This is a genomic window from Mesomycoplasma neurolyticum (genome assembly GCF_900660485.1).
Lineage (GTDB): Bacteria > Bacillota_I > Bacilli_A > Mycoplasmatales > Metamycoplasmataceae > Mesomycoplasma_A > Mesomycoplasma_A neurolyticum.
In genome coordinates this window covers 922,745-979,558 of the sequence record NZ_LR214951.1, presented here as the reverse complement: position 1 = coordinate 979,558, position 56,814 = coordinate 922,745, and the positions used below count along the sequence as shown (strand labels likewise).

46 protein-coding genes (1 of these 46 running past the window's edge) are annotated in these 56,814 nt (G+C 23.9%); 12 read left to right on the top strand and 34 right to left on the bottom strand.

Translation table 4 applies throughout. The annotated features are described in order from the left end of the window. From EXC65_RS04065 to parE, 6 genes are all read right to left on the bottom strand, one after another. On the bottom strand, positions 1-1,036 hold a 1,036-nt coding region (locus EXC65_RS04065; protein WP_129720210.1), incomplete at its 3' end, for an ABC transporter ATP-binding protein. A gap of 1 nt (position 1,037) precedes the next feature. Further along, positions 1,038-2,192 (bottom strand): ABC transporter permease, encoded by a 1,155-nt coding sequence (locus EXC65_RS04060; protein ID WP_129720209.1) that lies wholly within the window; start codon positions 2,190-2,192, stop codon positions 1,038-1,040. Beyond that, complete coding sequence (locus tag EXC65_RS04055; protein WP_232018839.1) at positions 2,182-3,306, bottom strand: ABC transporter permease; 1,125 nt, start codon at positions 3,304-3,306, stop codon at positions 2,182-2,184. Before EXC65_RS04055 ends, EXC65_RS04060 begins: the two co-directional genes overlap by 11 nt. After that, a complete protein-coding gene (locus tag EXC65_RS04050) occupies positions 3,306-6,317 on the bottom strand; it encodes an OppA family ABC transporter substrate-binding lipoprotein (protein WP_129720207.1) in 3,012 nt (1,003 codons plus the stop codon). The genes EXC65_RS04055 and EXC65_RS04050 overlap by 1 nt, the downstream gene beginning before the upstream one ends. Positions 6,318-6,702: 385 nt before the next feature. Beyond that, on the bottom strand, positions 6,703-9,285 hold the full coding sequence (parC, locus tag EXC65_RS04045) for a DNA topoisomerase IV subunit A (RefSeq protein ID WP_197724536.1): 2,583 nt from the start codon (positions 9,283-9,285) through the stop codon (positions 6,703-6,705). Next, positions 9,269-11,227, bottom strand: a complete 1,959-nt coding sequence (gene parE, locus EXC65_RS04040; RefSeq protein WP_129720205.1) for a DNA topoisomerase IV subunit B — start codon at positions 11,225-11,227, stop codon at positions 9,269-9,271. The genes parC and parE overlap by 17 nt, the downstream gene beginning before the upstream one ends. A gap of 304 nt (positions 11,228-11,531) precedes the next feature. On the opposite strand from parE, the gene thyA reads away from it, so the two are divergent. The 5 genes from thyA (at position 11,532) to EXC65_RS04015 (ending at position 16,128) form a co-directional block, all read left to right on the top strand. Beyond that, the gene (gene thyA / locus EXC65_RS04035) at positions 11,532-12,395 is read left to right on the top strand and encodes a thymidylate synthase (protein WP_129720204.1); all 864 of its coding nucleotides are present in this window, start codon (positions 11,532-11,534) and stop codon (positions 12,393-12,395) included. 2 nt (positions 12,396-12,397) lie between these two features. Beyond that, positions 12,398-12,871, top strand: a complete 474-nt coding sequence (locus tag EXC65_RS04030; protein WP_129720203.1) for a dihydrofolate reductase — start codon at positions 12,398-12,400, stop codon at positions 12,869-12,871. 240 nt (positions 12,872-13,111) lie between these two features. Then, positions 13,112-13,516 (top strand): hypothetical protein, encoded by a 405-nt coding sequence (locus EXC65_RS04025; RefSeq protein WP_129720202.1) that lies wholly within the window; start codon positions 13,112-13,114, stop codon positions 13,514-13,516. Beyond that, complete coding sequence (locus tag EXC65_RS04020) at positions 13,516-15,246, top strand: PTS transporter subunit EIIC (RefSeq protein WP_129720201.1); 1,731 nt, start codon at positions 13,516-13,518, stop codon at positions 15,244-15,246. Before EXC65_RS04025 ends, EXC65_RS04020 begins: the two co-directional genes overlap by 1 nt. Before the next feature lie 9 nt (positions 15,247-15,255). Beyond that, positions 15,256-16,128, top strand: a complete 873-nt coding sequence (locus tag EXC65_RS04015; protein ID WP_129720200.1) for a MurR/RpiR family transcriptional regulator — start codon at positions 15,256-15,258, stop codon at positions 16,126-16,128. 91 nt (positions 16,129-16,219) lie between these two features. Here EXC65_RS04015 and EXC65_RS04010 read toward each other — a convergent pair whose 3' ends face one another. The 6 genes from EXC65_RS04010 to EXC65_RS03985 form a co-directional block, all read right to left on the bottom strand. Next, positions 16,220-17,467: an ABC transporter permease subunit gene (locus EXC65_RS04010; RefSeq protein WP_129720199.1), complete on the bottom strand. Its 1,248-nt coding sequence runs from the start codon at positions 17,465-17,467 to the stop codon at positions 16,220-16,222. Further along, on the bottom strand, positions 17,448-19,010 hold the full coding sequence (locus EXC65_RS04005; protein WP_318025968.1) for a sugar ABC transporter ATP-binding protein: 1,563 nt from the start codon (positions 19,008-19,010) through the stop codon (positions 17,448-17,450). The genes EXC65_RS04010 and EXC65_RS04005 overlap by 20 nt, the downstream gene beginning before the upstream one ends. A gap of 77 nt (positions 19,011-19,087) precedes the next feature. Then, on the bottom strand, positions 19,088-20,305 hold the full coding sequence (locus EXC65_RS04000) for a substrate-binding domain-containing protein (RefSeq protein ID WP_129720197.1): 1,218 nt from the start codon (positions 20,303-20,305) through the stop codon (positions 19,088-19,090). Between the two features lie 286 nt (positions 20,306-20,591). Further along, on the bottom strand, positions 20,592-21,428 hold the full coding sequence (locus EXC65_RS03995; protein WP_129720196.1) for a class II fructose-bisphosphate aldolase: 837 nt from the start codon (positions 21,426-21,428) through the stop codon (positions 20,592-20,594). Then, positions 21,418-23,097, bottom strand: a complete 1,680-nt coding sequence (locus tag EXC65_RS03990; RefSeq protein ID WP_129720195.1) for a PTS transporter subunit EIIC — start codon at positions 23,095-23,097, stop codon at positions 21,418-21,420. Before EXC65_RS03990 ends, EXC65_RS03995 begins: the two co-directional genes overlap by 11 nt. A 1-nt stretch (position 23,098) precedes the next feature. Further along, the gene (locus EXC65_RS03985) at positions 23,099-23,863 is read right to left on the bottom strand and encodes a glucosamine-6-phosphate deaminase (RefSeq protein WP_129720194.1); all 765 of its coding nucleotides are present in this window, start codon (positions 23,861-23,863) and stop codon (positions 23,099-23,101) included. A gap of 211 nt (positions 23,864-24,074) precedes the next feature. Here EXC65_RS03985 and EXC65_RS03980 point away from each other — a divergent pair, with 211 nt between their 5' ends. From EXC65_RS03980 to EXC65_RS03965, 4 genes are all read left to right on the top strand, one after another. After that, entirely contained in the window at positions 24,075-25,742 is a 1,668-nt protein-coding gene (locus EXC65_RS03980; RefSeq protein WP_129720193.1) for a hypothetical protein, read from the top strand. Then, positions 25,735-26,631: a hypothetical protein gene (locus EXC65_RS03975; RefSeq protein WP_129720192.1), complete on the top strand. Its 897-nt coding sequence runs from the start codon at positions 25,735-25,737 to the stop codon at positions 26,629-26,631. Before EXC65_RS03980 ends, EXC65_RS03975 begins: the two co-directional genes overlap by 8 nt. Before the next feature lie 83 nt (positions 26,632-26,714). Then, entirely contained in the window at positions 26,715-27,125 is a 411-nt protein-coding gene (locus EXC65_RS03970) for a hypothetical protein (protein ID WP_129720191.1), read from the top strand. After that, entirely contained in the window at positions 27,115-28,008 is an 894-nt protein-coding gene (locus EXC65_RS03965) for a hypothetical protein (RefSeq protein WP_165001352.1), read from the top strand. Before EXC65_RS03970 ends, EXC65_RS03965 begins: the two co-directional genes overlap by 11 nt. A 402-nt stretch (positions 28,009-28,410) precedes the next feature. On the opposite strand, the gene rbfA is transcribed toward EXC65_RS03965, so the two are convergent. The 11 genes from rbfA to pyrH all read right to left on the bottom strand — a co-directional run bounded on the left by rbfA (position 28,411) and on the right by pyrH (position 42,216). Continuing rightward, positions 28,411-28,755, bottom strand: coding sequence for a 30S ribosome-binding factor RbfA (rbfA, locus tag EXC65_RS03960; protein ID WP_129720189.1), 345 nt, complete (start codon positions 28,753-28,755; stop codon positions 28,411-28,413). Continuing rightward, positions 28,755-30,566, bottom strand: coding sequence for a translation initiation factor IF-2 (infB, locus tag EXC65_RS03955; protein ID WP_129720188.1), 1,812 nt, complete (start codon positions 30,564-30,566; stop codon positions 28,755-28,757). The genes rbfA and infB overlap by 1 nt, the downstream gene beginning before the upstream one ends. Continuing rightward, complete coding sequence (locus EXC65_RS03950) at positions 30,559-30,822, bottom strand: YlxR family protein (RefSeq protein ID WP_129720187.1); 264 nt, start codon at positions 30,820-30,822, stop codon at positions 30,559-30,561. The genes infB and EXC65_RS03950 overlap by 8 nt, the downstream gene beginning before the upstream one ends. 3 nt (positions 30,823-30,825) lie before the next feature. Further along, entirely contained in the window at positions 30,826-32,400 is a 1,575-nt protein-coding gene (locus EXC65_RS03945; protein WP_129720186.1) for a NusA N-terminal domain-containing protein, read from the bottom strand. Between the two features lie 115 nt (positions 32,401-32,515). Next, positions 32,516-36,826 carry a PolC-type DNA polymerase III gene (locus tag EXC65_RS03940; protein WP_129720185.1) on the bottom strand — a complete coding sequence of 1,437 codons (4,311 nt, stop codon included), beginning with the start codon at positions 36,824-36,826 and terminating at the stop codon, positions 32,516-32,518. 2 nt (positions 36,827-36,828) lie between these two features. Further along, on the bottom strand, positions 36,829-38,217 hold the full coding sequence (locus EXC65_RS03935; protein WP_129720184.1) for an APC family permease: 1,389 nt from the start codon (positions 38,215-38,217) through the stop codon (positions 36,829-36,831). A 150-nt stretch (positions 38,218-38,367) separates the two neighbouring features. Then, on the bottom strand, positions 38,368-39,066 hold the full coding sequence (locus EXC65_RS03930) for a ribonuclease HIII (protein ID WP_129720183.1): 699 nt from the start codon (positions 39,064-39,066) through the stop codon (positions 38,368-38,370). Positions 39,067-39,071: 5 nt separating this feature from the next. Beyond that, positions 39,072-39,989: a Cof-type HAD-IIB family hydrolase gene (locus tag EXC65_RS03925; protein WP_129720182.1), complete on the bottom strand. Its 918-nt coding sequence runs from the start codon at positions 39,987-39,989 to the stop codon at positions 39,072-39,074. Positions 39,990-40,010: 21 nt separating this feature from the next. Then, on the bottom strand, positions 40,011-40,949 hold the full coding sequence (locus EXC65_RS03920) for a phosphatidate cytidylyltransferase (RefSeq protein WP_129720181.1): 939 nt from the start codon (positions 40,947-40,949) through the stop codon (positions 40,011-40,013). Beyond that, complete coding sequence (gene frr, locus EXC65_RS03915; protein WP_129720180.1) at positions 40,949-41,500, bottom strand: ribosome recycling factor; 552 nt, start codon at positions 41,498-41,500, stop codon at positions 40,949-40,951. Before frr ends, EXC65_RS03920 begins: the two co-directional genes overlap by 1 nt. Then, positions 41,500-42,216 carry a UMP kinase gene (pyrH, locus tag EXC65_RS03910; protein ID WP_129720179.1) on the bottom strand — a complete coding sequence of 239 codons (717 nt, stop codon included), beginning with the start codon at positions 42,214-42,216 and terminating at the stop codon, positions 41,500-41,502. The genes frr and pyrH overlap by 1 nt, the downstream gene beginning before the upstream one ends. Positions 42,217-42,327: 111 nt before the next feature. Here pyrH and EXC65_RS03905 point away from each other — a divergent pair, with 111 nt between their 5' ends. Next, positions 42,328-42,972, top strand: a complete 645-nt coding sequence (locus EXC65_RS03905) for a PQ-loop domain-containing transporter (RefSeq protein WP_129720178.1) — start codon at positions 42,328-42,330, stop codon at positions 42,970-42,972. A gap of 97 nt (positions 42,973-43,069) precedes the next feature. On the opposite strand, the gene EXC65_RS03900 is transcribed toward EXC65_RS03905, so the two are convergent. The 11 genes from EXC65_RS03900 to EXC65_RS03850 form a co-directional block, all read right to left on the bottom strand. Beyond that, on the bottom strand, positions 43,070-44,254 hold the full coding sequence (locus tag EXC65_RS03900) for a Y-family DNA polymerase (protein ID WP_129720177.1): 1,185 nt from the start codon (positions 44,252-44,254) through the stop codon (positions 43,070-43,072). Next, on the bottom strand, positions 44,254-44,475 hold the full coding sequence (locus EXC65_RS03895; protein WP_129720176.1) for a phosphopantetheine-binding protein: 222 nt from the start codon (positions 44,473-44,475) through the stop codon (positions 44,254-44,256). The genes EXC65_RS03900 and EXC65_RS03895 overlap by 1 nt, the downstream gene beginning before the upstream one ends. Before the next feature lie 3 nt (positions 44,476-44,478). Continuing rightward, entirely contained in the window at positions 44,479-44,949 is a 471-nt protein-coding gene (locus EXC65_RS03890) for an MHO_1590 family protein (RefSeq protein ID WP_129720175.1), read from the bottom strand. Continuing rightward, positions 44,927-46,099, bottom strand: coding sequence for an MHO_1580 family protein (locus EXC65_RS03885; protein WP_129720174.1), 1,173 nt, complete (start codon positions 46,097-46,099; stop codon positions 44,927-44,929). The genes EXC65_RS03890 and EXC65_RS03885 overlap by 23 nt, the downstream gene beginning before the upstream one ends. Continuing rightward, on the bottom strand, positions 46,092-46,427 hold the full coding sequence (locus tag EXC65_RS03880) for an MG284/MPN403 family protein (RefSeq protein ID WP_129720173.1): 336 nt from the start codon (positions 46,425-46,427) through the stop codon (positions 46,092-46,094). The genes EXC65_RS03885 and EXC65_RS03880 overlap by 8 nt, the downstream gene beginning before the upstream one ends. A 107-nt stretch (positions 46,428-46,534) precedes the next feature. Beyond that, on the bottom strand, positions 46,535-48,250 hold the full coding sequence (gene aspS / locus EXC65_RS03875) for an aspartate--tRNA ligase (RefSeq protein WP_129720172.1): 1,716 nt from the start codon (positions 48,248-48,250) through the stop codon (positions 46,535-46,537). After that, complete coding sequence (gene hisS / locus EXC65_RS03870) at positions 48,237-49,493, bottom strand: histidine--tRNA ligase (RefSeq protein WP_129720171.1); 1,257 nt, start codon at positions 49,491-49,493, stop codon at positions 48,237-48,239. The genes aspS and hisS overlap by 14 nt, the downstream gene beginning before the upstream one ends. A gap of 23 nt (positions 49,494-49,516) precedes the next feature. Continuing rightward, positions 49,517-52,120 carry a protein translocase subunit SecDF gene (secDF, locus tag EXC65_RS03865; RefSeq protein ID WP_232018838.1) on the bottom strand — a complete coding sequence of 868 codons (2,604 nt, stop codon included), beginning with the start codon at positions 52,118-52,120 and terminating at the stop codon, positions 49,517-49,519. Positions 52,121-52,189: 69 nt separating this feature from the next. Next, positions 52,190-53,143, bottom strand: coding sequence for a Holliday junction branch migration DNA helicase RuvB (gene ruvB, locus EXC65_RS03860; RefSeq protein ID WP_129720170.1), 954 nt, complete (start codon positions 53,141-53,143; stop codon positions 52,190-52,192). After that, positions 53,121-53,753 (bottom strand): Holliday junction branch migration protein RuvA, encoded by a 633-nt coding sequence (gene ruvA, locus EXC65_RS03855; RefSeq protein WP_129720169.1) that lies wholly within the window; start codon positions 53,751-53,753, stop codon positions 53,121-53,123. The genes ruvB and ruvA overlap by 23 nt, the downstream gene beginning before the upstream one ends. Before the next feature lie 94 nt (positions 53,754-53,847). Further along, positions 53,848-54,702 carry a DegV family protein gene (locus EXC65_RS03850; RefSeq protein ID WP_129720168.1) on the bottom strand — a complete coding sequence of 285 codons (855 nt, stop codon included), beginning with the start codon at positions 54,700-54,702 and terminating at the stop codon, positions 53,848-53,850. Between the two features lie 71 nt (positions 54,703-54,773). On the opposite strand from EXC65_RS03850, the gene tyrS reads away from it, so the two are divergent. Together tyrS and ptsP are read left to right on the top strand one after the other, a co-directional pair. Then, positions 54,774-56,024, top strand: a complete 1,251-nt coding sequence (gene tyrS, locus EXC65_RS03845; RefSeq protein ID WP_129720167.1) for a tyrosine--tRNA ligase — start codon at positions 54,774-54,776, stop codon at positions 56,022-56,024. A 17-nt stretch (positions 56,025-56,041) separates the two neighbouring features. Then, a protein-coding gene (gene ptsP, locus EXC65_RS03840; RefSeq protein WP_129720166.1) for a phosphoenolpyruvate--protein phosphotransferase crosses the window boundary here: on the top strand, positions 56,042-56,814 show its start. Its footprint extends 961 nt past the window's final position; the window shows 773 of its 1,734 coding nt (coding positions 1-773); the start codon lies at positions 56,042-56,044; the stop codon falls past the right edge of the window.

Sequence of the window (56,814 nt, the reverse complement as noted above, 5' to 3'; positions counted from 1 at the left end):
TTTTTAAAAATACCTCTTTAAAAATATCTAATCTTTTTTGAACCTCGTTTGGAATTTCAACTTTTGGTGCATCAGGATGTAATAATCATGTTGCAGCTCAATGATTATCTTTTACATGAAATAATGGTGGTTCTTTTACTAAATCAATTTCTAAAACAAAATCATTTCTAGGAGCAAAAGGATCTCCAACAGGTAAATTACTTAAATCAGGTGGTGTTCCTTTGATATTTAATAATTTTTCTTCTTTATTTTCAGGAATAGCTGCTATTAATGCCCATGTATAAGGATGTTTAGGGTCAGTAAAAATATCTTTTTTAGTTCCTTTTTCAATAACTTTTCCTGCATATAAAACATATATATAATCACAAAATTTAGCAATAACCGAAATATTATGACTTATAAAAATAATTGAAATATTAGTTTGTTTTCTAATTTCATTAAATAAAGCTAAAACAGAAGCTTGTACTGTTGGATCCAGTGCAGTTGTAGGTTCATCAGCCACAATAATATTTGGATTTTGTGCAACAGTCATTGCAATAACAACTCTTTGCTTCATTCCACCACTTAAAGTGTGTGGATATTGATTGAAAATATTTTCAGCATTTTGAATTCCAAAACTTTGTAACATATTTATTAAATAATTTTTTTTCTCTTTTTTAGTTGCAAACCTTTTGTCTTTAATTAAAACATCGAGCAACTGCTTCCCAATAGTTCTAGTTGGATTTAAAGCAGTTAATGGATCTTGAGGAATATATCCAATTTTTTTACCTCTAATTTGTCTTCATTCTTTATCTTTTTTAAAATCTTTAGCATTAATGCCAAGAATATTCATTTTTTCACAAGTTGTCTTGCTAAAGCTATTAAGCCCTAATAAAGCTTTCGAACTAATAGTTTTACCACTTCCAGATTCACCAACAAGACCAATAATTTGCCCTTGTTCAATTTCAAAATCAATACCCCTAATTATCTCTATAAGTTTTTTATTTTCTTTTATAGATACTTTTAAATTTTTAACTTCTAAAATTAAATTTGACATTTTATGCTTTTCCTTTTTTATTTGAGATTGTTACATCTAAGGCATCATGGAAACCAAGAGCAATAAATCTAAGTGATAAAGCTATAGTTAAAAGAATTATTGCTGGGAATGCAAGAGCTCATGGGTTGAAATTAATCAAAGTAGAAGATGAAGTAATAATTAGACCTAAATTAGGTGCTGAATCAACACCTTCTTGAATAAAACCTAAGAATGCCACAGAAGAGACAACTAAAATCCCATGTGTAATTTTAAGTACAAATGAATTAGCTAATTTTCCTGGAATCGCTGGTAAAATGTGGCTAAAAATAAGTCTTATATTTGAGGCACCAATAGCTTTTGAAGCTTTAACATACTCTTCATCTTTTACTGAAATAGTAAAACTTCTTGTGGTATCAGCTGCTGATGTTCAACCTGTAAGTGAAATAATTAAAATTAATGCTAATGGAGTCGCTCCCATAATACTTACTAAAATTATGAAAAGAATAACTCATGGGATAGAGGAGAAAATTTCTAACAAACGATAACCATAAGTATCAATTTTTTTACCTACATTGAAACCTAAATAAGCTCCTATGACAACACCAATCAATGTTTCGATTATTGCTATTGCAAGCGCGATACCTAAAGCATTTAATGTACCAACTCAAGTTCTAAGTCAAATATCTCTTCCATATGAATCAGTACCAAAAAATGCTGGTAATGTTTTTTGTTTATCAGATAAAACTTTGATAATTTCATAAGGATTGACATAAATAGTTCATTCATTTGGTGCTACATATTTTGGTTCAACACCTTGGAGTAATTCAGGGTACTTTGCACTAATGATGTTTAATTTTTCTGTATCAATAGTAAAATCAACCCTACCTTCAAAACTAGGTCTTAAATTTGTAATAAAACTACTTGTAACTTTAGAAATAGGTTCATTTGTTTTAAAAGGTGAAACAATTCATGAAATAATAGCTGTTAAAATTAAACCAAATAAAACAAAAGTTGCAAACATTGCATATTTATTTTGGATAAATCTCTTAAAAATATCAACAACAATTTTTCTTGGTTTTCCAACAGTAAGTGAATTTAATAAAAGATCTTTATTAATGTTAGAAAATCTTAATAAATCTTTATCAACATTAGGATAACTATTGTTTTTATTTTTCATTTTCTACCTCATCTTCAATTGTTGTTATTTCTATATCTTTTTGTAAATTAGGTGCCACTAATTTTGTTTCTGATATTTTTCAAGTTCTTGTTCTAATTAAATGATTTTTTAATCTTGTAGATCAACTAGTTGAATTATTAGACATTCCAAATTTAATTCTTGGGTCCATTCAAACAAAAGATATATCTGCAATTATCATAGTAAATAATGTAAGTGCTGTATAGAATGCAAGTGAAAACATAATAACATTAATTTCACCAGATGTTGTATATTGAATTATTAAATTTGAAGAACCTGGTATTCTAAAAAATCTCTCTAGTAATATTGAACCACTTAAAAGTCCAATATATGAAAGAATCAAACCACCTACTAAAATAATAGAAGCATTTCTTAAAACATGTTTTCTAAAAATTTGGAAGTTAGTTAATCCTTTTGCTTTTGCAATTAAAACTTGATTAGAAGTTAAAACACTTACTACTTGATTTCTAATAAATAAAGTATAACCAGCTAATGATCCTAATGTATAAACAATAATTGGTGTAATTAAAGATAAAAATGTGGCATAACCAGAAACATCTCGTGGATCTTTAAATTCAGAAGGTAAACCCATTTTTGAAAAAATTAAAATTAGAGCAGGTGCAATAACAAAGGAAGGAAGTGCTATAAAAATACTTACAAAAGTAGCAATAGCAGAATCAATCGCTTTTTTTCTATTGTATGCTGCGATAGTTCCTAAAATTATTCCTATTACAAGGCTAAGAATAAAGCTTGGTAATGAAACTATAATAGTTCACTTAAGTGGTTTAAAAAACAAAGCAGGAATATTATGACTAAATTCATTTTCTTGCCCATAAATAATTCCAGCATCTCCTTTAAAAAAGAGATTTTTAAATCAAACAAAAAATCTAATAAAGACATTTGAATTAAAACCATGTGCTGCAGCAAGTTTTTGACTAGCTGCAATATCTTTTGCTGCATTTTTTGAATTAGGTTTAAAATCTTCAGGTAAAAAAGGATTTTTACCAAAGCCTGCCTGGATCAAATAAACAATAAAAACAATAATTAAAAATGTTAAAAATGCTAGCAATAATCGCTTTAAAAAATATTTGAGCATTATTTTTTGTCCTTTCTAATTCTATAACTACCAATTGGTGATAAATTATATGGAGATTTAGGGATAATTAAATTTTCTTTAGCATAAAAAACAGAAGGTGTATCAGATGCAACAGCTAAACCAAAAGGTACTAAACCAGTGAGAGCAACAATTTCTTTGAAAAGCTTAATAATTTCATCATTTGTGGTTTCGTTTTGGAAATTTAAGTTAAAAATAGAAACTAAAGCACTGAATTCGATTGTTCTTGCTGGATTAACTCATTTTTTTCTTGCATGACTATAAACTTTTATCACTTCTTTGTCATCAATAGTAAATTTTCTAACTAGTGTTTCATCTAAATATGTTTTTCCATTTCATTCAAAAGTAGGCATAGTGAAAAATTCTTTTATATCATTATCACCTACAAATACATTATCATGGTAAATTAATTTTGGTTTTCCATTTTCTTCTTCAATTTCATAGTATTTAGATAAATAAATCTTTTGGTTTAAATCATTTTTTGAAAAATTGTTAATATTTTCATTTTTTTCATTTAATAAAGGAATTAAAACCATGCTATTATCAATAACTTCACCCTCTTCTTCTTCACCTTCAACTAAATATTTAACTTTGTCAATTTGAAAATCGCTTAAATTTCTTGCATTTTTTCATTTACTAAATTCAATAAATTTATATGCATTATTTTCATCTTTTTTAAATTCATCATCAAAATATTTTTTAAGTTTTTTAGAATATTTATAAAATTCAGGAAATACTTTAACCAAATTATGATCTTCACTGAAAGATGCAAACTGTGAAGCTATAGCTAAAAGTGCGCCCTTATTTACCATACCATCTAAAAATGTACCAGCACCATCATAATCGCTATGTCATCCAGAAAATTCGATAATTCCATATTGCGATAACAAAATATTTAGATAATCTTTTTTCTTTGCACCAAAAGAAGTGATTGTATTAACTTGAATTCTTGGATCAAGTTCCTGATAAACTTTTGCAATAGCATCTAATGCTTGAATTCTAGAAGGCTGTTCATTGAAATATCTATTATTAATAGTAAATTCAACTTTTGAATTTAAATCAATATTATTTGTTTTGTAAAAATCATCTAGTAATTCTTTCATTGCTTTTTGTAAAACTTCAAACTTCGGTGTTTTATATTGGGTTTTAATATCATGCAAAAACTTAGAGTAATGTTCTTTTTCATCTTTTAAAGTTTTTTGATAAATAACTTCATTTTTATGATTAATTGCAAATTGTGTATTTAATTCATCATAATAATCTCTAAATGTTTTTTTACTTGCTAGTTCTTGATCTTTACCACCAATTATATTATCAGGTGGGGCAAATGAAATTCATGGTTCAAGTGATGTATTGTTGTTTTTTACAAAACTATATGTATTAAATGAAGAATCCAAAATCGTTCTAAAAGCTAAGCTATATTTATTTAATCCGTTTTCTGCAACATTCATTTCTCCATTAGCAATTTTATCTAAATCTGTCCCATAAACTAATTTAGCAAAAACATCATTAAAATATCATTTTTTAGGCGCTTTCCCACCTTCATAATTATTATTTTCAGGTAAATAATTCATAGGTCCAGGAATAAGGGAAAAATTAAACATTCTTTTTAATTCATCTTTGTCATCTGAACTATTGTAGCGAATTTCTTTTTTGTTTTTATTAAGAATATTTTTATTTGATGAAGATAAATTGTTATATTCTGATTGATTAAATATGCTTTTTGAACCTTCAACATAATTATTTAATATAGAATTAGAATATTGAACACCATCAGGATATTTGTTATATTTATGAATTATTTTTTGAATGGATTGTTCTTCTCTATCTTTGTCTTGTCATGTTGTTTCTGGGAAATATTTATTTCTTATATATTCATCCCTATTAATTGACAAATAAAATGGTAAATATCTTGAAGCATAAAGTAAATCATCTTTATAATCTTTACCATATCAATAAATTCCATATTTATGTGCTTCACCTTTAGGTTTTAGTGCTTTTTCATCTAATTCACTTTCCTTTTCTTTATTTTTGATATCTATAAATTGACTAGGTATAGGTGCAAAAAATGTTGAATCTACAACAACTTGCTTAAAAAAGTTATCAAAAATAGGTTTATCTTCTCCATAAAATGTCACAGCTTTATCTTCAGAATTATCATATTTAGTTAAAAATGTGTTTTCATTTTCTAAATTTGTTTTATTAATTCCGAAAACATCTAGCAAATACATATTAGATAAAACACTATTATCACCAAAAGTTCCATTTCCATCTAATTTTTCATCAACTATAATTTTTTCATCTAATTCTTTTGAGCCACCATGTTGTCTTCTATATTTTGTAGAGCTCAAAAGTGTTCTTTTTCACCCATAGAGAAAGTCCATTGGAACAATATTAAAATTAGATTTTTCACCATTATAATGAACTCATGGTACATTTTTCTTAATTACAAATTGCATTTTTTTAGCTTTTTTAAGAATATTTAAAAAATAAACACTATTAATAGACTTTGGATCACTAGAACTTAAAGTTAAAAATGGGGAATTGTCATTATTTTCAGGAATAATTTCATGTTTGTCATTGTCAAAAACTACAACTTTATCATCATTAGTTGTAACAATAATTTTTTCACTGAAACCAAATCTATAAAATGAATGTGTTGCTTGTTTTACTTTGTATTCTGGCTCCTTATAAATTGAATCTTTTGCTTTTGTTTCTTTTACTTCATACTGTGTTTCATTCTCAAGGGCTAAAACCACAAGTGAAGAAGGCGCTAAAAGATGCATATCATGATTTGAAATTTTATATAAACCAGCAGAATAATCTTTTGAAAACTTTTTAATTTCAGTACCTGTACTATCATAATAAACTGATAATTCATTTCTTTCTAATTCAGGCCTTATTAATGAACTACATGAAATAGAAATAAATGGTAAAGTTGAAGCGACTAACATGCTTCAAAGTAATAAAGATTTTTTGTTTCTTTTTTTCATTTTAACTCCTAAGATTACTAAAATATTGTGATTTGCATTTTTGAAAAAAAAGAACCTTATTTCTAAAATAAAGTTCTTTTTTTTCAAAAATATTATTTTTTGACTTGTATATTAAATATTTTTAGAACTTAATTAGAAAAATTACAATAAAAAAAATTATTTCAAATATATTTAAATGAAATACAAAAATTAATCTTGATGTTCTTTAAATTAGAAATATTAAATTTCATTGTAATTCCTTTCTAAATTTAGATGTAAATATCTTTATGAATTATACAATATTTTTATAAAAAAATGCATTAAAAAATAAAAAAATGTTATTTTATTAAAAAAAACAAAAAAATATTTTTTTATAAATTTAACTTTTAAAACTAAATTTTATAACTTAATTAAATTTTTTTAAAATTGATTCAATATCTAAATCTTCTAATTTTTTTAATTTTTCTTCAGCACTTAAAATTCTTTTTTGTTCTTTTTCTTTTTTTTCTTTTTCTGTGAATTCAAATAATTTATCATCATTTAAATTATTTTTATTTATTAGAGATGTAATTAAATTATCAGCAAAACTTGAAACATAATGTATATTAGTATTTGGCATTTTATAACTAAAATTATTATTTAAAGAGGTTGTAGTTAGATTGCTTGTGTTTAGTGCTGCTATTTTATTTTGTTCATAAAAAACATAAAATTCTAAATCTTTTTCAGAACTAGAAATCATATTAATAAGTTCTGTATTTTGTTTTTGTTTCAAATTAAATATTTGTTTGCCTTGCACTTTTTTACTTGTATAAGGTATTAATTTAGAAGAAACTTTTTTGAAATAACCATCTAATGTATAAAAAAATATATTTTCATTTTCTTCTGTTAAACAAAATGCTTGAACTTTTTCATTTTTTGGAAGATTAATTAAACTTACACCTGATGAATTAGTATTATATGTCGGAATCTCTAATTCACTATATTTTACAACTTTCATCTCTGAACTAATAATTACAACATCTTTAAAATTGTCGCTCATTTTAACATCCACTAAATAATCTAAACTATTTTTAAATTTAATAGCTTGAATTGTTTTGTTAAATCTAGAAACTTCAAAATCTTTTAGAGCAACTTTTTTTCCAATCCCTTTTGCAGTTATTAAAACTAAAAAGTTTTTATTTTCAAAATTTTCTACTGCAAAAACTTTTATTATTTTTTCATTTGATTTTAAAAGGACATAATCATTAATATGAGAGCCAAAATCTTTTCATTTATTTTCCTCTATTTTATGCAAAGGTAAAAAGATATATTTCCCAGTATTAGTAAAAATTAATAATTTATTTAGAGAATTAACTTTTGAAAGAAAAATTAATGAATCTTTTTCTTTCAAAACATAGTTTTCAATTTTATTTGTTTCAAAAGTTTTAATTGTCAACTTTTTAATATATCCTTCTTTTGAAATGGCAAGATAAAAATCCTCTTTTTTAATTAATTCTTCTGTTTTTAATTCAATTTTCAATTCTTCATCTAAAATTTCTGTTTTTCTTGGTGTTGCATATTTTTCCTTTATTTTTAAAAGATTTTTAACTAAAAATTTATTAAATTCATTTTCATTATTTAACAATAAATCAATTTCTTTTATTTTTATTTCAAGATCATTTTGTTCTTTTGCATAAGCAATTTGATCAATTCTAGATAAACGATAAAGTTGCATTTCAGCAATGGCTGTTGCTTGATTTTCATTAAAGTTAAATTCTTTTATCAAAGCTTCAATAACACCTTTTTTAGAATTATCAGAATTTCTAATTATTTTAATAACCTCATCTGTTATTTCACTTACTTTTATTAAAGCATTTACAATTTCTAGACGTTTTTGATTAACTTGAAAATTATAAGTTAATTCTCTAGTCTTAAATTCTTTTATGTGGCTTATATAAGAAGTCAACATATCATTTAATGACATTAATTTAGGAGCATTTTTTTCAATTGCTACAGAATTATAAGAATAATAAATTTGCATTTCTGTTTTTTTAAGCAAATAATTTAAAACAGAAGTAATTTTAGCATCTTTTGTTAATTCAATTAAGATTGATATACCATTTCTATCTGATTGGTCAATAACTTCTTTTATTCCATTAATTTTTTTATCAATACAAATTTCATCAATATCTTTAACAAGTTTTGACTTTACAACACCAAAAGGTATTTCAAAAATTTCAATTGCTTTTCTATCTAAATTGTCAATAATTTTATATTTAGAAACTAAAACTATTTTTCCTTGGCCTTTTTCAAATGCATCATAAATTCCAGTTTTACCATAAATAACTCCACCAGTTGGAAAATCAGGACCTTTAATAATTTTGAAAAGTTTGCGAATTTCAATAGCTGAGTTATTAATTTTTGCAATAGCCGCATCTAAAATTTCACCTAAATTATGTGGTGGAATTTCTGTTGCAAATCCTGATGCAATCCCTTTTGCTCCATTTAATAATAAATTTGGGATAAGAGATGGTAAAATCACTGGTTCAACTTCTGTATCATCAAAATTCGGGACAAATTCTACTGTGTTTTTGCTTAGAGACTCTAATAAAAGAGTTGAAATATTAGCTAATCTTGCTTCTGTATAACGCATTGCAGCTGCAGGATCATCATCAATAGAACCTTTATTTCCATGAATTTCAATTAATGGGATATTCATTTTTCATTCTTGTCCCATTCTAATCATAGCCTCATAAATTGATGAGTCACCATGTGGGTGATATTTACCAATTACATCTCCTACAACTCTAGCAGATTTTTTAAATGGTTTATCATTTTTTAAATTTAATTCTCACATTGAATATAAAATTCTTCTTTGTACAGGTTTTAAGCCATCTCTAGCATCTGGAAGAGCTCTTTGTTGAATGATGTATTTTGAATATCTAGCAAATCTTGATGAGATAACATCATCTAATGATTTGTTCAAAAAATCTTTATATTTCGCGCTCATCATTCTCCTTAGTTATTTTAACTTTAAAATTATCACTTATTTCAAAGTTAACATGTTTATTAATTCATTGCTTACGCATGTCAATTTTATCACCCATCAAAATTGAAACTTTTCTTTCTGTTAAAATCGCATCATCAATATTTACTTTGATTAATGTTCTAGTTGCTGGATTCATTGTTGTATCTCACAATTGTTCAGAGTTCATCTCACCCAAACCTTTATATCTTTGAATTTCAAAATTTTTATGCTTTTCTGAAATTTCTTTTAATTCTTCTTCATTTCAAGCATAAAAAATTTGATTGTTTTTCTTTACAGTAATTTTATATAAAGGCGGTTGTGCAATGTAAATCATTTCATTCTCAATAAGGGGTTTCATGTAACGATATAAAAATGTTAGTAATAAAATTTGAATATGTGCCCCATCTGTATCAGCATCGGTCATAATTATAATTTTGCCATATTGGCAATTTTTGATATTGAAATCATTACCAGCCCCTGCACCTATTGCATTAATAATTGTTGTGATTTCATCATTTTTGATAATTTCAATAAATTTAGATTTTTCAGCATTAATTACTTTACCTTTTAATGGTAAAATAGCTTGAATTTTTTTATCTCTTCCAAGTTTTGCACTACCTCCAGCAGAGTCACCTTCAACTAAAAATAATTCTCTTTCTTTGAAATTTTTGCTTTGTGCTGGTGTAAGTTTACCAGATAAATTCTTTTTATCATTCAAAACACTTTTGGTTTTTTTGCTTTCAAATTTTGCTTGTCTAGCTGCTAGTCTTGTTTCATAAGAATGTTTAATTTTATCAATAATTTTAATAGTTTGTTCTTTGTTTTCATTAATTCAAAACTTAAGTTCACGATAAACAACTTCTTCAACTATTGCTTTTGCTTCTGCTGTACCTAATTTAGTTTTTGTTTGACCAACAAACTCTAAAATAGATTCAGGAATTTTAAGTGAAATAATTAAAGTGAGTCCTTCTCTAATGTCACTGCCTTCAAAAACATTTTTATTTTTTAAAATATTTTTTTCTTGAACATATTCATTAAAAACTTTTGTAAATGCAGTTTTAGCTGCAGTTTCATGTGTTCCACCATCATTAGTTTTAACATTATTTACAAAAGAAATAATATTTTCATTATAACTATTTGTATATTGAAAACCAAACTCTACATCAATTAAAGTTTTCGCATCATGGAATGTTGCGATTTCACTATGAATTGGATCTTTCGAGTCATTAACAAACTCAATAAAAGCTTTTATTCCATTTTCATAACTAAAAATTTCATGTTGTCCACTATTTTCATCTTGTAAACTAATAGTTACATTTTTTAATAAAAAAGATGTTTCACGTAATCTTTCACTAATAACTTCAAAAGAAAATTTGCTATTTCTAAAAATTTCATAATCAGGTAAAAACCTAACATATGTACCCCTTTTATTAGTCTTACCAACTAAAGTGGTTTTTTGTTTTATAACTCCACCATTTTCAAAAATAGTTAAATATTCTTTTTGATTCTGTCAAACAGTTACACTAATAAATTTTGAAAGTGCATTAACTACAGAAGATCCCACACCATGTAAACCACCTGATGTTTTATATGCTCCTTCATTAAATTTTGCTCCTGCATGTAATTCTGTAAAAACTAATTCAACACCTGATAAATTAGTTTCTTTATTAATATCAATAGGAATACCACGACCATTATCTTCAACTATTACTGAACCATCTTTTTTAAGAGTTACATTAATTTTATTAGCAAAACCTGCTAATGATTCATCAACAGCATTATCTACTATTTCTCACAATAAATGGTGAAGTCCTCTTTCATCTGTTGAACCTATATACATTCCAGGTCTTTTTTTAACACCTTCTAAACCACGAAGTATTTTTATACTATCAGCATTATATTCAATAAATTTTTCTTTTTTCATATTTTTTTTATTTAAGACTTTCTTTTTTTAAATGCATTGAAAAAGCACTAAAACTACATAATTTGTGTTTTAACTTTACAATTATAATATTATTTTTGTTATTTTTTTAATAGTAAATGTAGAATTTAATATTTTTTTTATAAAAATAATTAATAAATTACTATACAAGTTTAATTTCTAGTAAAAATGTAAAAAATTATAACTTTTTTTTGCATTTTTTTTACAAATAAAAAATATTATTTTTTTTAGTTATAAAAATTATTTTTTTTATTAAAATTTTTGTAAAAATAAGGTGGAAAAAATAATGAAACAATATCATGATTTTTTAAAATGAATTATAAAAAATGGACAACATAAAAAAAATAGAACATCGATTGATACAATTAGTGCTTTTGGTTACCAAATGCGTTTTAATTTAAATAAAGGCTTTCCTTTGGTGACGACAAAAAAAACTAATTTTAATGCAATAGTACATGAATTACTTTGATTTATGAAAGGTAGTACAAATATTAAATATTTAGTAGATAATAATGTGAATATTTGAAACGAATGACCATATGAAAATTACAAAAAAAGTTCGAAATTTCAAGGCGAAAGTTTAAATGAATTCATTAGCAAAATTAAAAACGATGATAATTTTGCTAATGAATTTGGTGATTTAGGTCCTGTGTATGGTAAGCAATGAAGAAATTTTTTAGGAATTGATCAACTAAAAGAAACAGTTGAAGAAATTAAAAAAAATCCTAATTCTAGAAGATTAATTGTTTCTTCATGAAATCCCACTGAAATCAAAGACATGATGCTCCCACCTTGTCATACATTATTTCAGTTTTACGTATCAAACAATAAATTATCATGTCAACTTTATCAAAGAAGTGCAGATGCTTTTTTAGGTGTTCCTTTTAACATTGCATCATATGCATTATTAACTATTTTAATTGCAAATGAATGTAATTTAGAACTTGGTGATTTTGTCCATACAATTGGTGATGCTCATATTTATGTAAATCATATTGAACAAGTAAATCTTCAGTTAACAAGAGTACCAAAAAAATTACCAATTGTTTCAATTAATACAAATAAAAACATTTTCAATATTAAATTCGAAGATATTGAACTAAAAAATTATAAACATGATTCAATAATAAAAGGAGAAGTAGCTGTTTAAATATGATTATAGCAATTTGAGCAATGACAAAAGATGGTTTGATTGGTAAAGACAACCAAATGCCATGATATATTAAGGAGGAATTTCAACATTTTCGTAATACAACTTTAAACAAAACATTATTAATGGGAAAAAATACATTTTTTTCATTGCCTAAAATTTTAGATAATAGAAAAATGTTTGTTTTATCACATGAAAAAGATTTTAAAATAGACCACCCAGATGTAGAGGTTGTTTATGACTATAAAGAATTAATAAAAAAATATAAAAATAATCCAAATGAAGACCTTTATATCACAGGTGGATTGTATGTATACCAACAATTAATTCCTCTATGTGATAAATTAATTGTTTCAATTGTTGAAGGAAATTATGAAGGTAATAAATATTTAAAAGTAGATTTTAGTAATTTTTATCAACACAAAGATCCTGTTAAATATCAAAAATTTACTGTTTTTTATTATAAGAAAAAATAATTTTAAAACACTTATCTTACATAGTGAACAAAAAATATATGCAAAATATCCTAATTTTGAAAAATTTATGAATGATTTATTCAATATTATTCATAAAAAAATAAATCTAAAAATTTAAAAAATACTTTCTGAATAAAACATTCAAAAAGTATTTTTTAAATTTACTCAAATGCATAATTTATTTAAGCAACTATATTCTTAGTTGCGATTTTTTTAAAATAAAAGAAAGGAATATAAAAATTGTTTTTACGGAATATAAACTTTAGTGAAACAAAAAAAGAAAAATGAATTTACATAATTTTATGAATTTTATTTTCTTTTTTATTACTCACTGTTATATTATTATTAACACTTTACAAAAAAACTGATATTTCTCCAATTGACCAAGAAAATTTTACTATATATAATTTTCTTTTAGAAGAGAAAGCATTAAAAATCGCTAAAGATTTTTATCAGGAAGTAAAAGATTCTATTATGTTAAAAGAATCTATTGATGCTGCTAATGCTCTTAGAGCAAATATAATTGCTAGTTTTTCATTTATTTTTGTTTTAGTGTTTTTTGCTGCAATTGTAAGTACAGTTGTTGTAAATAAATGATTTTTAAATAATTCAAAACTTTCCACAAATAAAAGGGGGGTTAAATAATGTCAACATTTAAAAAGATTTTTGCAAAAATTGGACAAATTGGAACAACTTTAATGTTCCCAATTGCTGTTTTACCAGTTGCTGCTATTTTGTTAAGAATAGGTGCTGACATTCCTACTGATACAGCATTTTCAAATTTAATGCAACAAATTATTACACAAGCAGGTGGTGTAATATTTGATAATTTATATTTATTATTTGCTGTTGGTTTAGCTTTTGGTTTTACAAAAGAAAGACGTGGTGAAGCCGCCTTTGCAGGGCTTGTTGCTATGTTTATAGTGGCTGCTTTAGTACCGATATTATCTGGTGTAATTTACCAAGATGTAAACTTCGGAGCTATAAAAGAAATTAGTAAAACAGGATATCAAGATAAAGAAACTAAAGAAATTTTAGAAAAAATTGATCCAAGATTTATTAATGATTATACTGAGATACCTTTACCAGTTAAAGGATTTAAAGAATTATTTGGTGGAAAATATAATGCTGTTTTAGGTGGTAACATATTAACTGCTATTATTGTTGGAGCTTTTGTAGCTTGAATATATAATAAATTTAACGATGTTGAATTACCAAAAGTATTAGGTTTCTTCTCAGGTAGAAGACTTATTCCTGCAATGGCAATTGTATTTGCAGTAATCTTTTCATTTGCTTATTCAATCATTTTCCCATGAGTTGCTTATGTAATTTGACAACTTTCAATTTCTTTATCAAGAGCAACACAACCTGGAGCAGAAATGACTGCTGGTGTAAGATTCACAAGAGCTTCTATTATGGGAGTTTATGGATTTTTAAATAGATTATTAATTCCATTTGGACTACACCACATTACAAATAACATTTTCTGATTCCAATTAGGAGAATTTACAACAGAAAATGGTGAAACAATAAACGGAGACATTCATATTTTCTTAAGCGGAAAAGCAAAAGATAATCCAGGAGGACTATTCCAAGCAGGGTTTTTCCCAATGATGATGTTTGGACTTCCAGCTTTAGTTGGGGCATTTGTTTTTACTGCTGAAAATAAAGAACAAAAAAGAAGAGTAATAGCATTATTTGGTTCAGCTGCACTTGTTTCATTTATTTCAGGGATTACTGAACCAATTGAATTTGCTTTCTTATATGCATCACCATTTTTATATTTAATACATGCTATTTTAACAGGAATTTTCGCATTTATTACAGGTGTATTTGGAATTCAATTAGGATTTGGATTTAGTGCTGGATTTATGGATTTTGCAATTAGTATTACTAAGTCATTAGCTATTATTAAAGAAACAGGATTTACAGGAATAACAAAAGTAATGGCAAATCCATTCTGAATTATTCCTATTGGTCTATTAACTGGTGCTGCTTACTTCTTCATAGGAACATTTTTAATTAAACAACTTAACCTTAACACCCCTGGACGTGGCGAAGGTAAAATCAAAGAAGATACAACTACACATGAAAATAAAGAAATAATTTCTCAATCTAAAGATGTTATGTCACCAAAAGCTCAAAAAATTGTTAAAGCATTTGGTGGATGAGATAACATTGTTGATTATGCAAATTGTGCAACAAGATTAAGATACAAAGTCAAAGATGGTTCAAAAGTAAACCAAGAAGCTTTAAAAAGTGCTGGTGCTTTTGGGGTTATAAAAATTAGCGATAATTTATTCCATGCAATTTTTGGGGTAGAAGCTGAAATTTTAAATAATGAAATTGTAAAAAATATCAACAAAGAAATTTAATTTTTAATTATGAAAAATAATTCAATAATTGAAAGTAAAATACTTAAAAATTTAAAATTATCAAATTCTAACCAACAAATCTTAAATTTTATAGAAACTAATACAGATAAATTTTTAAAACTAAATACACTATCATTAGCTCGTGAAACTAATTTATCACAATCTACAGTTTCAAGATTTTCATGAAACTTAGGTTTTAATTCACTAAACGATTTACAAGTTTATGTAAGTCAAAGACAAATGAAATTAAAAATGTTTAGCTTTAATAAAGTAGATGAAATTCTTACAGTGGATGATGTAATTAGTAATATTAAATCACATTATTTATTTGCAGTCCAAGAAACTGTTGACATTATCAAGGATAATGATAACATCAAAAAATATATTAATACATTGTTTGATTACAGAAAATTAAATGTTTTTTTCGGTATTGGAGAATCAGCAATGGTAGCAAAATATTTTGCTAAAAATTTAAGAAAAATTGGTTTTAACACAATATTTATTGAGCAAATTCATGATTTTTTTTCATTTAGTGATTTATTGAAAGAGAAAATGCACATTACTTTAATTTCTAAAAGTTGTGAAACATTAGAAATTAAAAATATTATTAAATATAGTAATGAAAATAAAGTTGCTTACTCTATTTGAACTAAAAATCATGAAGTTGCTAATAATGAATATTTAAAAAATGTTTTAGTATTTAATTCTCAAAATCAAAATTATAGAATTAGTTCTATTGGATCAAAAATTTCTGCTTTTATTTTAGCTGATATTATTTTTGCTCATTTAAGCTGAAAAATAGATAGAAACAAAACTATTTTTAGCAGTATTGACAAAAGTATAAAAGAATGAAATGATCTAATAGACAAAGTTAAAAAATAAAAAATTTCAAACAAAAAAGAGCAATTAAATTTGCTCTTTTTTGTTTTAGTAAATATTTAAAAGTTTATGAAAAAATTTTATGTTAAAAAAGTTAGCGAGTTTTTCTATTTGAGAAAACATCTCAACCTACTGCTGCAATTAATATTAATCCTTTGATGACATTTTTAATTGCAACTGTTGAATTTGCTATTGTCATAGCTTGATCGATTGTTTGAAGTAGTGCTGCACCTAAAATTGTTCCAACAACTGTTCCAACACCACCAGATACAGATGCACCACCAATAAATACAGCGGAAATAATATTAAGCGCAAATTCTTCACCAACATTACTAGCTGCTGAGGTTGTATATCCAGTATAAATTATTGCAGCAAAGCCAGCTAATGCACCCATTATACCAAAAATTATTGTAGTATTTCTTTTGATATTAATCCCACTTAATGCTGCTGCTTTTTTATTACCACCTATCGCATAGACAGATCTACCAAATGTTGTATTTTGTGTTAAAAATACAAATACAACAATTATTAATATTGAATAAAATACAAATCATTGCATTCCACGTGAACTTAAAGCAATTACTACACCCACACCTAAAAATAATAAAACAGTTATAATCTGAGAAGCAATAAATAAAATAATATTTTGTGTTTTTAGTTTAAACTTTGTTTTATTTCTTCTTCCTCAAAGTCTTAATAAAATAACTACAATTACAGAGATTACAAAAAAGAGAAAAGAAAAAACAGAAAAATTGTTTATTTTAACATCAGGAATGGAACCTATAACAAATTGCACATAATAAGAATCATACTTCCCATCAATAAGAAATGTTTGTCCGTTGGTGATTCAAAGTTGCAAACCTCGAAAAAGCATAAGTCCACCCAATGTTACAATAAAAGCAGGAATTTTTCCATAACCTACTAAAAATCCTTGCATTAAACCAAGGATTAAACCAACTAAAATTATAATTAATGTTGTCAATATAATGGAACCAGCTGAATTACCAACCAAATTATAAAGTTGAACAGAAATAATACCTAAAAAACCTAAAAGTGTTCCCACCGATAAGTCTATATGACCTGCAATTATTATTAAAAGCATCCCTAAACATAAAACTCAAATATATATATTATTTTGAATTAAGTTTATTATTTGATCAGGTCTAAATAATTGCGGGTCTTTAATACCAAAAGACAAAAATAAAATTATCAAAATATAAGCCATTGAAAATTTTTTAACATGTTCTATTACATAATGTAATCTTGTTTTTTGGACAAAAAATTGATAATTATTTGTTAATTTATTTTTCAAATCATTCAAATTATTTAACAAATGATTCATTATTATTAGCTCCTCCTATACTTATTTTCATAATTTTTTCTGGTGTTGCTTCACTTGCTGAAATTTCACCTTTAATTTTCCCTTGAGACATAACAAAAATACGGTCAGTTATACCCATCAATTCTTCTATTTCAGAAGAAATAACAATAATTGTTTTTCCTTGGTTTGCTAATTCTAATAAAATGCTATAAATTTCATATTTTGAACCAACATCTATACCTTTTGTTGGTTCATCTATAATTAAAATATCAAAGTTTGTTGTCAATGCTTTAGCAATAACAACTTTTTGTTGATTCCCACCTGATAGTGAAGATACTTCATTTAAAACATCTTGCGTTTTTATTTGAATTTTGTCTTTTTTTGACAAAATATTAACTATTTCTTTATTTTTATGTAAAATTCCTAACTTTGAATAAAGATGTAAAGAAGCTGATGAAATATTATCAGCAATGGAAAACATTTGAATTAATCCCAATTCTTTTCTATCTTCAGATGCATACATAACACCATTTTTAATAGCGTCTTTAGGATTTGAAAAATACATTTCTTTACCTTTGATAAGTACTTTACCGCTAGAAATATTGTTGTAATATTTTCCAAAAATCGAGAGCATTAATTCTGTTCTACCTGAACCTACTAAACCACTAAGTCCTACAATTTCACCTTTTCTAGCATTAAAAGATGAATTTTCAACAACATTATAATTAGGAATTGTTTTGTGTGCAATTGTAATATTCTTAAGTTCAAAACAAAGTTCACCAATTTTTCTATTAGGATCTTTAGCTGGAAATTTTGACTCTAAAGACCTACCAACAATATCTTTAATAAGTTGTTCTTCTGTAATTTTTGTGTTTTTTTTGTTGTATTGTGAAATAAATTGGCCATCTCTTATAACAACAATATTGTCAGAAACATATTGAACTTCATTAAGTTTATGCGAAACAAAAATAGAGGTAATATTTTGTTTTTTTAAGGATTTCATGATATCTAATAACTTAAAACTATCTTCATCATTCAATGAAGAAGTTGGCTCATCCAAAATAATAATTTCACTATTTTTTGATAGAGCTTTTGCTATTTCTACCATTTGTTTTTTTGCTACACTTAATGTTCCCGCTATAATTGAAGGATCTTCCTTTAGTCCAACCATATCTAAATATTTTTTACATTTTTTATACATTGCATTTCAGTTAATAACACCAAACTTGCTTATGTAATCACCAACAAAAATATTTTCACAAATACTTAAATAAGGAGAAATTGATAATTCTTGATGAATAATAGCGATACCTGCTTTTTCTGATGATTTTATGTTTTTAAATTCCATTTTTTTGTTTTTAAAAAATAATTCACCTTTGTATGAGTTGTAAGGAATAACACCTGATAAAACTTTTAGTAATGTCGATTTACCAGCACCATTTTCACCAACTAAACTTGTTATTTCTCCTTTGGGAATAGTAAAACTTACATCGTTTAAGGCATAAGTTTTGCCATAGTTTTTAGTTATTTTTTTTAATTCTAAAATATTTGTAACTTGCTGCAAAATAACCCCTTTAAAATTTTAAAAATGAAAAACAAGATTAAAATAAATAACTTTTATTTTAATATTGTTTTGAATTATTATTTAAATGTGTCAATGTTATCTTTAGTTACAATTGTAGGTTCTAAAAGAATTGTATTTACTTTTACACCTGTTGATTTTTCATATTGTTGTTTATCTAAAATCATTCCTTTTTCTGGGAATTTTTCTTTAAATTTAGTTTCTACTTTTTTGAAAATATCTTCTGCTGAAGAATTTGCATTATTTTTATTTTCTTCAATTAGAATATTTAAAAGAACAATTGAAGCATAAGATAGTTCTTTATCAGGTTTGAAAATAGTCATATTTACACTATCTTCTTTAATAAGAGGTACAATAAAGTCATTAAAATCTTGACCTGTAATAAATACTTTGGTTGTGTCTATATTTGTAGTTTTTAATGCTGTCACAGCAGCTTGTGCCATTCCATCATTAGGAGCTAAAACACCTCTAACTTGTGATTTCTCGCTTTCACTTAAAGCAGTTAAAGTAGTTTGAACTCTAGTTCTTCCTTCATCATAGCTTCAATCATTTTGAAGAACTTGTTCTTTTGTTTCACGACCTTTAATCATGATTTTATGTTCTTTTTCTTTTGTTTCATCAATTAATGGTTTTAAAACTTCCATTGCACCGCCATAGAATAATTGTGAATTATTATCAGAAGATGCTCCACCCATCAAAATAATTATTTTGTCTTCTTTTATTGGATTTGCTTTTAAATAATCTAAAGCTTCTTCTTTTGTTTTGAATCTTTCACCTGTTTTACCTAATAAACTTGTTGCTAATGTTAATCCTTGTAGTGTACCAACTTTTCAATTATCATATGTTAGATATCAATCATAATCTGTTGTACCTGAAATTAATCTATCATATGCAATTACAGGAATTTTTTTATTTTTTGCATCTCTCAATTGTTTTGCTAAAGATTCACCATTAATAGAACCAATAATTAAACCTGATGTTCCACCTGAAATAGCAGTATCAATTCATGTATTTTGTTCTTGTTGTGTCTTTGCTAAAGTTGCTGCTGCTCCTTGTGATAATGAGTCAAAGTTATTTAAAAATTCTGTTTGCGCTTTAACTCATCTTGGATTTTCAGGATCTGTTAAAGCAACACGAGGTGATGTTGCATTTACAGCTGTTTTTGTAAATCCTTTAGTTTCTTTTTGTTCTTTTTGTTCATTACATGAACTTGCTATTGCCACAGTTGACAATGCTGGCACAGCTAATAATCATAAAAAACTTAATTTTTTTTTCATATTTTTTTATCCTTTCATTTTTTGATATTTCACATAAAAAACACAATGTTTTTTTGCAAAAAAATCATATTTTTTTTTTTTTTTTGCAAAGAAAAAAATAAAAAGAATAAAAAAAATATTAAATTTATGGAAAATAGAAAAAAAACAAAAAAAATGCTTTTTAAAAAAAACAAATATTATAAAATTTATAAGTTTTTTGAGTTTGATTTTTAAAAAATAATATAAAAAAGGCATTAAAAAAATCACCCTTATTCTTTTAAAAAAGTTTAAAGGTGATTTTTTTTAATTAATTTAAAACTAAATTATTAATATAAAAAATAACTTTTTCTTTAGTTTTATCAATTGCATAATTATTAATTTTTCTTAAATCGTAAATCTTGGGATTTTTATTTACAAAATTTTGAAACGCCTCTGTATAACTAATAAGCAAATCAGTGGCAATATTAATTTTAGTGATACCAGCTTTAATAGATTTTTGAATATCTTGAATTTCTAATCCACTGGTTCCATGCATAACTAATGCAGCATGCGGGAATTTTTTTTTGAATTTTTTTAGAATTTCAAAATTTAAATTCGCTTCTTTTTTATATATACCATGTGATGTACCAAAAGCTATTGCTAAGAGTTCGCTTTTAGTTTTTTGATAAAAAAATTCAATATCTTTTATGTCTAAAATTTCAACATTTTGTTCAACTACATTTTCTTCTTTTCCACCTATTTTACCAATTTCTAGTTCTAAAACTGTATTTAAAGCTATTTTTTTGACTTTATTTGAAAATTCAATATTTTCTTCTATTGGTAAAATTGAGCCATCATACATAATGGAGTTAAAACCGTCTTTAATTGCTTTTTTTATAAGTTTTAAATCCTGACAATGATCTAGATGTAAAGCGAATTTTGCCTTAGAATTTTGAATAGCTTTTTTAACAGCTGGAATAAATAAATCGTAATTTGCGTATTCAATTGCACTAGGTGTCAATTGAATAATTAAAGGCACTTTTGTTTCTTCGCCTGCTTTAATTACTGCTTTTAATGTTTCTAAATTAATAACATTAAAAGCTAAAATAGGTTTATTTTTTTTAACTAAATTTTGTAAATATTTTGAAAAATTTTTAATTTGCATCGTTTTTCATTAAATCCTTTAGTATATCAGCTACTTTTTCAACATCAGTTCCAATAATTATTTGATAACCTTTGTTTCCTAATCTCACAACACCTCTTGCACCAGATTGAATTATTATTTTATCATCTATTTTATCTTTTGAATTAGATTTTAGTGTTAATCTCAATCTTGTAGCACAATTTTCAACAATTTCAATATTTTCTTTTTTTATTGTTTTTAAAATTGCTTTTGCTATTTTATAGTAATGCTCATGTGTTGAAAGTTTACTTTTAGTAAATTCATCTTTTAAATAAGTAATTTCTTCATTTTCTCTACCAGGTATTTTAATGTCAAATTTTTTAATTGAAAAATAAAAGACAACAAAATAAATAGCAAACATAATTGCAGAAAATACTCAAATTCAAAGTGGATTAGCTAAAACTCCGACTTTAGTTGCAATTTGTCATGATCTTGGGAATGAAACAAGGTAATCAATGAAACCTGCTGAAAAACCAATTCCAATAGCCGATCCTGTTCATGTTACAAACATATAAAATATTGCAGTTAAAAATGCATTAGCTAAGTATAATAATGGACTTATAAAAATAAAGGCAAAAATTAATGGTTCATCAATTCCTGTTAATCATGAAACAAGAGCTGCACCACCATAGAAATACATCATTTGTTTTCTTTTTGCTTTATTAGTAGTTAAAATCATAGCTAAAGCAGCTCCAGGCAACCCTCCTAAAAATAAAGGAAAAAATCCTGAAGTAAATGTTCCTGAATTAATTAATCCCTTTTGAAAAGCAACAATGTCACCATTAATTGTTTCGTTAACTCCTGCTAATGTTGTTCCTTCAATGGGTAATTGGAATCACACAAATGTATTAATAATATGATGTAGACCAAAAGGTTGCAAAAGTCTGTTAAATAATGCATAAATTCCTGCAAAAAAGCCTTTTAAAAAACCATTTTGTGAACTAAGTGAAGTTCCTAATTTTATTAATATAAATTGAATTAATGGTCAAATAATTGCAAAAACAAAAGCTAATGGAACAATAGCTAAAATTCCAAGCATTGGAATAAATCTTCTTCCTCCAAAAAATGATAAAGCTGTTGGAAGCTTTACATCTTTAAACTTGTTATAAATTTTAGCAACTATTGCACCACTAATTATTCCACCAAATACACCTGTGTCTAATTGATATTTTACTTCACCGTTTTTTAAAAAGTAAAGTAATTGACTTTTGTATTCTATTATTTTTTTTTCTACTTCATTTTCTTTTATAATTGTTTCTACTTCAAAAGTTGAAACTTTCGATCAAATAAGATTAGGTAAAACATTTTCTCTTAAAAGAGCAGTATAGCCTAATCAAACAATAGCCCCAACTAAAGCAGCTTCCCCTCTATTATCTTTGGCAAAACCAAAGGCTATACCTATAGCAAAAATTAATGATAAATTTTCAAAAACAATTTTTCCAGGAGCGGAAATTATTTGTCCAATTATTTTTTGTGCATAAGCAATATTTTCTGAATTATTTGAATATGGATCTTCTATTAACGAACCAATTCTTAATAAAAGTGCTGCAATTGGCAACACTGCAATTGGAAACATTATAGATTTTCCTAATCTTTGTAACTGATTTAAGAATTTGTTGAAAAATGTTTTTATTTCAACAGTTTTTGTCATTTTATCTTCTTTCAGCTTTGTTTAATGTTTCTTGACTTAAAAATTTACTTGCTTTTTCATCCAAAATAAAAGTACAATTAGGATGAAATTGTAAATAAGAAGCTGTTACATCATTATTTGGTTTTTCTTCCAACATTTTTTTAGTAACTAAAGCTTTATTTTCGCCAAAAGACACCATAATTATTTTCTTAGTATATTTTAAAATAGTTTGAATGCCCATAGTAATAGCTTCTTTTGGGCTTTTTTCATAAGAATCAAACTTGTTTTTAACTACTAAATCATTAATTGTTTCTTTTGTTAAATTTGCAACATGTGTTCCTTTATTAGGGTTTGTACCTGGTTCATTATATGCCATGTGACCATTTACCCCTAAAGAAATATATTGAAAATCAATTAATTTATTAGCAATTAACTCTTCGTAATTTAAAGCTTCTTGATTTAAATTTTTTGCATTCCCATTTGGTATAAAAATATTTTCTTTTTGAACATCTATATGATCAAAAAGATTATTTTTCATTTGTTTAATGAATGCTTCAGGATGCTCAGGATTCAAACCAACAAATTCATCTAAATTAAAAGTTGTAATGTTTTTTCAAGATGTTTTATTTTTTTTATGATCTTCAATTAGTAATTGATATGCAGCAACAGGAGAAACTCCTGTTGCAAAGCCTAAAACTGAGTTAGGATTTTGTTTAATTTGCTCAATAAACAAATTAGCTACATATTTTTGCAAATCATTTACTTTTGAAAAAATAATTATTTTCATTTGCTCCTTTCATTTTTTGTGAAAAATATTTTGCAAAATTAGTTATCACAAAAAAATTTTAACTTTTTTTTTTTTTTGTAGAAAATAGTAAAAAAAGTGAAAAAAACAATAAAAAAAGGCAAATTAATGTTTTTTATAAACTATAAAAATAAAAATAAAAATTTGTTTATTAGTAATATAATTAAATTATTAGTCAAAAAAGGAATAAAAGATGAAAATTAGCAATTTAATATTAAAAACTGATTTAACACCTGCAATAGCTACAATAGCCCCAATAGAGGAAAGTTCTATGTTGTTAAGAAAAGACAGTTCTTTAGAAGACAAAGGCATGTTATATAAAACAGTGATGGAAGGTGATGGGGGAATAATTAATTTAACACCACAAGCTTATGGTGAATATTTGATGAAAAAAAGTGAAAAAGAAGTAGAGGAAAGACATGAATTCTTCTTAAATAATGTAGGTGAAAATTTAGCAAGTCGATTTATAAATAATAACTTGTATAGAAACATTTTAAATAATAAAGATTCTTTAAATAAATTTGAATTAATCACTAAATATATATATGGTTTTATAAGCGGAATAGAAACAAATGACACTGACAAAAAAGTAATAATTCAAAAATTTTATGAGAATTTATCAAATCATATGACAAAAGAAAAATTTAATCTTAAAGAATATAGTTTTGATAATAATTTTATTGAAATAGACTTAAAAAATAAACGAAAATATTTTCTAGAAAAAAATATGTTAAATGAAAATGAAAAAATAAATTTTGAAAATGAATTTAATAATAATTTAAAAGGTATTTTAAAAGGTGAAATAAAAATAAGTGACATAACAAGCAAAATAAAATTAAGTAATTTAACAAATGAATTAGAAATAAAAGATGTTATAAAAAATTTTAAATTTGATTACTCTCAATATAAGTGAGGGCCATTCAAATTAAAAGAAAAAAAAAATAATGATTTAACAGAAAAAACATTTATAAACAATGAAAACATAGAAGAAAAAGATACACAAATAAATCAAGATAAAAAAATAATTGAAAATGATAATTTTGTATTAAGTGATGATGAAATAAATAAAACTATTAATTTTTTAGAAGAAGCTGAAAATGATATAAATAAAGTTGTAGATTTTATAAAAAAATTAGAAAACAAAAATAAAAGTTTTAAAAATTATTTAAAAAATATAAAAATTTTTAATGGACTTTCTATTGTTTTAACTGCTGCTGCTTGAGCTATTGCCGCTACATACACTACTGCATCTTTTTTTAATTTTGGGATAACAATAGCACATTCTGTTGCTGCAGGTATACAAGCAGGAATAATGACTTATTTTTCTGTGGAAGGTAAAAAAACTGAAAATGAAATTGAGAACAATATTAATGAAATTGAAAATTTTTTAAATTCAGAAAAAATTCAAGAAATTAAAAAAAATTTTAAAAATAAAATTGAAACAAAAAAAATAATTTCTGAATTAAAACAAAAATTACAAAAAACAAATATTCAATTAAGTTTAAAAGACATATATAAATTTTTTAGTATTACAGAAAAAGCTAAAGAATTTCATAAGTTTATTTTTGAAAGTACTGGAAAATCAGTTGAATGAGTCTTAAAAAAATTTGCTAGTTTTTTTTCTAAAAAAAATTTGTTTAAAATTAATAATGGTTTTTTAAGTGCAATGCTAACAAAAAATAATATTATTACAAAAAAAATTGTTCAAGCCATATCAAAAATGACAACAAAAATTTCTTTAAAAAAAACATTATTAATAAGTACTACTTGAGCATCACCAATTTCTTCATTTATTTCTTTTTTGGATGACATATTAACAATAGGTTCTGCAATTAATGATATAGAGTATTTAAATGAATAGTAAAATAGATTGAAAATCAAGAATATGTCCTATTGATGTTGATGATGATGATGATATTTGTTTATTGAATTTTTCACTAATAAGTAATAAAAATAACTGAAAAGCTTTTTTTTATCTTTTTTTATTGATTATTTACATCTCTTGTTTAATTTCTTCTAGCATTATTTTTGTGATTTCAATAGATAAAGTATTTAAAGAATATAAATCTTTTGGTTTTGTAACATTGAAAAATATTTTGATGTTGTCTTTAAGTGGTATTTTTGGTATTTTGTTATTTATAATTACTAAAGTCATTATTTATAAAGAAAAAAAGAAAAATAAAAAAAATTTTTTCTTGTGCCAAAGTCAAAATTGTGAAATTACTTTTCAAATCAAAAAAAATTTTTTAGTTGAATATTTTGAAGAATATAAATCAAAATTTAAGAATATTAAATCTATTAATGAAGTAACTTCATCCGAATTAACTAATGAACAATGATTTTTTTTGAAGAAAACAATTTTGCTTTATAATCCTAGTTATAAAAGAAAGATTTTTTCTGATAAAACTGTTTTATTAAAAGATATTAACTACAACTTATTCAAAATTGAAAATTATAATGGTGAAATAAATCATTTTTTAATTTGAAATAGGTTTGATTTAACGTTTTTTTATAAAGAAAAAAATGATGAAAAAAAAGACATAAATTTTCCAGATTGATTATTAGCTGAAAAAATAAAAATTAAAAAAATAGAATTTGTAAGTTTTAATTATAAAACATTAAAAAAGCAAAATCATCTTTATAAAATCGAAACAATTTATAGCGAATCTGAAATAAAAAAATTTGTGATAAATCAAACTTACATATTTTTAAAATTTATTGATAATATTATAGAACATTACACTTTATAAAAGACTAATAAATCAAAAATAAAAAATTTCTTTACTTAGTAATATAATTAAATTATTAACTAAAATGAAAATAAGGGACTAAAATGAAAATTAACAATTTAATATCTAAATTAGAAAAAGAAATTAAAACTCATAAAATTAAATGAGATAAATTATTAATATTTAAATTTTTTCAATCCACACCACAAGGTGCTGTATTTCAAAACAAAATTCTTAATTATATAAAAAATAATACTAAAAATGGATTTCTTTTAATTTCTAAATTTACTAAAAAAAAGTGAAATTTAAATTTTTTAACTCAAATAAATTTAGTTAAAAAAATAAACCAAAAAATTGTTAGTATAAGCAATAAAGTAGGTACAAAAAAAGTGGCATTACTAGCCACTGCTTGAGCTTCGCCTATAGGAACAATTATAAACATTTTAGATTATATTGTTACAGCCGCTTCTTTTGTGAATGACTTATACTACTTTCATATAACTAATGAAAAATAAAAAAATAAATTGAAACTCAAGATTGTGTGCTAAACAAAAAAATAATAAATGTTTGATAAAAATTCAAAGAAAGAAAGAAATAGTCTCTAATTTAACTGCCCTTTTTATATTACTTTCTGTGTTATCACTTATTTTTGTTTTAATTATTACTGTTATTGCTGTTTCATTAATTATTTATGATGCAGCTAATAAAAACATAAAATCATTTTCATTAAAAGTTATTATATTGTGTTTTTTCTCTGTTATTTCACTTCTAATTTTGATATTTTCTTTAATGTTTATTATTATATTTAAAAATGATAAAAAAATAAAAAATAAAAATCTTTTAAAATTTAAAAATAAAAAAAGATTATTTAATTTTGAATTAAGAAAAGATTTCTTATCTGAATATTTTGAAGAACATAAAGAAGAATTTCAAAATATTATTAAAATAGAAGAATTGAAACCTTGAGAATTTGATAATTTGCATTGAACAATTATAAAAGAAAAAAACAATATTAAAAAATATTTTCAGGGTAATGAAAAATTTTTTCTTTTAAAAAATTTGGAATTAATTTCTTTTAAACTACATACAATTAATAATAAAATATGTAATATTTTAATTTTTGATTATCTAGAATTGTATATATATTTTCATGATGAAAATATTAATAAAATTCATTTTATTGATAAAAATTGGAAGTTTAATAAAGAAATTATTGTAAGCGGTTATAAATGAATTGTTTTTCATGATAAATTATGAGAAATAGGAGAAAATTTTTTTAGTATTAAAACATTATATAAAGAAGATAAAATAAAAAAATTTATTATTGAAAGAACAAACAGTTTTTTAACTTTTGTTGATGATTTTATAAATTATTATTCAACAAATCAAAATAAATAAAATTGTTACTTTTTAAAAAATAAATTTTTATAATAAAAAATATATAAAAAAGGTGAAAAATGTTTCTTAAATTCTTATACGTAATTTTTAGGATATTCCAAAATGCTGATGATTTTCCAAAAAAATCATTTGTTTTTTCTTTATTCCTTTTAAGTTGAGTAACAATTTTATTAGTTACTTTTATTTTTGCTTTTATTTATACAATAAAAAGAGACAAAACTATACTAAAAGATAACAACATAAAAGATAATAAACTCATTTTTATAAAAAATGTAAAATCTTTCGGAATAGTTATTTCTGTTTTTTTAGTGCTATTTATAATATTGTTATATTACACTATTATTTATGGTATGTCACTATAACCCATTTAAAATCTTATTAAAAAAAGTGCTTAATGCACTTTTATTTATTTTCTTTTTCCTTTATTTGTTGAAGAATATTTTCTATTTTATTTGCATATTCAGCTACTTCATCAATAAAAAAATGCAATTCAGGCACCCTTCTAGCATTGATGCGATGAGCTAATTCTCTTCTAATAAAAGCTTTTGCATTATCAACAGCAATTAAACCTTTTTTTTCTCTTTGTTCAAAAGATAAATAAACTTTTAAATGTGAACCATCATTAGATAATCTTACTTCTGTAATAGTCAAACCAATAACATCTGAGTGTTGAAATTCTTCTTGAAAAATTTGTGATAAAATCAAATGATAGTGAGATTCTTTTTTTCTTATTGAAATAGAAGACATTATTCTTTAACCTCAACTTGTTCATAAGCTATGATTGTATCATCAACTTCAATATCATTAAATTTATAAATGTGACAACCAAATTCATTACCTGCCAAAACTTCTTTAACATCATCTGTTGTTCTTCTTAATGAATCAAGTTCACCAACATGAATTACTTTATTTTTTCTTATAACTTTGACTTTTGTTTTAGCTTTAAATTTACCTGTTAATAATTTGCAACCTGCAATATTTCCAACTTTAGAATAATAAAATATTTTTAAAATTAAAGCTTCTCCAATTACTTCTTCTACAAATTTAGGAGGTCTAAGTTTATTTAAAATTTCTTGTACATCTTCTATGATTTTATAAATAATATCAAATTCTTTGATTTCCACACCAGATTCACGCGCTCTTTCCTTAACTGCTGCTGAAACTGTAGTTTTAAAAGCATAAATAATAGAATTTGATGTTTTAGCTAAAAGAATATCATTTTCAGTAACTTCACCAACTCCTGAATGAACAACTTGACTTTGAGCTTCTTCATTTTTTAATTTTTCTAAAGCATTTTTAACTGCTTCTGTGGTACCATAAACATCACCTTTAATAATAAAGTTTAAAATTTTTGTACCATCTTTATCAATCATGATTTTCTTTTCTTTTAAAATACTTTCTTTATCACTGATAGCTTTATCTTTTGCTAAATTCTTAGCAAATTTCTCATTATCAAAAGCAAAAATTCTGTTTCCTGCTAAAGGAACATAATTGAGTCCAGTTATCACAACAGGTGTACCTGGTTTAGCTTTTTTTAGTGGTCTACCATTGGAATCTTCCAAAGTTTTAATTCTTCCATATTTGGAACCTGCCACTATAAAGTCACCTTTATTTAATGTTCCATGTTGGATTATTAAAGTTGCAACAGCTCCTCTTCCTTTTTCTAATTTTGATTCAATAACTACACCAATAGCTTCACGATTTTTATTAGCTTTTAAATCTAGAATATCAGCTTGTAAATTAATAGCCTCAAATAATTCATTAATACCTTTACCTGTAAGTCCTGAACCTTGAACAAAAATGTTATCACCACCTCATTCTTCAGACATAATATTATATTGTGATAATTCTGCTTTAATTTTTTCTACATCTTTAATTGGTTTATCTATTTTATTAATAAAAACAATGATTGGAACATTTGAATGTTTGGCGTGATTTATAGCTTCAATTGTTTGTGGCATAACACCATCATCAGCTGCTACAACTAAAACAACAATATCTGTTATTTTAGAACCACGAGCTCTCATTTCAGCGAAAGCAGCATGGCCAGGTGTATCAAGAAAAGTAATTTTTCTTTTATCATAAACAATTTGATATGCCCCTGTGTGTTGAGTGATTCCACCGGATTCACTGTCAACAACATTTGTTTGTCTAATTTTATCTAATAAAGTTGTTTTACCATGATCAACATGACCCATAATAGTAATAATAGGAGGTCTTTTTTCTAATTCATCTTCTTCATCTTCAATTTTTATTTCATCCATAAAATTTGAAGCATTTAGTTCAGAATGTTTTTGAAAATCAAAATCATAACGAATACATAATTCAGCAATTTCTTCTTCATTTAATGTGTAATTTAGAGTGTACATTTTACCTTTTTTAAAAAATAGCATTATTATATCTTTTGCATTTTTATTAATTTTTTCTGCAAAGTCAGCTATTGTCATAGGACCTGTAAAATTAAAAACACCATTTTTTAATTCCACTTTGACAGTATTGAATTGATTTTTTATAGTTTGCTGATTGGTTTTTTTCTTAATATTATCTTTTTTACTCATTTTTAAAAATTTCCTCCATTAATTTTGCATATTTTTCTTTTGGAATGTTGTTTTTAAAAGCTTTATTTAGTAACTTTTTTTTGAACAAAATTTCGATGATTTCTTTTTTATTTGTGACATAAGCGCCTCTGCCAGGAAGATTTTTATGAAAATCAACACTTATTTCTTTGTTTTTATTTATTGAAAATCTTAATAATTCATCAATTGAAATAATATTATTTGTAACAATACATTTACGTTTATATTGTTTTTTCAAAAACTAGTTTTCTCCTCAATCTTCATCATCTCAATTAATATCTATTTCTTTAACACCTGCAAATTCATTTAAATCATTATCATATTTATAATTCTTAATTTCTTTATTAATTTGCTGGATATCTTCTTTAGTAAAAATTTCTTTTTTGATTTCACGTTCTGGCTCATCAGCAATAATTTCTTCTTCAAAATATTGTTGTGTTTCTTCTGTTTCATCAAGTTCTAATTCATCTTCACTAAAACTATAAGTATAATCACTACTAAATTTGAAATCTTCATTAAATTGTTCAATTTCTTTATCAAATTCTTCCATCAAATATGAAGTAAACATTTTATTGTTTTTATTTCTATTATTAGATTTGTTTTTAAATTGTAATATTTCAGTTTTTGATTTTGCTTCAGCTTCAATTTGATTCAATTCATCTATATCACTAATGTTACCATTTCAAACAATTTTGTCACTGCCAAGTTCTTTTATTGCTTCAGAATAAGACATAATATCTAATTTTGCATTAACTAATTCTGCAGCAAGTAAAACATTGATTCCTTTTTTCCCGATAGCTAAAGTATGTTGTGAGTCTGGAACTACAACTTTATATTTAGTTTTTTTAGGTCCTTGTGAAATTATTGAAACTACTCTTGCAGGAGCTAGTGAATTAGAAATAAAAGTTTCTTTATTTTTAGAATACAAAACAACATCAATTTTTTCATCATTTAAATGTTGAGAAATTATTTCTATTCTATTTCCACCTTGACCAATAATAGCACCTAAAATATTAGGAACATTTTCTTCATTTACTGCAGAAACAGCAACTTTAGATCTTTCATTTGCAATTCTAGCCACTTTATCAATTTTGATTTCATTTGTTGTAATTTCAGGAATTTCTTTTTGGAGAATATCAAACAAAATTTTATTAGATGTATTAGAAATAATAACTTGACTACCTTTGGATGTTTCAAGAGCATCAAAAATATAAACATCTTCTATGTTTAATGAATTTTTATTTAATGTATCTTCGATTTTTTTAGAGCTAGATAAATAATTCGGCATAAAAGCTAATGTTCCATCTTCTATAATTTCGTAAGTTTTACCTGATTTTTTAGCAGAAATAAATTTAGCTTTAACAACTTGCCCAATTAATGAATGGTATTTTTTATAAATTTTTTCTCTAGAAATTTCATTCACTTTTTGTGTAAATTGTTGTCTTATTGAAATAAAAATATCTTTTGGGATGTCTTTTGGATCAATTTCCATTGTTACATTAACATCACCTTCTGAAACAACTAGATTGTTTCTACTTTTTGCAATTTCTTTTGTTGTATAATATAATTTGTAGCCTTCTTGTTTTGATTCCTCTTCAAATTCTTCTTCACTTACAACTGTAAAATTGTGGTTTAAAATCCTTAAATCATTATTTTCAAGGTCAACAAATAAATCAATTTCAGAATCAGGGTCAATTCTAGATGTAATAGTTTTTTTAAAAATTTCTTTTAAAATATCTATAATTTCTTCAATATTAATGTTTTTAGAATTGGAAATTTCTTTAAAAGATTTAAAAAATAAAATGTTTTTTTGCATTTTTCTCCTATTTTAATCAAAATATATACTTTATGATAATAAAAGGCTGCTAACGCAACCTTTTAGTATATTTTACTTATAGTTAGATTATAAACCATTTATTTTTTTTTCAAAGTTAAAACAATGCAAATTGATCACTTTCTTTTAAATTTTCTATAACTTTCATTTCTACTAATTTTTCAAATAATGTTTTATTTAAAGAAACACGTTTTTTAAGATCTTGAATTGATGTAAAAAACTTTTCATTTCTTTCTTTTTCTAAAGTCGTAGCCACAACTTCTCCTAAACCATCAATAGAAATAAATGGAGGAATTAATGATTTATTATCATGATTAATAATTCATGTTTTAGCTTTAGAATTTTTTAAGCTAACATTTTCAACTTTATAACCCCTTGCGAACATTTCTTTTGCTATTAATAAAATAGGAATCAATTCTTTTTCTTTTACCTTTAATTCAGCACCTTTAGCATTATTTTTTTTCTTATTAAGTTCATTTATTCTGTTAGCAACAAATTCTTCTCCAGAAATAAGTGTTTCAATATCAATTACATCTGCTCGAGTTGTAAAATAAGTTGCATAATATTCTAACGGATGATATAACTTAAAATAAGCAATTCTTCATGCCATCATAACATAAGCTACAGCATGTGCTTTAGGAAATAAATATTTAATTTTTTTCATTGATTCTATATATCACTCTGGGATTTGATTATCTCTTAAAATTTTTTCATTTTCTGGACTTACAGATTTACCTTTTCTTACATTTTCTGTAATTTGAAAAGCTAAGTATGGTTTAATTCCTTTTTGAATTAAAAAAACCATAATATCATCACGACAAGAAACAATATCTCTAAAAGACAATTTTAATTCTTTAATTAAACGATCAGCGTTATTAGTTCACACATCTGTTCCATGTGACAATCCTGAAATTGCAACTAAATCAGCAAAGCTATTAACTTTTGCGCTTTTTAACATTCCTCTTACAAATGATGTCCCAAATTCAGGAATTCCCATTGCTCCTGTTGTTTCATTAAAAATATCACTTGGTTTAATTCCTAATGCTTCAGTTGAAGAAAATAAAGAAACAATTTTAGGATCAGAAGTTGGGATGTCACTAGCTTTAATATTAGTTAATTTTTCTAACATTTCTATCGCAGTTGGATCATCATGTCCAAGAATATCTAATTTAAGTAAATTATCATGCAATGCATCATAATCAAAATGAGTTGTTTTTCAATTTGAAGATGTATCATTTGCTGGATAATTGATAGGTGTAAAATCTTCTATATCATATTCTTTTGGTATGATAATAACACCACCTGGGTGTTGTCCTGTTGTTCTTTTGGTTCCACTTGCTTTTTTAGATAAAAAATCCATAAATTCTGGTGACAATGTTTTATTTGTAATTTCTAAATGACTTTTGATGTATCCATAAATAGTTTTCTCTTTATTACTTAAAACAGTACCAGCTTTAAAAGCTTTGTTTTCACCAAACATTTTTTTAATCTCTTCTTGTAAAATAGGTTGATATTCCCCTGAAAAATTCAAATCAATATCAGGAACTTTGTCTGCATTAAATCCTAAAAAAGTTTCAAACAAAATAGTTTGTCCTTCTTTAGTTAAAGCTGTACTACAGTTAGGACAGTTTTTATCTGGAAGATCAAAACCTGACTGATATGTTCCATCTTCAAAAAATTCTGAAAACTTACATTTTTTACAAATGTAATGTGGAACTAAGGGATTTACCTCAGTTATACCTGCCATAGTTGCAACTAATGATGAACCAACAGAACCTCTTGAACCAACAAGATGACCATCATTTTTAGCTTTTGAAACTAACTTATGGCTTATTCAATATACAACATGAAAACCATGCTCCATAATTGGCACAAGTTCTTTTGCGAGTCTTTCTTCAACAATTTGTGGAAGAGTTTCACCATAAATATTTCTTGCAGTTTTATATACTAATTGTTTTAAATTTTCTTTAGAATTGTCAAATGTTGGTGAATATAAATCTTTTTTAATAACTTCAACAGGTTGTATTTGATTAGCTAAAATTGCTGAATTAGTAACAACGATTTCTTCAATAATTTTTACATCACCAACAAATTGAAATTCTTTATACATTTCAGTAGTAGACAAATAATTTTGTAATGGATAATCTGGATCTTTGTCTCTTCTATCATATAAATAGTGTCTCAAACCACCTAAACCTTTAGCATTTATATATATTTCATGAAAAATTTTATCTTTTACATCTAAATATTTACAGTCAGAAATAGCTATAACTATTTTGTTTAATTTTTTAGCATTTTCAATTAAATTTTTTAGTGCTTTTTTAACATTATTCAAAGTTATAATTTGTCTTTTTACAAGATGGCTAAAAGCGCGAGGCGGTGGAATAAAAATAACATCATAATATTTTATTTCATCAATTAAACTTTTGGTTGTTCCATAAATTAATTTATGGATTATTCTTGATGTAGTTGAACCTGAAGCAAAAAATAAATTTTCACTTTTAGGTAACTTATCAATAAATAATTTTGGACCCCCATAAAAATTGTCAATAGATGATAAAGAAATTAATTTAAACAATTCTTTTAAACCTTTTTGATTTTTAACATAAATTGACATTTCATTTCGATCATTTTTTGAATAATGTGAAAAAATTGTAGGATAAGTGAATTGTGCTAAATCTTTACCTGTAAAAACATTGTTTTTTTCTAATTGTTCTAAATAAACTAGTCAAATTTGGGCAAGAATTTTAGCGTCATAGTCAGCTCTATGGTTTAAAGTTGAATCAAAATTTATATTTAATTTTTGAGCTATATTTTCTAAGTCATTACGTTTTCTATTTGGAAATAAAATATGATTTAAAACTAATGTGTCAATTACAGGAGTTTTTAATTCTTCTAAATTAAAAGCATAAATTTTTTCATTTACTACATTGATATCAAATTGAAAAGCATTATGTGCAACAGCTATCCCACTAGATAATATTTCTCTAATTTTTTTAATTCCTTCTTCTTGTGAAATAGCATTTTCTACATCTTCATTTGTAATATTCGTAAGATCAGTAATTTGTTTTGGTATTGGTTTGGTGGGTTTGATAAAAAATTGAATTGTTTCAACTAGTTTTTTATTTTCTAAAATAACTGCACCAAATTCAATTATTTCATGGAATTTAGCAGTTAAACCTGTTGTTTCCAAGTCAAAAATAATATATCTTGAAGATGCTAAATTTCTATCATCTGAATTTATAATTGCACTTAAATCACTATTTAAAGCATTAAATGATGAACCATAAATAGGTTTAACTTTGAATTTTTTACTTACATCATAAAATTTAGGAAAATTTTGAACAGAATTTAAATCAGCAATTCCAATAGCTTGATGTCCAAATTCTTCAGCTCTTTTTACATATTGTTCAATATTAGCTAAACCATCCATAGTTGACATGTTTGTTTTAGCATAAAATTCAACTCTTTTATTTGTTTCAAGATCTTGTGGAATTTCATCTTTAATATTTAAAACAGTAATATTTTTAGAATTTAAAATTTTACTTTTGGTAAAATCATCATTTTCTAAAATTCCTTGAGCAATAATTTTATCCCCAATTTTAAAACTATTAACTTTATTTTTTTCAGCATCTGTTCTAGAAAAAATTTTAATTTTTACAGCTTCAACGTAATTGGTGATAGACATAATAGTTATTCATAAACCGGATTTTGTCTCTTTTGTTTCTTTCTTAAAAATTTCTCCTTTTAAAGAAACATTAATCTCATCAGTTGTATAAACTTCTTCAATTTCTAGTTCAACAAATGAATTATATTTATTATAACTATTAAAAAAATTTTTTTTATTTTCATAGTTGTTTGAGCTAGAAGTTTGATGTTGCAATTTTTCTTGTATTTTTTGTTCTTGCAGTTCAATATTTTTCTTTTCTTCTATTTTTTTTTGATCATTTTTAGTATTAATTTTTGTTTCAACAACTAATTTATTAAAACCTCATTGCTTTAGATAAAATAAAACCTTGTCTTTTGATTGGATGAAATTATTTTCTTCTAAAATAGAATCAAAAAAAATAATTAATTTATCATTTTCAAAAATATTTTTTTTATTTTCTAAAAAGTTAAATTCTTTTTCTGTTGCTAAAAGATATGCAAAATCAAAATAATTTTGAATATAAATATTTTTTTTAGAATCATCAAAAAGTTCAATATAAATTTCAAAATGTATATTGGTATGTTGTCTAACTTTAAAATAAAATTTTTTAAATAAAAAAATATCTAATAATTGATTAAATTTTAAAAATACAATATAAATATCATTTTCTTTTTTTACTTCTTTAACACTAACTTTTTCAAATTCTTTTGTATATTCAAAATTTATTTCTAAACAAAATTTTTTAAAACCTATATCCATATTTAAAAATCAACAATTGAATTTAATTGTCCTTTTTTATTTTTTTTAGATAAAACAAAATTATTTAGCGCTCAAAACGCAAAACCTAAAAGCATCACAACTACATAACTAATAAGTTTGAATAATGAAGTTGTTTTAAAGGGTTCATTAACAATAAATGGAAAAATATTAATTAATATTATTAATGAAATAATTACAATACCAATTACATAAAGAATTTTTTCAAAAATAGATATTTTAATTTCTTTTGTTTTATTAGAAATTATCAAAATTGAAAAAATTGAGAAAATATATTGCATAAAAAATACAATCACTCCTGCACTAATTATGGTTGAAAATTGATCTTTTAAATTTAAATAATAAGGAATGATTCCTAAAATAATCATTGCAATTATTTGTACAAATATTGCAAACATTAATGAGTATTTATATTCATTATTTTTATTTTTTATAGCAAAAATTTTAGGAATAAAATTGTCATTTGCCATTGATGCAATAATTCTTGAATAATATAAACTGCTTGATAGTGTTGAACTAAAATTTCTAAAAAGTGCTCCTATTATAAATAAAATAGATCCTGTTAATCCAAAAACAATTTTTAATAATTTGCTAAAAGAAACACTATCATCTCCTATTTCAACAACATCTTTATCTAAAAATAAAAATACTAAATAAAATACAAAGTAAAATGTAAAAACAATTATAAAAATTAAGAATAATAATTTTTTAAATCTTTTAGTTTTTACTTCTAAAGAAACACCTGCTAATCCTTCAAATCCACCAAAAGCATAAAAGAAGGATAAAATACTTGAAGCTATTATAGCAATTGAAATTTCTTCATTGCTTTGAAAACTTTTTGCAATTGAAAAATTACCAAAAGATAAATAAACAACAATTCCAAATCCTAATAAAATAATTACTCATTTAAAAAAACTTGTTATAAATATAAATCACTTAGACAGATGAATACCAAATAATCCAATTAATGTAACAACTACAAAAAGTATAATTGATGATATTTGGTAAATAAATTGATTTGATTTATCAAATTCTGTAAGTAGACTCGAAAGCAAAAGTGGAGTTGATGCTGCAAAAAGCGGAACTTGAGCAAATTGATTTCAACCTACGCAGAATATAAAAAAACGATTTTTAGGAAATGCTTTTTTAGCATAAGCATAAGCGCCACCTATTTCTTTACCATAAACTTGCCCTCCTCTTGAATATGAAAGCATAGCAACCATAGCAATAAAAGCTGTGAGAACAAAAATTAATATTCCTCAAGCGCCTTTAGAAATAACACTTGAAATAGTTACGATAAAACCAAAACCTATTATATAGTTTAGGCCATAAAAAATAAAATTTTTTTCTGAAAATTTATTTTTATTCGACATTATTAAACTCCTTGTAAAAAATAGCATTAAAATTATATTAAAAATTTTAAATTTCATTATAAAAAAGAATTAATAAAATAGCACAAATTTTAAGCTATTTTATTAGAAAAAATTAAAAATTTAATTTAGAATAATTATGTTTATTTATTACTAAATTTTTTTAGTATTTTTGAAATGTACTTTAGCAACATAGTTGAGAGATTTTTTACCATGTTTTGCAACAAATTTTTTAGTAAAATTTAAAATTAAATCATTTCATGCTCCATAAGGAAAAATCATGTTTCATTTTTTATTTTGTTTATCCATAAGCATATTAAGAGTTTGTCTTGCTAAAATTGAAGCACAAGCAACAGATAAATATTTAATTTCTGCTTTTGTTTCAAAATTCAAAAGTGAAAAATCATTAAAATAATTCAAAGGAACAATTTTATTATCTATTATTTTTTTAATGTATTTTTCAATACTTTTTATAGTTGAAAATTGATCAACTAAAATAGTAGGTTTTAAATTTGATATAAGCTCATGATTGACGCTAAAAAATTTTTCAAAAGCTTCTAAGTATGCAATCATTTTAATTTCATTTGCATTTCATTTTTCAGTAATCATTCGGTTATAAACATCTTGATTTATAGAAATAGTTATTGATAAACAGTTTTCTTTAATAATTGTAGATAATTCTTGAATTTTATTTTTAGTTAATTTTTTTGAATCGGTAATTCCTATATTTTCTAATTTGTGTTTTTGAGTTTTATCAATTCAAACACATGAAAAAACAATTGGAGAAAAATAATCACCAACCCCTGTTTCATCGCAACCGATTATGTTGTTTATATCAATATTCGAAATCATAATTATTATGTAATAGAAGCTTCTTTATTGTCTCTTGAATATCTAATTTTTATACTTTTTTTCATTTCTTTTTCTGGTGATTTAAGAAATTTCTTAATATAATAACCAACTCCACCATCTTTGTTACTTTTTTTCAAAACTACTGTAGCTGTTCTTTTGACTCTTGGATCACTATTCTCCATAGCAACAGCAATATTTGTAACTGAAAACATTGTAACATCATTGAAACCATCGCCAATACTAATTGTATATTCTCTATCAATATGGTAATATCTCATTAATAATGAAATAACTTTCGCTTTATTGACACCTACTGAAGTAATATCAAAAACAGGTGTTAAACCTTCACCTTTTGATCATGAAGAAAATTCACCTAAATCACCATATTTTGATTCTAAGTATGTTTTAAGCTCATAAACATCAGTTGTTTCTTTAACATCAAAAATAATCCCTGTAGGTTTTAAAGGAATTTTGTTTAAATTTATACCAACTTTAAATTTAGGTAACTGATTGAAACCAAAAACTTTTTCAATATCAGCATCTCTTTTTTTAAGTTGAACTCAACCAGGGCCTTCAATGGCAATGTTTGAAATTTCTTTTTTAACTTTTTTATCACCTAAAATGTAAAGCATTTCATTTAAATTTAAATATTTAATTCTAGGAATAAAAAAATCATCTTTAGGATTGTGAATATGAGCACCATTGTAATTTCCAATGACAGTATCAAGTTCTAATAAATCATAAATAGGCTTGCTACTTCTTCATGGACGACCTGTAACTATACAAACAATATGTCCTTGTTCTTTTGCTAATTTAATTGCTTCAATAGTTTCAGGATGAATTTCACCAGTTGCTGAATTAGATAAAACTGTTCCATCTAAATCCAATGCAAATAAATATTGTGTTTTTTTACTTTTTTTCATAGTATAAACCTCTTTAAAATTTTACAACAACATTAAACTAAAAATAATAAATAAAATAAAAACAATAAAAAATACAAAAAATGTTGAATCAAAACGATCCATAAATCCCCCGTGATTTTTGAATATTTTTGAAAAATCTTTAATTTTTAAGAAACGCTTAATTAAAGAAAAAAATAAATCACCAAAAATAGATGCAAGGGGTAAAATTAATGAAAAAACTAAACTTATTAATATTTTATTTGAAAATGTGTTTAAAAATGGGGAGAAATAAAAAATACAAAATCCAAAAATAAATGAAAATAAATATGCAAAAACAAATCCTTCCCATGTTTTCTTAGGTGATATTTTGGGCGCTAATTTCCGTTTAATTATTTTATTACCTAATAATTTGCCACCAAAATACCCTGCTGAATCTGCAAAAGCAGATATAAAGATTAATGCTAATGATAAATATACGTTGTAGATATTTGTTAAAATTATAACTTCAGCTACAACAGGAATAAAAATAACTATAAAATTTAAAAATACAAGTTTTTTTAAAAAAATGTTTTTTGTTTTCTTTTCTTTAATAAAATATATTATTGTAACAACTAAAATTAACAATGCTATACATAAAAATTCTTCTCAATCAAATTTTAAATATTCAATATATTTTTTTATTTTTTCAGTTTCATTATTTTTATGAAGAAGAATTTCTTGTGAAAAACTAAAAATATTATTTCTTTTGATAAAGAATAATATAGATAAAAAACAAAAAATAGTAGTTAATATTTTGTTTTTGTGAAAATGTTGCAAAATTTCAAATAATGCATAAAAAGTTAATATAATACACAAAATAGAAAAAATAATGTTTCCTACTTTACCAAGTAAAGTAAGAAAAAAAATAGGTAAAAATATTGCAAATATTACAAAAACAATTAATAATCTTTTAAAAATATTGGAATGAGTTTTAATAACCATTAGTTAGTCATCAAATCTTTTTCTTTTTTTTCTGCTATTAAATTAATTTCTTCAATTTTTTTATTAACAACTTCTTGAATTTTTTCTAAATATTTTTTTTCTTGGTCTTCTGTTAATTCATCGTCTTTTTTTATTTCTTTATTAATTTCTTGTCTAATTGATCTAATACCAATTTTAGCTTCCTCAATAACCTTTGATAAACTCTTAACCAATTCTCTTCTTCTTTCTGTTGTTAGTGGTGGAAATGTCAATCTTACTTGTGTTCCTTCATTAACAGTTTGGACTGATCAATTTTGAGAAATGATTGTTGAATAAATATCTTTAACAATATTTTGATCAAAAGGTTTTATTAAAATTTGTGTTGCTTGTGGTATTGAAATTGATGCAAGTTGTTCAATTGGTGTCATTGTTTCATAATAATTAACTTTTATGTATGAAACTAATTGAGGATTAGCTCTACCAGTAGAAATTTTAGCTAATTCTCTTTCAAAATGGTTAAAAACTTTAATTGATTTTTCTTCTATTTCCAATAAATATAACTCTAATTCCATTATTTTGTCACCTTTGTGTATGTTATTTTGCCTTCTAAAACTCTAAAAATAGAATCTTTTTCTTTAATATCAAAAACTATGATGTCGATGTTATTGTCTCTTGCCATTGACATAGAAGTTGAATCCATAACTTTTAAATTTTTTTGAATAACTTCATCATAAGAAATTTTATCATACCTTTTAGCATCTGGAAATATATTTGGATCTTTGTCATATACTCCATCTACTCCATTTTTTCCAGCTAAAATAACATCTGCTTTAATTTCTGATGCATATAATGTTGAAGCTGTATCTGTTGTGAAAAAAGGTCTACCCGTTCCTCCAACAAATATCAAAATATCATTGTTATCTAAATATTTGACACTTTTTTCATTTATATAATATTCAGATATTCTTTTATCAATATTTATAGAAGAAAGAACTCTTGCATTTAGACCTTCTTGCTGAAAACCAGATTGTAATGCTAAACCATTCATAATAGTTGCAAGCATTCCTATGTAATCTGCTCTATTTCTTTTAATACCATTTTTTTCAGCAGAAACACCTCTTCAGAAATTACCTCCGCCTACAACAATTGCAATTTTAATTTTGAGTTCTAAAATTTTTTTTAGTTGTTTTGCTATATTTTTCACTAAATTGTAATCAATAGCTAAACTTTCTTTTTTATTTGCTAAGCTTTCGCCAGATAATTTTAATAATATTTTTTTATATTTCATAAGTTTGAACTTTCTATATATTTTTTATTTCTAAATTTTAACATATTAAAAATATTTTTTTATTAAACAAAAAAATATGTATAATACTTAACAAAAAAAGGAGTTTTGTATATGGAAAGTTTGGTAGAAGTAATCATTGGCTGAATTGCTGCAATTTTAACAATCATTTTCGGTTTGCCACAACTTTACAAAGTTTGAAAATATAAATTATCAAAAATTAATTTATTAAGTTTTTATATTTTATATGTAGCAATAATGATGTGAAGTTTGTTTGGTGCTCTTTTCCCTGAAAAAAAATTAAGTGTTTTAATAGCTAATATTATTTCTTTTTTAATTTTGCAAGTAACTATAATTTTAATATTAAAAAATCAAAAAGTGAGAAATAAATTTATTAATTTTGTTATTGGATCGGTGCTATTATCAATAATTGTTATTTCTTTTGATTTTGTTGCATTTGCAAAAAAAATAAACGCACCTCAATGATTGAATTTAACATTATCAATAATTGCAGTATCAGGTACATCATTTGCATTTTTACCACAAACTATTAAAGGAATAATGAAATGAAAAGTTGAAGGTATATCACTATTAATGTTAATTTTTGGGTTTCTTATCAATTTATCTTGAGAAATATTCTGAATATTAGTAGGAAATTACAGCCCTTCAATTATTTATATTCTAATTGTTCAAATAATTGCTATGATTTTATATTTGATACAAATGGTAATTATTTTGTCCAAAAAAATAAAGAGATAAAAAATATATAAACATCAAAAAATCACAAAAAGTATGATCTTTGTGATTTTTTGATTTTTGTATTGAGATAAAATTTATAAAAAATGATATTAAAGAATTACAACTTATTTTTGTTTTTATTTTCTTTTAATTGTCTTAATGTGAGCAAAATATTTAACTTCATTTGGTTATTAACTTTCTCAATTAGACTTTCAACTTTATTATCTTGTAAATTTGGTTTAGTAAAAATTTCTTTTTGATTATTTCTGAAAACTGGATTTAAAAAACCAACAGTTATTCTTTTTATATTTTGATAATCTCAAAGTGCATTAAAAATTTTAACTAAATGTTTGTAAAAAATTTCAAAATCATCTATATATGAAGAAAGTTTTAATTTTTTTTCTTTTTTTTCATGTTCAAATGTTAAAAAATTTAAAAATATCAAATTAGATGATAAAAGATTTCTTTTCATTTTATTAGAGATATCCAAAGCTAAAATTTTTATTATTTCTAAAATGTGTTTTGCATCATAATTATCATTATTTTCTAAAGTAAATTGGCGACTTACTAATTTAGTTGTTTTTTTTTCAACTAAAATTTTATCATCACCAATAGATGTTAGATTTTGAAAAATATGAAATAAATTTTTATTAATATTTTTATTCTCTTTGCAATAGTTTATAAAATCACTAATTTTTAAATTTTGATTTTTAAATATTTTTTTGCTATATTGTCTGCCTAATCCTGGAAGTGCTTGCAATTCTAAAGGATAAATTTCTTTTTTGATATCTTTTTTTTCTAATACTTTCACACCGAAAGGTTTTGCTAAATTGGTTGCCATCTTAGCAAGATATTTATTAAATGAAATTCCTACAGTTACTGGAAGATTCAAATTCTTTTTTATTTCATCTCTAATATAAAAACCCATTTTTTCTTTATTATTAAATTTTTTATAAAAATCTGTAACATCCAAAAAGCACTCATCAATAGAAAATTTTTCAATTTTGTCACTAAAGTTTTCTTTAATAAAATTAAAAAAACTTTCTGATTCATCTAAATATAAATTCATATTAGGGTTCACAATAACTAAATTAGGTATTTTTTTTTGTAATTGAGAAATTGGTTGCACAGTAGAAATATTAAATTTTTTTATTTCATAAGATAATGAAATGGAAATAGCATTTTTTCTTTTAGATGCAATTGCTATTGGTTTGTCTATTAAATATGGATTTGATTTTCTTTCAGCTGAAACAAAAAAGGAATCAATATCTATATGCGCTATAACTTTGCTTTTTAAAGACATTAATTATTTTTTCTTTTAATTTCTAATAAATTTATTACATCTAAAACAGTTTTAATTTGGATAAGTTCTTCATCTGATATTTCTATTTTAAGTTCAGACTCTATTTCTGTTACTAATTCAATTAAATCTAATGAATCAACCCCTAACGAAGAGATTAATGAATTTTCATCAAATTTTTTATTTGTTAATTTTTTAATTTTACTAAAAACCATTTTTTTCATAATTTAGGTAATTATACCATTTTCTATTTTAAAATAATAATTTTTATACACTTTTTCATCATCAAAAATTCATACAAATTCAATTTTAACATTTTGTTTATTTAAAAATTTATAATAAAATTTTATGTCACCAAATGATACTCCAAGTCTTTTAATTATATCCTTAACAAAAAAACTAACAAAATTTTCATCAATAATAGCAACCCCTTTTTCTACATTAATTAATTCATAATAATCTCTTGGATTTACTTCAGGAAAAATATCTTTTTCTGAATACATGGAACTATTTTCATCATCTAATGTTTTATTGTTAATTAAATTATTATTTTGTTTTTGATGTTCACCATTTTTATTGTTATAAACGAAATAAATAGTAATAAATGTAATGCTCGAAATAACCAATATCGATAAAGAAAAAAATATTAATTTTTTTTTATCAAATAATTTAAATTTAATTTTTTTCAGTAATTTCATCTTCTTCATCTTCTTTTTTAATGTAAAGATTTTTTAAACCATTAATATCAATGTTTTCATCAAAAACATATTTAAAATTATTATTTTTAATTAAAAAATGGTCTAATTCATTTATTTCTTTTTCTCTGTAAGAAGATAATAAAAGTTTTACTATTCCATTATTTTTATGTAAAAAAGGTTTGTGAATTTTTTGGCTAAAATTAACAAAAACTATATTATGTTCATGATTAATAAATAATTTGCTTTTTAAAGTAATAAGACCTTCAAAATTATGTGGTATTAAAAATCCAGGTTTTGAATAAGAATTAATACCTTTAACTGTTTTTTGTTTTTCAATATCAAAATATGTTTGATCAATAATTTTAATTTGTCCTATTATTTTTTTACCCAAAATTCATTTTGGTTCTAAATCGCTATTTTTACTAAAACTTAATTTTAAAATTTCATCGTTTTCTATTGGTAAATTTTGCAATTCTAAACCATCTAGCAAAAAATCTCTTTCAAATATTTCATTTTGAAAAATATCATTTGTAACAGCTACATCAAACAACACTTCATTGTGAATTCCTTGCTTTAATGAACGAGGAAATAAAAAAACATTATTGTAAAATTCTTTATCATAATCATTATTATAGTATTCTAATTCATCAACAATGCTTTGCATCCTTATAACCTTCAATGTTTTAAAATTTATTTCTTTATTTATAGAAAATTCATTTGTTTTGTTTAAATTTTCATTTTTTGTCAAATTCATTGTTATTAAAGGTTCGTTTTTTTCTTCTTCATTTTCGCCATTTAAAATCACACTATATGAAATTACTTTTATTGTTTTTATTTCTGAAAATTTTTGTTTTATATTTGTGAATGGAAAATAAAAAATTGCAAAATCATCATATTTTAATTTTTGTGTAGTTTGCAAGTCAATAATTTGATCATTTACAAATAAGTTAATTTTTATAAATTTTGGATATTTTGAAAAATGTGTTACTTTAACAGAAAAAGCATCATCTTTTATGTATCTTTTAATTTCTATAAAAATTTTATGATTATTTTTTTCACTTGTTAAAATTACTTCTTTAAAAAACGAAATATTTTTTGTTATTACATTACTTTCAATATTTTGTTTTTCAACAATAGGAACATTAACCATACAAATAAAATAAAAATCTATCTAGTGCTTTATTCATTGATTTGTAATAAGTAGTTTTAGATCAACGATCTTTAAATCATTTTCTATCATTTTCAACAAATTCTTTTTGAATTAAAAAAACATATTCAGGTTCTAAAAGCTTCATAATTTTTTCAAATGTTGATTCTTGTTTCATATCTTGAATCAAAGATTCTGGAATATTTTTTCCAATTTTTTCTCCTAAATTTAATTCTAAATTTTGGCTAAATTTTATTTTTTTGTGCATGTTATAAAGACCTGCAACAAAATTTCTTTTTTCTATATAGGAAATTGAAGATAAATCCTTCATCACCCCTCCTTTTCATCAGTTATAAATAGTTTTTTTACACTAAAAAAGTTTAAAAAAATAAAAAAATAGGAAAAATGAATTTCCTAGTATTTTTTTATAATTATTTATTAGTGTTTATTTTCTTTAATTTTTAAAAAATATTCTTCCAGTTGTTCTTTTGTAATGGCTGAAGGGGAATCAATCATTAAATTAATTCCTTTTGAATTCACAGGAAAAGGAATTACATCTCTTATAGATTCTGAATTTGTTAAAATCATAATTAATCTATCAAGACCAAAAGCTATCCCACCATGAGGTGGAACACCATATTCTAAAGCCTTTAAAAAGAAACCAAACTGGGATTGCATTGTTTTTTCAGTCATAGAAATTATTTCAAACATTGATTTTTGTATTTCAGAATCATTAATTCTAATTGAGCCCCCAGCTATTTCAAAGCCATTTAAAACTAAATCATATGCTTTCGCTCTTGCTAAATGTGGTTTTTCTTTATAAAACTTTAAAGATTCTTCTTGAAACATTGTAAAAGGGTGGTGTGCTGCGCTATAACGCTTAGCTTCTTCATCATATTCAAACATTGGCCAATTCACTATTCAAGCAAATTTATATGTATTTTTATTTTCACCTATCAAATCAAACATAGTTCCTAATTCATTTCTTAAAGCCCCTAATGACTGACATGTGTTTTCATAAGTGTCATTAACTAAAAACAGAGTACCATTTTTAAATTTATTTTTAGTAATAAAATTTTGAATTTTTTCAAAATTTTGAATTTTAAAAGAGGCAAAAGTTATTTCTTGATTTTTAATTGTTAAATATAAAAGTCTATTACCTTTATTTTTTCTTGTAATTTCATCTAAATGTTTAAATTGTTTTTTATTAATTTCATAATTTTCTAAAAAAATTGTTTTTGTTGTTGTGTTGCTAAATAAAAATTCATTTTTATCAAAAAGTTCATCTGCTTTTATTAATTTATTTTCAAATCTTAAATCGGGTTTATCTGAACCATAATTTTCAATAGCATCATCATAATTAATTTTTAAAAATGGTACTTTGATTTTAATATTCAATTTTTCAAAAAGATAAAACATCATTTTTTCAACAAATTCTTGTATATCTTTCTCATCAACAAATGACATTTCCATATCTAGTTGATAAAATTCAAATTGACGATCTTTTCTTAAATCTTCGTCTCTAAAAACTTTTGCAAATTGGTAATATTTTTCAAAACCAGATACCATTAATATTTGTTTAAATAACTGTGGTGATTGAGGAAGAGCAAAAAATTGACCTTCTTTTCTTGTAGGAACCAAAAAATCTCTTGCACCTTCAGGTGTAGATTTAGATAAAATAGGTGTTTCAATATCTATAAAATCATTTTCATCTAAAAAATCTCTCAAATGTTTAAATACACGGTGTTTAAAAATAATATTATTTTTTAACTTATCTCTTTTTAAGTCTAAAAATCTATATTTTAATCTTAACTCTTCTGAAACATTAATATCATCATTAATTTCAAAAGGTAATTCCTTTGATTTAGATAATAATTGAATATTTGAAGCAGAAACTTCAATTTGACCTGTTGCAATATTGTTGTTATAGCTTTTTCTTTCTAAAACAATACCTTCAACTTTAATTATAGATTCTTTTGTTAAAGTAATGTTAATTTGTTCAGGATCATAAACTACTTGAGTAATACCTCACCTATCTCTTAAATCTAAAAAAAACATTTTTTTAAATTTTCTTATATTGTGCACTCAGCCATATAAAGTAACATTTTCATTTACATTTTTTATTCTTAATTGATTATTATTAATTGTTTTCATTTTTACCTTTAATTTTTTTTAATTCATTAAATGTTATTATATGTTTATCAAATGTTTTTAAATTTTTAATTGTTAGCTCTGAATTAGTTTGATTTTTTTCGATAAAAACAATAAACTCTGAATTTAAATTTCTTGCATTCTCAAAAAGTTTTTTCAAATTTAAAGCTTTTTTATTAAATTCTACATTGTATTTTAAATTTCTTAATTCATTAACAACTTTTAATAAAAAATCATATTCATTTTCATTAACCACTGCCACAAAATAATCTACTTTTTTTTCAAAATTTAATTCAGAATTTGTTTTCATAATTTCAAGAACTCTATCTACTCCAACAGCAAAACCTATTGCTGATATATCAGGACCATTTAAATTTGAAAATAGATTATTATATCTTCCACCACCTATTATTGTACTTTTAGCACCTAAAGCATTAGAAGTAGACACAAACTCAAAAACTATTTCATCATAATAATCTAGTCCTCTAACTAATGAATAGTCTTTTTCAAAAGGGATTTGAAATTTATTTAAAAGTAATTTTAAATCATTAAAATAACTTATAGATTCTTGATTTAAAAAATCAATAATTTTAGGAGCTTTTTTAACAAAATCTTTTTCTTGTTCTGTTTTATCATCTAATATTCTTAATGGATTTTTTTCTAATCTTTTTAATGAAATTTCACTTAATTCATTTTTATAATTTTGGAAATATTTTTTAAGAGCATTAATGTATGCTTTTTTTTCTTCTTTTGTTCCTAAATAATTAATTTTTAAAGTAAAATCATCTACTTTTAATTCTTTTAAAAAACAAAAAGCTAAATTTATGATTTCAAAATCTAGGTAAACATTTTTTTCTCCTAAAAATTCTGCACCTGCTTGGTAAAATTGCCTAAATCTACCTTTTTGTGGTCTTTCATATCTAAACATTGGGCCAAAATAATGAAATTTTTTATTTTTAAAATAAAGTTTATTTTCAATAATAGCTCTAACAGCTGGAGCAGTTCCTTCTGGTCTTAAAGCTAATTGCCGATTTGACTTATCTTTAAAAACATACATTTCTTTATTTACAATATCAGATTCTTCACCTGAGGTTCTGTAAAATAAATTATAATTTTCAAAAATTGGTGTTTCTATAAAAATTGAATTATATGAATTTAATTTTTGAAAAAAAACTTTTCTAATTTTTTCAAAAATTAATGATTCTTTTTCAAATAAATCTCGAGTTCCTTTAACTTTAAAATACATAATTTCCTTTTTTATTCAAAAAATTACTTATTAAAATCATTGATAGCAGTAAATGTTTGTTCGTTAATTTTTTGAGTATTTCAGTAGTTTTTATCAATTCTTTTTTTCTTATTTTTGTTTCTTATTATTTCAACAAATAATCAAATATTTGTTGCTACAAATAAAGATGAAAAAGTTCCAAAAGATATTCCAACTAATAAAGCAATATTAAAGAAAATATTTGTAGAATCTTTAAATATCATTAGCACAATTATTATTGTAATTGTTGTTAAAGAAGTGAAAATAGATCTTTTTATTGTGTCTTTTATTGCATTATTTACGATAAGTTTTAATTCTGTTTTATCATAATAATTTTTGTATTCTAACTTGGATGTTAATTCTTTTATTCTATCAAATACAACAATTGTATCATTAATTGAATATCCTATAATTGATAAAATACCTGCTACAAAAATTGGTGAAATTGTTAGTCTTGTAAGTGTGAAAAATAGAAGAACTATAATAACATTTAAAGTTAATGATAAAATAGCAGCGATTGAAAAAGTTCATTGCATTCTTATTAAAATATACACTGAAACAACAGCTAATGCAATTAAAACAGAGGTAAATGCATTTTTAACTAAATTTCTTGCTTCATCAGAAGAAATACTATAATTTATTGTTTTAATATTGTCAAAATTATCATTTAATTTATTATTAATTAAAGTTAAATTATTAGTAATTTCTTGTTGTGTTTTCACCACAATTTGATAAAAATCATTAATTGAATCAACTTTATTAATCGAAATATCATTAGCATTAGCAATAAGTTGTTCTCTAACTAAAAAATCTTTTATATTATTAGCTTTTTCAAATGATAATCCGCCTATGTCTAGATTTTGTGTTTCAATCAATAAATTAGTACCCCCACTAAATTCAAGTGATAAAACAAAACCTCCAAATATTTTTTTATTAATTATACCAAAAATTATAAAAACAATTAAAGATATTACAACAAAGGCTAAAATAGCAAACATAAAGTATTTAGTCTTAGAATTATAATTCGGTCTTTCCCAAACACTAACATAACCTTCTGAATAATATTTAATATATTTTTTATTAACACCTAATAATCATAATCTTTTGTTAAAAACACCGGTTTTAACTAAAATGTTTGTCATTTGCCTTGTAAAAAATAGCATCATTAGCAATGTGAAGAAAATAGAGAATATAAGAGTTATAGCAAAAGATTTAATTTCTTTTGTTCCAAAGAAAAATAAAACAATAGCAACTAAAAATGTAGTAATATTGGAATCCATAATCGTGCTAAAAGATAATTTATTTGAGTGTGCATTTGCCTTTATCGTGCTTGATTTATTATAAATTTCTTTTTTTAATCTTTCGAACGAAATAATATTGGCATCAACAGACATTCCTATCCCAATAATTAAAGCAGCAATAGATGATGGTGAATATTCACCACGAACTATTGTAAAAAACAATAAAGTTAAAAAGATATATAAACTTAGTGAAATTGTAGTTAATACACCTAATAACCCATAATTTATTATCATAAAAATAGCAATTAAAACAATTGAAATAGCACCAGCAATTAAAGCTAAATTAAAAGAATTTTCCCCTAGTTCTTTTTGAACAAATGAAGAAGATAAAAATTTTAATGAATAATCATCTATACCATAATTAATGTTTAATGCTAATTGTTTAGCTTCAGCATTTGTAAATTTACCTTGAATTACAAATGTTTCACCTGATAAAGAAGTGGCAACAGATGCTGATGATACTAAATAATTTTTAGCATTGATTTCACTCTCTTTTAATGTTGGTGTTAAATTTTTATTTCCTTCTGTAGATTTAATTAAACTTTCATTTACATGAGCAAACACATAAGGATCAAATCCGGAATTTTTTCATTGTTCTGGAAAATCATCCGCAGCTTTTAATAAATAATTTTTGTAATTTTGTCAAATTAAAATTACATTATTAGGTTGTTCTGAAATGAATTTTGTTGCTTTAGTTCATTCAAGTCTAGCTTTTTTATCTTCTAAACTAATTTGAATTTGATGTCCTCCATTTTGATCTAATTGTTCTTTTGCAGAACCTTGTTTAAATGGTGGAACATATAAAGATTCATCTAAATTTTCAATTTCATCTTTATTACTAAAATCAATTTTAATATCATTCCTAAAAACCCCATTATAAAAAATAGGGTTTCCATTTATATCAGTTAAAATTATTCTTTGCTTTGAAATTATTTCATTAACAAAATTATTAATTTCATCATTTGTTTCAATCCCACTTCTTGAAACTCTTATTCTACCTTCACCCTCAATAGAAACTTGAGTACCATTCAGTCCGCCATCACCAGCTAATCTTTCAAAAATCGCTTTATCAACACGGCTTAATTTCTCATCAGAAATTTTTGTTTTATCATTTGTTTTTGAATCAACTACTTGAATCAAAACTTCTGCGCCACCACCATATTCAATAGATTTGTTGATGTTTTTTGAAACATAGTAATTTGAACCCAAAAATATTGATGTAAAAGCAAAAGAAAAAGTGAAAAAGAGAATCAATCATCTTTTTCAATTTTTTGGTGAAAAAATTTTACTTAAAAATCTTTTAATCATAATAATATTATAGTTTTAAATTATATTATAAATTTAAGAAAAAATAAAAAAATTTCAATATTTTTTAAACTAAAAATTATTTTTTATTATGTATTCACAACCCTGATAAGTAATTTTTCTTCCTTTGCTAGTTTTCTCTATTAAATTTAATTCTAATAATTTGGGTTCAATATTATTAATTAAATTTTCTTTTGATTCTTTTAAAATACCTGATAATACATTCAATGAAACACTTTTATTTTTAAAAACATCATTTAAAAGTTTTAAATATTCAAGATGTAAATTTGTTAAACCGTATTTATAAAGTCCGATATTTTCTAATGTTTTATCAATTATTTCTTTTTCAATCAATGTTGCATTTTCATATATAGAAAAATCTCTTATTCTTTTTAAGAGGTTTATCGCAATTCTAGGTGTGCAATTAACAAATGTAATTAAATAGTGAATTCATTCTAAACTTATTTTTAATTTTAACATTATTAATGTGTTTTTGAAGATTTGAACCATTTCATTATTATTATAAAAATTTAATTTACCAACAAAGCCAAAACGATCTTTTAAAGGTTGTGAGATTTTATCAACTTTTGTAGTGGCTCCTATAATTGTAAATGTCGGTAATTTCATTCTCATAATTTTACTTTCGCCTTCTAAACCGATTTGAACATCTATAACATATTCTTCCATTGCAGTATAGAATAATTCTTCAATATTTTTATTTATTGAATGTATTTCATCAATAAAAATAATATCCCCTTTTTTTATAGAGCTGAATATAGTTAAAATATCTGATTTTTTTTCCACTAGCGAGCCTTGAATAAATTTAATATTGCTATTTATTTCTGCTGAAATTATTTTAGCTAAAGTGGTTTTTCCAAGACCTGGTGGACCATATAGTAATATATGATCTAGTGGTTTGTTTCTTTTTTTTGATGAATTTATTAAAACTTTTAATGTTTTAACTATTTTTTCTTGACCAATAAATTCTTTAAAATTTTTAGGTCTAATTTCTAAATTCTCTTGCACTTGAAATTATTTTTATTGCTTCTTCTACTAATAATTCAAAATTATCATTTGGTTTGATGCTAGAAATTGCTAGATCAATTTGCTTAGTTTTAAAGCCTAAAATTTTTAATGTATCTTTTAATTCAAAAGCAACTTTGTCATCTAAATTATTTTTATTTATATTAATTATGTTATCTATTTCATTGGTATTTGGTAAATTTTTTGAATAATTTTGTAACACTTTTAAATATTTATTTTGAAATTGAAAAACAATTTGTTTGGCAATTTTATTGCTAATATAAGGGATTTTTGCTATTTTTTCTTCATTGCCTTCTGAAATTAATAGTGAGCATTTTTCTCAACCCTCTTTTAAAAAAGATAAAGCGACTTTGGGTCCAATTCCATTAATTGAAAGTAAATCTTCAAACAATATTCTTTCTTTCATATTATCAAAACCATAAGTTGTTTTTGTATATTCATTTTCTCAATTAAAAACAAAAACTTTTCTTACTTCACCTTTATTATAAATTTCAGTATTTGCTACATAAATAATATAGCCTATTCCACCTTTATCTAAAATAATATAATTTTTATTTTTTGAAACAATTTTTCCTATTTTATAAATTTCCATTTTTCCTCCAAAACAAAATAGTTTTTTTAAAAAAAATTCTAAAAAAATAAATAAAAATAGGAAAAAATGTTTTTTTTATAAAAAAGCTTGGGCTTTAAGAGAATATTTTTGTAGCTTCTTCTATTTCATCTTCTGTTCAGTTTACATGAACTAAAACAACAGCTTCAACTCATGTATGAATTGAAACAACATTAGGAATTTTAAAAATTTGAATTTTGTTATGTGAGATATCTTGCAATTTAGCTTTTAAATCGTTTATTTCTGGATTGTTTGAATGAATAAGAAATGTTTTGTAATTTGGATTTTGCTCATAAACTTCTTTATATGTATTTATAAGAGCTCTATGAAAAATTCTTCCTTTACCTCTTTTTTCTAAAGCTCCTTCTTTAAATTGAATAATAGGAACAATTTTTAATAGTTTTGCAATAGAAGCAGCGGAAGGTGATAATCTACCACCTCTCACTAATGCATCATTATATTTCGGAACTAAACAAACATCACCTTCAAAATTTTCTTCTAACTTTTGAAGTGCTTCTGTTAAAGGCGTGTTGTTTTTTAAATTATTTTTAAATCTTATAATGTCTAAAATTATTAATGCTGATATTTTGTTAGATTTTACAACATGAACTTTTTCATCATTAGCAAAAGCAGCTGCTAAATTAGAATATTGTGATGAAAGTTTATGACTGATTGGATATATAATAATTTTGTCATATTCTTTTTTTAATTTTTCAATAAGTTCTAAAGCCATTCCAATTGGCGTTGCTGAAGTAAAAACTTTAGAGTTTTTATTAATTAAACCAAAAACTTCTTCAGAAACTAAATCAACTCCATCTAAATATTCTTTATCATCTATATTTATACAAAGTGGTAAATAGTATAAATTGTGTTTTTGTGCTTCTTCTTTTGTTAGGCCTGTTGATGAATCAATTATAATTGCTATTTTCATAATTAATGTATTATAACAATTTTTTTGTTTTATAATATTGATTATATTATTAAAGATTTTAGAAAGTAATTATGAAACAAAAAAAAGAATTCTTAAAAGAACTAAAAAATAGAGGTATTTTAAACAATATTTCTAGTGAAGAAAAATTTTTAAATTTAAAAAATTTTGAAGGAATTTATGCTGGTTTTGATCCAACGGCTATTAGTTTACATTTGGGAAATTATATCCAAATTTGTACTTTGAAAAGATTTCAAAACATTGGGATTAAAATTTTAGCAATTGTCGGTGGAGCAACAGGTATGATTGGTGATCCATCTTTCAAAAGCAAAGAAAGAGTTTTGCTTGACCAAGCTAAACTTTTAGAAAATAAAAATGCTATTATTAAACAATTGCAAAAATTTAATCTAAAAGTTTTTGATAATCTTGAAATTTATAAAGATATGAATGTTTTGGACTTTTTACGTGATGTTGGTAAAAATGTAAATATTAGTTATATGTTAGCTAAAGAATCAATTGCAAATAGAATTGACAAAGGGTTATCATTTACAGAATTTAGTTATCAACTTATTCAATCATGAGACTTTTGTTATTTATATAAACACTTTGATATAAAAGGACAATTAGGTGGTTCTGACCAATGAGGTAATATCACAAGTGGAATTGAAATGATTAAAAAAAATTATGGTGAAGAATCAAATAGTTTTGCTATAACTACAAATTTATTAACAGATAAAAACAATGTGAAATTCGGCAAATCAACAGGGGGTGGTTCGCTTTGATTAGATCCCAAATTAACTTCGCCTTTTATGTTATATCAATTTTTAGTCAACCAAGAAGATTTAGAAGTGGAAAAATTACTAAAATATTTAACATTTTTATCACTAGATGAAATTAGTAATATTATGTTTAGACATGATGAGCAAAAAAAACTCAAAATTGCTCAAAAAACTTTAGCTTTTGAAGTTGTTAAAGATATTCATGGCGCTCAAGAAGCAAATAACGCTATAAAAATTAGTGATATCTTGTTTAACAATCAAGATTTCAGTTTACTAACAACAAATGATTTAGCACAACTAGAAAATGCAATACCATGTTTTAGCGCAACAATGAATGAAAATTTATCTGATTTTTTAATTAAGCATAAAATTGTTGTTTCTAAAAGAGAAATGAGAGAATTTATTGAAAAAAATGCATTAAAATTTAATAATAGTAATATTACTACTGAAAATAATGTATTATTAAACAAGGAATTTGATGGTAAATATTCTTTAATAAAAAAAGGTAAAAAAAATTATTATTTAGTCAAATTTTTAGAAAAATAATTTAATAAGGAGATGAAATGTCACGAATAATTAAAGGAATCGCTGCTTCAAAAGGTATAGCAGTTGCAAAAATTTTTAAAATTGAAGATGAAAACAATGAAGTTGAAAAAGCTTTAGAATTAGTTGATTTAATCGAAAACAAAGAAGAAGAAATTGTAAAATTAGAAAAAGCTATAGAAAAATCTATTTTGCAAATTGAACAAATAAAAGAAAAAGCTTCTAAAACATTATCAAATGAAGAGTTAGAAATTTTTGATGCTCACATTTTGATAGCAAATGACCCAAGTCTTATTGATGAAATGAAAAATTTAATTAATGAAAAAGGGCTTCATTCAGCACATGCTGTTTTTCAAGTTAAAGAATTTCATAGAAAAATGTTTCAAAATTTTGATGATGAATATATGAAAGAACGTGCTGCTGATATTCATGATGTTTGAAACAGAGTTATCAAGAATCTTTTAAATATTGAAATAATTGATTTATCAGCTATTGATCATGAAGTTGTGATTGTTGCTCATGATTTAACACCTTCAGAAACTGCACAATTAAATAAAAAATATGTTAGAGGTTTTTTAACAAACATAGGTGGTAAAACATCACACTCAGCAATTATGGCAAGAACACTTGAAATTCCAGCTATTTTAGGTTTAGAAAATATTACAAAACTTGTTAATAATGTTGATGTAGTTGCTATAAATGGAACAACAGGCGAATTAGTTATTAATCCAACCGAAAAAGAAATTGAAGCATTTCAGCAAAAATATTTTGAATATGAAAACTATAAAAAAGA